At 56.5% G+C, this 55,934-nt stretch carries 56 protein-coding genes and 1 tRNA gene (2 of these 57 cut by a window edge); 21 read left to right on the top strand and 36 right to left on the bottom strand.

Going from position 1 to position 55,934, the window contains the following annotated elements; genetic code table 11:
- Positions 1–218, bottom strand: the 5' portion of a protein-coding gene (gene aroQ, locus ACR3FB_RS08600) for a type II 3-dehydroquinate dehydratase (RefSeq protein ID WP_425082796.1). The gene continues 232 nt to the left of window position 1, outside the view; only the first 218 of its 450 coding nucleotides appear in the window; the start codon lies at positions 216–218; the stop codon falls past the left edge of the window.
- A gap of 115 nt (positions 219–333) precedes the next feature.
- A complete protein-coding gene (locus ACR3FB_RS08595) occupies positions 334–1,335 on the bottom strand; it encodes an NADPH:quinone oxidoreductase family protein (RefSeq protein ID WP_480564634.1) in 1,002 nt (333 codons plus the stop codon).
- Between the two features lie 105 nt (positions 1,336–1,440).
- On the opposite strand from ACR3FB_RS08595, the gene ACR3FB_RS08590 reads away from it, so the two are divergent.
- The 4 genes from ACR3FB_RS08590 to ACR3FB_RS08575 are packed head-to-tail and all read left to right on the top strand — an operon-like array spanning position 1,441 to position 5,450.
- Entirely contained in the window at positions 1,441–2,259 is an 819-nt protein-coding gene (locus tag ACR3FB_RS08590; RefSeq protein ID WP_480564637.1) for an SDR family NAD(P)-dependent oxidoreductase, read from the top strand.
- Positions 2,260–2,261: 2 nt separating this feature from the next.
- Positions 2,262–3,287 carry a phosphotransferase gene (locus ACR3FB_RS08585; RefSeq protein WP_480564640.1) on the top strand — a complete coding sequence of 342 codons (1,026 nt, stop codon included), beginning with the start codon at positions 2,262–2,264 and terminating at the stop codon, positions 3,285–3,287.
- An 18-nt stretch (positions 3,288–3,305) separates the two neighbouring features.
- The gene (locus tag ACR3FB_RS08580; RefSeq protein ID WP_480565575.1) at positions 3,306–4,529 is read left to right on the top strand and encodes a serine hydrolase domain-containing protein; all 1,224 of its coding nucleotides are present in this window, start codon (positions 3,306–3,308) and stop codon (positions 4,527–4,529) included.
- 51 nt (positions 4,530–4,580) lie between these two features.
- A complete protein-coding gene (locus tag ACR3FB_RS08575; RefSeq protein WP_480565005.1) occupies positions 4,581–5,450 on the top strand; it encodes an acyl-CoA thioesterase in 870 nt (289 codons plus the stop codon).
- Here ACR3FB_RS08575 and ACR3FB_RS08570 read toward each other — a convergent pair.
- The 12 genes from ACR3FB_RS08570 to ACR3FB_RS08515 form a co-directional block, all read right to left on the bottom strand.
- Positions 5,447–6,214: an SDR family oxidoreductase gene (locus ACR3FB_RS08570; RefSeq protein WP_480564645.1), complete on the bottom strand. Its 768-nt coding sequence runs from the start codon at positions 6,212–6,214 to the stop codon at positions 5,447–5,449. The genes ACR3FB_RS08575 and ACR3FB_RS08570 overlap by 4 nt on opposite strands.
- Positions 6,215–6,334: 120 nt before the next feature.
- Complete coding sequence (locus ACR3FB_RS08565) at positions 6,335–7,564, bottom strand: acyl-CoA dehydrogenase (protein ID WP_170466946.1); 1,230 nt, start codon at positions 7,562–7,564, stop codon at positions 6,335–6,337.
- Positions 7,565–7,689: 125 nt separating this feature from the next.
- The gene (gene phoB, locus ACR3FB_RS08560; RefSeq protein ID WP_480564648.1) at positions 7,690–8,379 is read right to left on the bottom strand and encodes a phosphate regulon transcriptional regulator PhoB; all 690 of its coding nucleotides are present in this window, start codon (positions 8,377–8,379) and stop codon (positions 7,690–7,692) included.
- Between the two features lie 12 nt (positions 8,380–8,391).
- Positions 8,392–9,099, bottom strand: a complete 708-nt coding sequence (phoU, locus tag ACR3FB_RS08555; RefSeq protein ID WP_170373720.1) for a phosphate signaling complex protein PhoU — start codon at positions 9,097–9,099, stop codon at positions 8,392–8,394.
- Positions 9,100–9,115: 16 nt separating this feature from the next.
- Positions 9,116–9,913, bottom strand: a complete 798-nt coding sequence (pstB, locus tag ACR3FB_RS08550) for a phosphate ABC transporter ATP-binding protein PstB (protein WP_170373719.1) — start codon at positions 9,911–9,913, stop codon at positions 9,116–9,118.
- A 13-nt stretch (positions 9,914–9,926) separates the two neighbouring features.
- Complete coding sequence (gene pstA / locus ACR3FB_RS08545; RefSeq protein ID WP_170665129.1) at positions 9,927–11,258, bottom strand: phosphate ABC transporter permease PstA; 1,332 nt, start codon at positions 11,256–11,258, stop codon at positions 9,927–9,929.
- Positions 11,255–12,727, bottom strand: coding sequence for a phosphate ABC transporter permease subunit PstC (gene pstC / locus ACR3FB_RS08540; RefSeq protein WP_170638703.1), 1,473 nt, complete (start codon positions 12,725–12,727; stop codon positions 11,255–11,257). The genes pstA and pstC overlap by 4 nt, the downstream gene beginning before the upstream one ends.
- A gap of 85 nt (positions 12,728–12,812) precedes the next feature.
- Positions 12,813–13,853: a substrate-binding domain-containing protein gene (locus ACR3FB_RS08535; RefSeq protein WP_170548721.1), complete on the bottom strand. Its 1,041-nt coding sequence runs from the start codon at positions 13,851–13,853 to the stop codon at positions 12,813–12,815.
- A gap of 184 nt (positions 13,854–14,037) precedes the next feature.
- Positions 14,038–15,084 (bottom strand): sensor histidine kinase, encoded by a 1,047-nt coding sequence (locus tag ACR3FB_RS08530; protein WP_480564652.1) that lies wholly within the window; start codon positions 15,082–15,084, stop codon positions 14,038–14,040.
- A gap of 21 nt (positions 15,085–15,105) precedes the next feature.
- Positions 15,106–15,630 carry a gamma carbonic anhydrase family protein gene (locus ACR3FB_RS08525; RefSeq protein ID WP_480564655.1) on the bottom strand — a complete coding sequence of 175 codons (525 nt, stop codon included), beginning with the start codon at positions 15,628–15,630 and terminating at the stop codon, positions 15,106–15,108.
- Entirely contained in the window at positions 15,627–16,268 is a 642-nt protein-coding gene (gmk, locus tag ACR3FB_RS08520) for a guanylate kinase (RefSeq protein WP_170466957.1), read from the bottom strand. The genes ACR3FB_RS08525 and gmk overlap by 4 nt, the downstream gene beginning before the upstream one ends.
- A 17-nt stretch (positions 16,269–16,285) precedes the next feature.
- On the bottom strand, positions 16,286–17,176 hold the full coding sequence (locus tag ACR3FB_RS08515) for a YicC/YloC family endoribonuclease (RefSeq protein WP_480564657.1): 891 nt from the start codon (positions 17,174–17,176) through the stop codon (positions 16,286–16,288).
- 242 nt (positions 17,177–17,418) lie between these two features.
- Between ACR3FB_RS08515 and ACR3FB_RS08510 the strand changes: the two genes are divergently transcribed.
- The gene (locus tag ACR3FB_RS08510; protein ID WP_480565571.1) at positions 17,419–18,030 is read left to right on the top strand and encodes a PAS domain-containing protein; all 612 of its coding nucleotides are present in this window, start codon (positions 17,419–17,421) and stop codon (positions 18,028–18,030) included.
- Positions 18,031–18,159: 129 nt separating this feature from the next.
- Here the strand turns inward: ACR3FB_RS08510 and ACR3FB_RS08505 are convergent, their stop codons facing one another.
- Complete coding sequence (locus ACR3FB_RS08505; protein ID WP_170373710.1) at positions 18,160–19,530, bottom strand: class II 3-deoxy-7-phosphoheptulonate synthase; 1,371 nt, start codon at positions 19,528–19,530, stop codon at positions 18,160–18,162.
- Positions 19,531–19,698: 168 nt separating this feature from the next.
- On the opposite strand from ACR3FB_RS08505, the gene ACR3FB_RS08500 reads away from it, so the two are divergent.
- Entirely contained in the window at positions 19,699–20,703 is a 1,005-nt protein-coding gene (locus ACR3FB_RS08500) for a GlxA family transcriptional regulator (RefSeq protein WP_170548735.1), read from the top strand.
- 7 nt (positions 20,704–20,710) lie between these two features.
- On the opposite strand, the gene ACR3FB_RS08495 is transcribed toward ACR3FB_RS08500, so the two are convergent.
- Together ACR3FB_RS08495 and ACR3FB_RS08490 are read right to left on the bottom strand one after the other, a co-directional pair.
- A complete protein-coding gene (locus ACR3FB_RS08495) occupies positions 20,711–21,238 on the bottom strand; it encodes a GNAT family N-acetyltransferase (RefSeq protein WP_480565569.1) in 528 nt (175 codons plus the stop codon).
- A gap of 80 nt (positions 21,239–21,318) precedes the next feature.
- Positions 21,319–22,419: a PQQ-dependent sugar dehydrogenase gene (locus tag ACR3FB_RS08490; protein WP_480564665.1), complete on the bottom strand. Its 1,101-nt coding sequence runs from the start codon at positions 22,417–22,419 to the stop codon at positions 21,319–21,321.
- A 151-nt stretch (positions 22,420–22,570) separates the two neighbouring features.
- Here ACR3FB_RS08490 and ACR3FB_RS08485 point away from each other — a divergent pair, with 151 nt between their 5' ends.
- The 7 genes from ACR3FB_RS08485 to ACR3FB_RS08455 all read left to right on the top strand — a co-directional run bounded on the left by ACR3FB_RS08485 (position 22,571) and on the right by ACR3FB_RS08455 (position 28,643).
- The gene (locus tag ACR3FB_RS08485; protein WP_170458188.1) at positions 22,571–23,752 is read left to right on the top strand and encodes an ABC transporter substrate-binding protein; all 1,182 of its coding nucleotides are present in this window, start codon (positions 22,571–22,573) and stop codon (positions 23,750–23,752) included.
- A 127-nt stretch (positions 23,753–23,879) separates the two neighbouring features.
- On the top strand, positions 23,880–24,668 hold the full coding sequence (locus ACR3FB_RS08480) for an ABC transporter ATP-binding protein (RefSeq protein WP_170458187.1): 789 nt from the start codon (positions 23,880–23,882) through the stop codon (positions 24,666–24,668).
- Complete coding sequence (locus tag ACR3FB_RS08475; protein ID WP_170665136.1) at positions 24,665–25,495, top strand: ABC transporter ATP-binding protein; 831 nt, start codon at positions 24,665–24,667, stop codon at positions 25,493–25,495. The genes ACR3FB_RS08480 and ACR3FB_RS08475 overlap by 4 nt, the downstream gene beginning before the upstream one ends.
- Before the next feature lie 2 nt (positions 25,496–25,497).
- Positions 25,498–25,881 (top strand): hypothetical protein, encoded by a 384-nt coding sequence (locus ACR3FB_RS08470; RefSeq protein ID WP_425082782.1) that lies wholly within the window; start codon positions 25,498–25,500, stop codon positions 25,879–25,881.
- The gene (locus tag ACR3FB_RS08465; RefSeq protein ID WP_480564668.1) at positions 25,881–26,891 is read left to right on the top strand and encodes a branched-chain amino acid ABC transporter permease; all 1,011 of its coding nucleotides are present in this window, start codon (positions 25,881–25,883) and stop codon (positions 26,889–26,891) included. Before ACR3FB_RS08470 ends, ACR3FB_RS08465 begins: the two co-directional genes overlap by 1 nt.
- On the top strand, positions 26,888–28,201 hold the full coding sequence (locus tag ACR3FB_RS08460) for a branched-chain amino acid ABC transporter permease (RefSeq protein ID WP_480564671.1): 1,314 nt from the start codon (positions 26,888–26,890) through the stop codon (positions 28,199–28,201). Before ACR3FB_RS08465 ends, ACR3FB_RS08460 begins: the two co-directional genes overlap by 4 nt.
- A gap of 184 nt (positions 28,202–28,385) precedes the next feature.
- A complete protein-coding gene (locus tag ACR3FB_RS08455) occupies positions 28,386–28,643 on the top strand; it encodes a hypothetical protein (protein WP_480564674.1) in 258 nt (85 codons plus the stop codon).
- Positions 28,644–28,675: 32 nt separating this feature from the next.
- On the opposite strand, the gene ACR3FB_RS08450 is transcribed toward ACR3FB_RS08455, so the two are convergent.
- Entirely contained in the window at positions 28,676–30,223 is a 1,548-nt protein-coding gene (locus ACR3FB_RS08450) for a helicase HerA-like domain-containing protein (RefSeq protein ID WP_480564677.1), read from the bottom strand.
- Positions 30,224–30,670: 447 nt separating this feature from the next.
- Between ACR3FB_RS08450 and ACR3FB_RS08445 the strand changes: the two genes are divergently transcribed.
- Positions 30,671–31,276 (top strand): invasion associated locus B family protein, encoded by a 606-nt coding sequence (locus tag ACR3FB_RS08445; RefSeq protein ID WP_425082778.1) that lies wholly within the window; start codon positions 30,671–30,673, stop codon positions 31,274–31,276.
- Between the two features lie 57 nt (positions 31,277–31,333).
- On the opposite strand, the gene ACR3FB_RS08440 is transcribed toward ACR3FB_RS08445, so the two are convergent.
- From ACR3FB_RS08440 to ACR3FB_RS08425, 4 genes are read right to left on the bottom strand one after another with little or no spacing between them, the layout of a single operon-like run.
- Complete coding sequence (locus ACR3FB_RS08440; RefSeq protein ID WP_480564679.1) at positions 31,334–32,542, bottom strand: beta-ketoacyl-[acyl-carrier-protein] synthase family protein; 1,209 nt, start codon at positions 32,540–32,542, stop codon at positions 31,334–31,336.
- Positions 32,543–32,551: 9 nt separating this feature from the next.
- Entirely contained in the window at positions 32,552–32,809 is a 258-nt protein-coding gene (locus ACR3FB_RS08435) for an acyl carrier protein (protein ID WP_170373697.1), read from the bottom strand.
- A gap of 32 nt (positions 32,810–32,841) precedes the next feature.
- On the bottom strand, positions 32,842–33,933 hold the full coding sequence (lpxD, locus tag ACR3FB_RS08430; protein WP_480564682.1) for a UDP-3-O-(3-hydroxymyristoyl)glucosamine N-acyltransferase: 1,092 nt from the start codon (positions 33,931–33,933) through the stop codon (positions 32,842–32,844).
- Between the two features lie 37 nt (positions 33,934–33,970).
- Positions 33,971–35,509, bottom strand: coding sequence for a L,D-transpeptidase family protein (locus ACR3FB_RS08425; RefSeq protein ID WP_480564685.1), 1,539 nt, complete (start codon positions 35,507–35,509; stop codon positions 33,971–33,973).
- A 423-nt stretch (positions 35,510–35,932) separates the two neighbouring features.
- Between ACR3FB_RS08425 and mepK the strand changes: the two genes are divergently transcribed.
- On the top strand, positions 35,933–36,502 hold the full coding sequence (gene mepK / locus ACR3FB_RS08420; RefSeq protein WP_170373694.1) for a peptidoglycan L,D-endopeptidase MepK: 570 nt from the start codon (positions 35,933–35,935) through the stop codon (positions 36,500–36,502).
- A 920-nt stretch (positions 36,503–37,422) separates the two neighbouring features.
- On the opposite strand, the gene ACR3FB_RS08415 is transcribed toward mepK, so the two are convergent.
- The 11 genes from ACR3FB_RS08415 to iscR all read right to left on the bottom strand — a co-directional run bounded on the left by ACR3FB_RS08415 (position 37,423) and on the right by iscR (position 47,846).
- Positions 37,423–39,024, bottom strand: a complete 1,602-nt coding sequence (locus ACR3FB_RS08415; RefSeq protein ID WP_480564688.1) for a hypothetical protein — start codon at positions 39,022–39,024, stop codon at positions 37,423–37,425.
- A 393-nt stretch (positions 39,025–39,417) separates the two neighbouring features.
- Positions 39,418–39,494: transfer RNA gene (locus ACR3FB_RS08410), tRNA-Arg, on the bottom strand.
- A gap of 66 nt (positions 39,495–39,560) precedes the next feature.
- Positions 39,561–40,781, bottom strand: a complete 1,221-nt coding sequence (locus ACR3FB_RS08405; protein WP_480564691.1) for a cysteine desulfurase — start codon at positions 40,779–40,781, stop codon at positions 39,561–39,563.
- Between the two features lie 11 nt (positions 40,782–40,792).
- Positions 40,793–41,353, bottom strand: a complete 561-nt coding sequence (locus ACR3FB_RS08400; protein ID WP_480564694.1) for a Yip1 family protein — start codon at positions 41,351–41,353, stop codon at positions 40,793–40,795.
- The gene (locus ACR3FB_RS08395; RefSeq protein ID WP_480564697.1) at positions 41,350–41,835 is read right to left on the bottom strand and encodes a YIP1 family protein; all 486 of its coding nucleotides are present in this window, start codon (positions 41,833–41,835) and stop codon (positions 41,350–41,352) included. The genes ACR3FB_RS08400 and ACR3FB_RS08395 overlap by 4 nt, the downstream gene beginning before the upstream one ends.
- A 1-nt stretch (position 41,836) precedes the next feature.
- Complete coding sequence (gene sufD, locus ACR3FB_RS08390) at positions 41,837–43,117, bottom strand: Fe-S cluster assembly protein SufD (RefSeq protein WP_480564700.1); 1,281 nt, start codon at positions 43,115–43,117, stop codon at positions 41,837–41,839.
- Positions 43,117–43,872 (bottom strand): Fe-S cluster assembly ATPase SufC, encoded by a 756-nt coding sequence (gene sufC, locus ACR3FB_RS08385; RefSeq protein WP_480564703.1) that lies wholly within the window; start codon positions 43,870–43,872, stop codon positions 43,117–43,119. The genes sufD and sufC overlap by 1 nt, the downstream gene beginning before the upstream one ends.
- 67 nt (positions 43,873–43,939) lie before the next feature.
- Entirely contained in the window at positions 43,940–44,521 is a 582-nt protein-coding gene (locus tag ACR3FB_RS08380) for an FkbM family methyltransferase (protein ID WP_480564706.1), read from the bottom strand.
- 232 nt (positions 44,522–44,753) lie between these two features.
- On the bottom strand, positions 44,754–46,274 hold the full coding sequence (sufB, locus tag ACR3FB_RS08375) for a Fe-S cluster assembly protein SufB (protein WP_480564709.1): 1,521 nt from the start codon (positions 46,272–46,274) through the stop codon (positions 44,754–44,756).
- Positions 46,275–46,292: 18 nt separating this feature from the next.
- On the bottom strand, positions 46,293–47,336 hold the full coding sequence (locus tag ACR3FB_RS08370) for a cysteine desulfurase family protein (RefSeq protein ID WP_480564711.1): 1,044 nt from the start codon (positions 47,334–47,336) through the stop codon (positions 46,293–46,295).
- A gap of 51 nt (positions 47,337–47,387) precedes the next feature.
- On the bottom strand, positions 47,388–47,846 hold the full coding sequence (iscR, locus tag ACR3FB_RS08365; protein ID WP_480564714.1) for a Fe-S cluster assembly transcriptional regulator IscR: 459 nt from the start codon (positions 47,844–47,846) through the stop codon (positions 47,388–47,390).
- Positions 47,847–48,021: 175 nt separating this feature from the next.
- Between iscR and ACR3FB_RS08360 the strand changes: the two genes are divergently transcribed.
- The 6 genes from ACR3FB_RS08360 to ACR3FB_RS08335 all read left to right on the top strand — a co-directional run bounded on the left by ACR3FB_RS08360 (position 48,022) and on the right by ACR3FB_RS08335 (position 53,706).
- A complete protein-coding gene (locus ACR3FB_RS08360; protein ID WP_480565008.1) occupies positions 48,022–48,675 on the top strand; it encodes an alpha/beta hydrolase in 654 nt (217 codons plus the stop codon).
- Entirely contained in the window at positions 48,675–48,920 is a 246-nt protein-coding gene (locus tag ACR3FB_RS08355) for a hypothetical protein (protein WP_170373684.1), read from the top strand. The genes ACR3FB_RS08360 and ACR3FB_RS08355 overlap by 1 nt, the downstream gene beginning before the upstream one ends.
- The gene (locus ACR3FB_RS08350; RefSeq protein WP_480564717.1) at positions 48,917–50,074 is read left to right on the top strand and encodes an HD domain-containing protein; all 1,158 of its coding nucleotides are present in this window, start codon (positions 48,917–48,919) and stop codon (positions 50,072–50,074) included. Before ACR3FB_RS08355 ends, ACR3FB_RS08350 begins: the two co-directional genes overlap by 4 nt.
- Positions 50,075–50,551: 477 nt before the next feature.
- Positions 50,552–50,887: an SMR family transporter gene (locus ACR3FB_RS08345; protein WP_170466994.1), complete on the top strand. Its 336-nt coding sequence runs from the start codon at positions 50,552–50,554 to the stop codon at positions 50,885–50,887.
- Between the two features lie 76 nt (positions 50,888–50,963).
- Positions 50,964–52,781: a translational GTPase TypA gene (typA, locus tag ACR3FB_RS08340; RefSeq protein ID WP_480564720.1), complete on the top strand. Its 1,818-nt coding sequence runs from the start codon at positions 50,964–50,966 to the stop codon at positions 52,779–52,781.
- Positions 52,782–53,070: 289 nt separating this feature from the next.
- Entirely contained in the window at positions 53,071–53,706 is a 636-nt protein-coding gene (locus ACR3FB_RS08335; protein WP_480565560.1) for a hypothetical protein, read from the top strand.
- 122 nt (positions 53,707–53,828) lie between these two features.
- Here ACR3FB_RS08335 and ACR3FB_RS08330 read toward each other — a convergent pair whose 3' ends face one another.
- The 3 genes from ACR3FB_RS08330 to alaS all read right to left on the bottom strand — a co-directional run.
- Positions 53,829–54,452: a transglutaminase-like cysteine peptidase gene (locus ACR3FB_RS08330; RefSeq protein ID WP_480564726.1), complete on the bottom strand. Its 624-nt coding sequence runs from the start codon at positions 54,450–54,452 to the stop codon at positions 53,829–53,831.
- A gap of 341 nt (positions 54,453–54,793) precedes the next feature.
- The gene (locus tag ACR3FB_RS08325) at positions 54,794–55,081 is read right to left on the bottom strand and encodes a DUF1330 domain-containing protein (RefSeq protein WP_425082766.1); all 288 of its coding nucleotides are present in this window, start codon (positions 55,079–55,081) and stop codon (positions 54,794–54,796) included.
- A gap of 1 nt (position 55,082) precedes the next feature.
- Positions 55,083–55,934, bottom strand: partial view of an alanine--tRNA ligase gene (gene alaS / locus ACR3FB_RS08320; RefSeq protein WP_480564729.1) — the end only. The gene runs 1,821 nt beyond the window's last position; 852 of the gene's 2,673 nt are visible here — the last part of the coding sequence; its start codon lies off the right edge, out of view; the stop codon is at positions 55,083–55,085.

Below are 55,934 nucleotides of genomic sequence, written 5' to 3'. Positions count from 1 at the left end.
AGAACCAAACCGTTCTGCGTGCCACGGGCCTGATGGATGGCGTCTATCAGCGCACCTTCGTGATTGGATTGAAATGTCGAAACCTCAAGCCCGATAGACGTGCCATGAGCAACGCATTGCTCCTCCACCATTTTCAAGGTGGTGCTGCCGTAGACCTCAGGCTGCCGGGTGCCCAAAAGATTGAGGTTCGGGCCATTCAACACAAGAATTTTATTCATAAATCTCCGTCCCCATATTCGTTTCTTAAACGGCATTTGGTGGGGATGTCTACCGGACAATGCTCCAATGAGGCGAGTGGGCTGACAAAGATGCCTTTGATGCAACCCGTTCCAGTTAGGTTTCGTCCATTGTGACCACAACCTTTCCGAGAACGGAGCGCTGAGAAAGCAGCTCGATTGCCGCCGCGCCCTCGGAAAGGGGGAAGCGCGCCGTGATACGGGGTTTGACTTTACCTGCGGCGTATAAGTTAAACAATTCGCTTAGGTTTTCGGTATGAGCGTCAGGTTCGCGAAAGACGGAGGCCCCCCAGAAAACGCCGACGATCTGGCATCCTTTCAGCAGCGCGAGATTGAGTGGCACACTGGGGATTCCTGCTGGAAACCCGATAACCAGATATCGACCCTTCCACGCAATGCTGCGCAACGAGGGTTCCGCATAGCCTCCGCCCACCGCGTCATAGATGACATCGACACCTTCAGCACCCGCTAACGCCTTGATATCTTTTGAGAACGCTTTCTGAGCGTCCTTGTCCGGGTTTCTGGGATACAGGATCGTCTCATCCGCTCCGATTGAGCGGCAGAATTCAGCTTTGTCTGGCGTGGAAACCGCAGCGATGACTCGCGCGCCCATGGCTTTGCCCAACTCGATCGCCGCCGATCCGACACCACCCGCGGCCCCCAGAACCAACAGCGTCTCACCCGGTTGGAGGGCTGCTCGATCCTTGAGAGCGTGGTAAGAGGTGCCATAGGTGAAGATAAAACACGCCGCCTCATCAAAGGGCATGGTTTCGGGAAACTTGATAGCGTCCTTGGCTTTAACCGCAAGATGCGTGGCAAAGCCGCCATGGCCGGTCAGCGCCAGAACGCGATCTCCGATCTCGAACCCTTCAACTCCGTCACCAAGCGCAAGCACCTCACCTGCGATTTCACCACCAGGGGCGAAGGGCCGCGGTGGCTTCATCTGATAGAGGTCGCGGATCATCAGCGTATCGGGAAAGTTCACCCCGGCGGCCTTTATTCCAACCAGAATCTCTCCGCGGCCCGGGGTCGGATCGGGCAGGGTGGTCAATTCCAGAGTCTCCGGTCCACCCGCTGCGACGCTGAGTAATGCTTGCATGTTGCCCTCATTGTTCCTGTTATTCTTGCAGATGGAATTTTGGGGCGGGATCGCGCGCTGTCAACGGCGCACCCTCTTTCCCCTACGACAAGCGAGGAGTGCGGCATGACCCCGGAAACCCTGTTTTCTTTGGATGGAAAGGTGGCTCTGGTCACTGGCGGTGCCACCGGAATTGGCCGCATGGCCGCCGAGGCGCTTGTTCGGGCTGGCGCGCATGTGCTGATCGCCTCCCGTAAAGGTGACGCCTGCGAGGCCGTCGCGGCGGAGCTGAACGCGCTGGATGCCCCCGGCAGTGCCGAGGGGTTTGCAGGGGATCTGGGCAGCAAGGACGGAATCGACGAAGTCGTTGCCGAGATCAATAAACGGACGGAACGCCTTGATATTTTGATGAATAATTCCGGTGTGTCCTGGGGCGCGCCTTTAGGTCAATTTCCCCATGATGCGTGGGACAAAGTGATGTCCGTTAACGTCGCGGGCGTGTTTGAGCTGACGCAGAAACTGTTGCCGTTGCTCATGAAATCCGGCACCGCCGAAGACCCAGCGCGGGTGGTCAATGTGGGCTCGGTCATGGGTGAGGTTCCCATGGGCGACGGGGCATACAGCTATTCGGCGTCCAAGGCGGCCGTCCTGCATCTGACCAAAATCCTGGCCAAGGAACTGTCGCCTTACCACGTGACCGTCAACGCTCTGGCGCCCGGCCCGTTCGTCTCACGCATGACCGCTTTTGCAACTGCGGATGAGACGACGCGCGAGAAGGTGGGCAAATCGGTTCCTCTGGGCCGAGTTGGGCGTGACGATGACATCGCGGGCTGCATGTTGTTTCTGTGTGGGCGAGGGGGCAGCTACGTGACCGGAGCCGTCATCCCCGTGTCCGGAGGCATCAACGTGGTTACTGCGGGCAACATCTTTGCCGAAGCGTTTTGACGATGAATACGAAAAGCCCATTGGATCTGGACGCCGTCGATACCTACCTTGCCGCAAACCTCTCGGGGTATCGCGGCCCTCTGAAGGCCCGCAAGTTCAATATCGGGCAATCCAACCCGACTTTCGCACTTGAGACACCAGATCGAAACTACGTTTTGCGCCGTAAGCCTATGGGAAAGCTTCTGAAATCCGCTCACGCAGTGGAGCGTGAATTTCGCGTGCAACAGGCGCTTGCAGGCAGTGACGTCCCGGTGCCCGAGATGTTTCTTCTATGCGAAGACACCTCAGTCATAGGATCCAGTTTCTACGTGATGGAACACTTGGAGGGCCGCGTTTTCCTGGAACCAACCCTGACCGGTGAAAGCAACGAGACGCGCACCGCCGTCTTGGATGAAATGAACCGGGTGCTGGCCGCGTTGCATTCCGTCGATATCGACGCGGTCGGCCTCGCCGACTTTGGCCCGAGCGGCAATTACTTCGAACGTCAGATCGCGCGCTGGACAAAGCAGTACCGCGCGTCTGAGACAAACAAGATCGCTCAGATGGATGCGCTGATCACAGGGTTGGAGGCGGCTTTGCCCGAAGACGATGGTCAGCGCAGTCTTGTGCATGGCGACTACCGGATCGACAACCTGATGTTTGAACGCGGCGGCTCCCGGTGTATCGGCGTGCTGGATTGGGAGTTGTCGACGATCGGCCACCCTTACGCCGACCTTGCTGCGGTGATCATGCAGTGGCAGCTGCCTCCGGGGCCAGAAGGGCGGGGGCTGGCCGGGATTTACCGCAAAACCCTCGGATTGCCCAGTGATAGAGACTATATCGGTCAATATTGCACGCGACGTGGGCTGCCGGAAATCAAGGATTTTGGGTTCTATCTTGCCTTTAACTTCTTCCGCATGGCCGCCATTCTGCAGGGCGTCTACAAACGCGCGCTGGACGGCAACGCCTCGGACCCGGGGCGGGCGAAACTTTTCGGTGACTACGTGCCGCTCTTTGCGCAGCATGGTTTGTCGGCTTTGGATGCCTAGGGCATTGGGAACTTTGGAATGCCGGTTACGTTGGATCAAGACAGGTTGGATCGCGTTCGCCCGTGGATGCAACGCTATGTAGATAAACGAAAATATCCCGGCAGCTCAGTTCTTCTAAAACACAAAGGGCAGGAGGTCTTCTTCCACGCCTGCGGTCAGCGCAACGTCGAAGCAGGACTCCCTTTCGAACGTGACACGCTGGTCCGTATCTACTCGATGACCAAACCGATCACCTCAGTTGCGTTGATGATGCTGGTCGAGGGTGGATTGATCCAGCTTGGCGCACCTTTGTCCTCGTATCTGCCCGAGTTTTCCGCGCCTCAGGCGTTGGTTCCCAATGCCGAGCGGTTGGATCAGACCCAAGCCGCGCCGCCACCGACGCTCCATCAGCTACTGACCCACACGAGCGGGTTCAGCTACCCATTCAATCCTGGTCTTCTGCCATCGGCGATGGATGAGCGGGATATGATCTTCAAACCCAATCAAGGGCTTCTTAAGGACAGAGTAAGCGATCTCGCCGCGCTGCCACTCGCATTTCAACCGAGTAGCCGATGGGAGTATTCGGTAAGCACCGACGTCCTAGGTCGCGTTGTTGAGGTCGTCTCGGGAAAGACGTTGGACCAGTTCTTCCAGCAGGACATCTTTGAACCGCTTGGTATGCGAGAGACTGGCTTTGTGGTTCCCAAAGGCGCTGGTGATAGATTTGCGTCGCTCTATACGCCTCTGGCCGGTGACGCGATGGATCTTAACTCGGCCGAACAGTCCGAGGATACGCTCAGGCTGGTGGATCAAGCGGGATCTTCTCCGTTCGAATCCACCACCACGTTCTCGGGCGGTGGCGGCTTGGTCGGAACGATTGATGACTATAGCCGGTTTGTTGAAATGCTGCGGAATCGAGGGCAGGTCGATGGCGAACGGCTATTGGGTCCGAAGACAGTAGATTTCATGATGATCAATCACTTACCTGGCGATATTGCCTCCATGGGCCCCAGTAGTTTTGCGGAACAACCGATGGAAGGTATGGGGTTTGGGTTGGGCGGCTCTGTCGTGCTGAACCCGGGTCGTACTGGAGTGCCTGGGTCTGTCGGGGATTTCAGTTGGGGTGGTATGGCCTCGACCTATTTCTGGATTGACCGGTCCTTGGATTTGACAGCTGTGTTCTTCACTCAATTGTCGCCGTCCAGCTCTTATCCATCCCGCGCGGAACTCAAAGCTCTGGTTTTGGGTGCGGTGATTGATTGATGGCGCGGGTGTTGGTACCTCATCCCCCAAATGAACAAGATCGAGCAACACATGACCGAAGCTGAGCGTATTCTCCTGGATCTTCTGAACATCGAACGGCTTGAGGTTGACCTGTTCCGGGGCACTGGATCAGGTGGTGAGACACCGACGCGTATCTTTGGCGGCCAAGTCATCGCTCAGGCACTAGCAGCGGCTTACAGAACGGTTGATGACAGGCTCTGCCATTCCTTGCATGCTTATTTCATCCGTCCGGGTGATCCCAGTATTCCCGTTGTTTATCAAGTGGACCGGGCCAGAGACGGCGGGTCTTTTACCACGCGGCGCGTTGTTGCGATCCAACACGGTAAGCAGATCCTCAATATGTCTGCATCCTTTCATGTAGAGGATGAGGGATGGTCTCATCAGCATCCAATGCCGTCTTCTGAGAGCCCAGAAACCCATCCATCGCGCAGCGAACTTCGCCACAAGTATGTGGATCAAGTCCCTGAAAAAATGAAAAAAGAATTGTTGCGCGAGCGGCCAATAGAGGTGCGCGAAGTAGACCATCTCGACCCATTTCGACCTGAAATTTCCGACGATCAGAACAAGATCTGGTTCCGAATGCCCGGAGCTGCGTCAACTGATGCCCTTACACAGCATCTGATACTGGCCTATGCCTCAGACATGAGCCTGATGAGCTCCGGCATGCGGCCCCATGGGCTGAGCTGGTTCACGGGTCAGGTAAACGCGGCAAGCTTGGATCACGCGCTGTGGTTTCATGCGCCGGTGCGTTTTGAAGACTGGCATCTATACGCGATGGAATCGCCGTGGACGGGGCAGGGGCGGTCTTTCAATCGCGGCTCCATCTATTCCGAAGATGGTGTTCTGGTGGCGTCGGTTGCGCAAGAAGGATTGATGCGACGGCCGAATGGCCGTTCTTAAGGATCGCCTATAAACTGTTGATTTAACTTGTTCATGCCGAGCAGCCATCGATCATAGTCAGCCGTTTTGTGACGCATGTATTCAAGGACTTCGGGATGCGGCAGGATCAGGAATTGCTCGGCTCGAATACCGTCCACACAGGCCTGTGCGACATCCTCCGGCTCGAGCATTCCGTCAATAGCCGCGACCGAGGTTTCATGACCGCGTGTCATCTCGGATCTGACGGCTTGCGGGCATAGGGCCGAAACCTTCAAACCTTTATGGCCGTAGGTCAACGCCAACCATTCTGCAAAACCGATGGCCGCGTGTTTGGTGACGCCATACGGCGCTGCTCCGGGTTGGTTCAAAAGCCCGGCAGCCGACGCCGTGATCATGATGTAGCCATGACCGCGTTTGAGGAACCTTGAAATAAGATGACGTGACATCCAGACATGGGACATCACGTTGATGTCCCAGATACGGTTCCAGTCTTCGTCTGGCACGTCCAAACCGCCGAGCGTAAGAATTCCGGCATTTGCACAAAACAGATCGATCGGAGCAATCTCGTCCTCGACATGCTCGATAAGCGCTTTGATCTGCGCTTCGCTGGCGACGTCGCACGGATACGCGTGCCCGCCGATTTTCTCCGCCAAGGATTGCGCAGTCGCTCCGTCGATGTCGGAACAGACTACGTTGGCGCCATCTGCAGAGAACCTCTCAGCAAGACCTTTGCCAATACCGCCAGCGGCGCCGGTTATGACAACTGTCTTTCCGCTGAGTTCCAATTCGTTATCCTCGGTGGTTGGGTTTGACTAGAGATCCTCATATTTACCATAATACCAATTACAGGCATTACAGAATAGTATCGCCCTAGATCAAACCCTACACCTAACCGCCTTTAAGACCTAGAAAAAAGCCTGCAACCCAGTTTGCGCACGTCCAAGGATAAGAGCGTGAACGTCATGAGTACCCTCATAGGTGTTCACAGTCTCCAGATTGACCATGTGGCGGATAACCTGGAATTCCAGCGAGATACCATTGCCGCCGTGCATGTCACGGGCCATGCGCGCGATGTCCAGCGCTTTGCCGCAGTTGTTGCGTTTGACGATGGAAACCATCTCGGGCGCCGCTTCGGCCTGATCCATCAGGCGACCGACACGCAGGCTTGCTTGCAGAGCCAAAGCGATTTCGGTCTGCATGTCTGCCAGTTTGCGTTGGTACAGCTGCGTTTGCGCGAGCGGTTTGTTGAACTGCTTACGGTCCAGACCATATTGCAGAGCCGCGTGCCAGCAGTGTTCGGCTGCACCCATCACGCCCCAGCTGATCCCATACCGCGCGCGGTTCAGACAGCCGAACGGGCCTTTCAGACCTTGCACATGAGGCAGCAAAGCGCCCTCGCCCACCTCAACGCCATCCAGCACGATCTCTCCGGTGATCGAGGCCCGCAGGCTGAGCTTGTTTTCGATCTTCGGCGCAGAAAGGCCGGGCTGACCTTTGTCCAGAACGAAGCCTCGGATCTTACCGTCATGCGCGTCTGACTTGGCCCAGACCACGAAGACATCCGCAATTGGCGCGTTCGAGATCCACATCTTGGTGCCGGTCAAGCGGTATCCGCCGTCGATCTTTTCGGCCCGTGTTTTCATGCCCGCGGGGTCAGACCCGGCATCCGCTTCGGTCAGGCCGAAACAGCCGATCCATTCGCCCGAAGCCAGTTTCGGCAGGTATTTGCGGCGCTGTTCCTCCGACCCGTAAGCATAAATTGGGTACATCACCAGCGAGCTTTGCACTGACATCATCGAGCGATAGCCCGAGTCCACGCGCTCAACCTCACGCGCGACCAGGCCGTAGGACACGTAGCCGCTGCCAAGGCCGCCATATTCCTCCGGGATCGTGGTGCCCAGAAGGCCCATCTCGCCCATTTCGCGAAAAATCTCGGGGTCGGTTTCTTCGTTCTGGAATGCGGCGGTGACGCGCGGCTGCAGCTTTTCCTGCGCGTATGCGCGCGCGCTGTCGGCGATCATGCGCTCGTCTTCTGACAACTGGTCGGACAGGCGGAACGGATCGTCCCAGGCAAACTTACCCAGATCCGGCGCATCTTTTGCGCGCAAAGTCGGTTTGGTGGCAGGGGCGTTCATCGGGTGTCTCCGGTCTGTCTGAAGTTGCTGCACATTAACGTGGCACTTCGAGGAAAAACAGCAAGAGTTTGACACCCGATTATGAGTAAATGTCATAGGTAGGGGGCCGACACCCTCTTCCCTTTTTATCCTAAGGCGTACCCTGCCCCGCGCACAGTCCGCACAGGATCATTGCCGCCATGCTGGGTCAGCGCTTTGCGCAAACGGCCGATATGCACGTCGACCGTACGGGTGTCGACATAGATGTCGCGGCCCCAGACCCGGTCCAACAATTGCTCACGGGTCCAGACCCGGCCTGGTTTTTCCATGAAGGTGCTGAGAAGGCGGAATTCGGTCGGACCTAGTTTCAGCGAATGGCTGCCACGGCTGACCTTGTGGGTCTCGGAATCCAGTATGATATCGTCGAATTCCAGGCGAATACCCACCGTCGCTGGGCGTACACGGCGCAACTGGGTCCGCACCCGAGCCATGAGTTCCACGACTGAGTAAGGCTTGACCACATAGTCATCTGCGCCAGTCTCAAGCCCGCGCACCTTGTCGACCTCTTCCGACCGCGCCGAGAGCATGATGATCGGAATAGAACGGGTGTCGGGCCGCGTTTTCAGGCGTCGGCAGACCTCGATTCCGCTGAGATTGGGCATCATCCAGTCCAGAACGATGATATCCGGGCTGTCTTCGTCCACCAGCAACAGCGCCTCGTCACCGCTGGCCGCCTTCGAGACGCGAAAGCCTTCGGCCTCAAGGTTGTAGGCCAGCACTTCACGCTGGGCGAGCTCATCTTCGACCACCAGAACCGTTGGTTGATCTGCAGACATGAGAGGCGTCTCCTAGACGGTTTGCGACGTTGTGTCGGCCTTGGGGCGCGACTCGGTCGGGCGCTCGCCGGTGACCAGATACACGACCTGCTCGGCAATGGCGGTCACGTGGTCGCCCATACGCTCGATGTTCTTTGCGATGAAATGCAGGTGCATGCAGGACGAAATGCTGCGCGGATCCTCGGCCATGAAGGTCAGGAATTCGCGGAACAATCCGTTGTACATCTGGTCCACCTCTTCATCGCGGTCGATGACATCGGCGGCCAGTTCGGCATCCCGTTGAATATAGGCATCCAGCGCGTCGCGCAGCATGACCTCAACCTCGCGCGCCATCCGGCGCAGCGCCGAGGCGCTCCCGTTGATCTCGCCCGAGTTCACCAGCACCGTGGTCCGCTTGGCGATGTTCTTGGAATAGTCGCCGATCCGTTCAAGGTTGGCCGATACCTTCAGTACCGACAGCACCAGCCGCAGGTCGCTTGCCGTCGGTGCGCGCAGGGCGATCAGGCGGGCGGTTTCCTCGTTGATGATGTCCTCGAGCGCGTCGATGGCTTTGTCGCCCTGACGCACCTGCTGGGCGAGTTCCTCGTCCCGCGTTTCTAGCGAGCGGGCGGCGCCCATGATCGCGGCTTCGACCAGACCGCCCATCTTCATGATATGTGCCTGGATCGCTTCGAGATCGCGGTCGAAGACAGAGGCAATATGTTGTTCTGAATCGTTCATTTCGGAATACCTGTGCTCAGCCGATCCGGCCAGTGATGTAGCTTTCGGTGCGCGGGTCCACCGGGTTGGTGAAAATCTGTCCTGTTTCGCCGAACTCGACGAGGTTACCCAAGTGGAAAAAGGCCGTTTTCTGGCTGACACGCGCGGCCTGCTGCATCGAGTGGGTCACGATGACCACCGAATACTGAGCGCGCAGTTCGTCAATCAACTCTTCGACCTGGGCAGTCGCAATCGGGTCCAGTGCCGAGCAAGGCTCGTCCATCAGCAGAACTTCGGGTTCTGTCGCCACCGCGCGGGCAATGCACAAGCGCTGCTGCTGACCGCCAGACAAGCCGGTGCCCGGAGCGTCCAGACGATCCTTGACCTCTTCCCAGATTGCACCGCGACGCAAGGATTTCTCGACGATCTCATCCAGTTCCGCTTTGTTCTTGGCAAGACCATGGATTCGCGGGCCATAGGCCACATTGTCATAGATCGACTTCGGGAACGGGTTGGGTTTCTGGAACACCATCCCGACCTTGGCGCGCAGCTGAACCGGATCAACGCGTTTGTCGTAGATGTCTTCGCCGTCCAGTTTGAAGCTGCCCTCAACACGTGCGACATCAATTGTGTCGTTCATCCGGTTCAGACAGCGCAGGAACGTGGATTTACCGCAGCCTGAAGGACCGATGAAGGCTGTGACAGTCTTGTCTTCGATATCGACATTCACATCTTTGATGGCGTGAGTGTCACCGTAAAAGACTTGGCAGTCCCGGCACTCCAGCTTGATTTCATTGGTATCCACTTGTCTCTCCACTCGTGACATGTCGTTCATGGGTCTGCCCTTCTTACCAGCGGCGTTCAAAGCGGCGGCGCAGAATGATTGCGATGATGTTCATTGTCAGCAGGAAAATCAAAAGGATGATGATCCCGCCCCAAGCTTTTTCGTAGAACCCAACGTCTGCGCGCGCAGCCCAAGTGTAGATTTGGGCAGGCATGGCTGAGTTTGGTTCTGTGAACCCGGCAAGGAATCCGTCTGGGTAGCCTCGGGCAACAAAGCCCACCATCCCGATCAGCAAAAGCGGAGCGGTTTCCCCCAGCGCCTGCGCCAGACCAATGATTGTACCGGTCAGGATACCGGGCGCGGCCAGCGGCAGAACGTGATGGAACACCGCCTGCATTTTGGAAGCCCCTACCCCAAGTGCGGCATCACGGATCGACGGCGGAACTGCTTTCAGCGACGCCCGGGTCGAGATGATGATCGTCGGCAAGGTCATCAAGGTCAGCACCAGGCCACCAACCAGCGGGGCCGATTGCGGCAGGTGCATGAATTGAATGAAGACAGCCAGACCAAGGATACCAAACACGATCGAAGGAACCGCAGCCAGGTTCGAGATATTTACCTCAATCAGATCGGTGAACCTGTTTTGCGGCGCGAATTCTTCCAGATAGATCGACGCGGCTACGCCAATTGGCAGCGAAAGCGCCAGAACCACCAGCATCATGAAGAACGATCCTACAACCGAAGCACCAATGCCGGCGCCGCCAGGGTTGTCCACGCCCGAGTCTGCCCCCGTGATGAACGGCCAGTTGAAGACCTGTTTGATGATTCCAGCTTCCTTGAGTGCATCGACCAGATCCAGATCACTTTTCTGGAGGAAACGACTATCCTGTATGGTGTCGCGCGACACCCGGCCTTTGAAGTATCCATCAACGCGGCTTGAGGCTGCCAGATCAAACTCGATAGGCTCGCCCAGTTTGTCCGGGTTTTCTGCGTAGAATGTTCGAATGGTTCCGCCTACTTTACCCAGCAGACGCTCAATTGCCGCTTCGTCGAAATCGACTTGGAGACCGCTTTCATCGAGCTCTTTGTTCAGTGCCGCGATGAATAGGTCCGAATAGGCTTTGGTCTTGAACAGCGTGCTTTCAGCCTCTTCCTGCTCTTGCTGGGTTAAGGTGAAGTCAACGCTGACAACAGTCCGGGTGAAGGCTGGAATACCTTCGGACAGGATCGATGCGAACAGGACGATCAGGAAGAACAGACCGGTCGCAATCGCGACGATACCATAGGTGCGGAAGCGTTTTTCTGCCTTGGCGCGTTTGCGGGTCCGCGCATCATATGCAGTCAGGGAAACAGCTTGGCGACCCGTTTCTGGGGTTTGCATGCTTGCGTCTGTCATTCGTACTGCTCCCGGTACTTACGCACGATGTAAAGGGCAAAGACGTTCAGGCCCAGCGTGACAACGAACAGTGTCATGCCGAGCGCAAAGGCAACCAGCGCTTCTGGCGAGGCAAAGTCTGCGTCGCCGGTCAGCTGGCTCACGATTTTTGCGGTGACGGTTGTCATCGCCTCAAACGGGTTCAGGCTAAGCCGAGCGGCTGCCCCTGCCCCCAGAACCACGATCATGGTCTCACCAATAGCACGTGAGGCTGCGAGCAGGATCGCACCCACGATGCCCGGTAGCGCGGCAGGCAGAACCACCTGGCGGATGGTTTCGGACTGCGTTGCACCCAGGCCATAGGACCCGTCACGCATCGCTTGTGGCACGGCGTTGATGATATCGTCGGACAGCGACGACACAAAGGGGATCAGCATGATGCCCATCACCAGACCGGCTGTCATCACGGCCGTACCCGCCTTCATCCAGCCCAATCCGTTGTCACCAAAGACGTCCAGCAAAAGAGGACCGACGGTCAGCAGGGCGAACAAGCCGTATACGATGGTTGGAATGCCCGCCAGAACCTCCAGCAACGGCTTGGCAACAGAGCGCACGGCGGGCGATGCATATTCGCTGAGGTAAATCGCGGCAAACAGCCCAATCGGCACAGCCACCAGCAGAGCAACTATAGAGATATAGAGCGTGCCCCAAAGCAGCGGGATGATCCCCAGTTCCGACAACCCGCCCCGGCCCGAAAAGCTGGGCGACCAGGTCAGGCCAAAAAAGAACTCTGGGGCCGGGTAGAGCTTGAAAAACTCCCATGTATTGAAAACCAGTGACAGAACAATGCCAACGGTGGTCAGAATTGCAATCGAGGCCGCTGCGAGTAGCAGAAAGCGCACACCCTGCTCAACAACGTTGCGGGCGCGATAGTCCGCCTTGGTTTGCATCCAGCCTGCCCCGGCGCCAATCAGCGCCACGACCAGAACCACGACGGTCATGATTCCATATCCGGTTGCATTTAAAGCGCGATGGCTCTGTGCCGCGTTTAGCACCGGTTGGGTGATATCGGATGTAACCACTTGACCCGCATCTTTCAGGTTCTGAGTCACTTCGGTCAGATCGGCTTGGGGGTCACTAGCGGCTGCTTCGGTCATATTTCCCTGCGACACAGCGGCTTGAAGTCCGCTAGCCGTGCGACGCACCTCGGCCATGACCAAACTTAGAGAGGAACCCTCTTTGACTGATGTATCGGGGATCATGCCCGAGACCTTGGAATTCACATACAACGGCTGAACCAGCAGCCAGATAATGAGAAGGCCAAAAGCCGGGACAATTGTCTTCAAAAGAACATTTGCGCCGTAATAGGCTGGCAACGAATGCAAGTCTCGCGGTTCGCCTCCTGCGCTTTGAATTGCGCGGGCCCGTCCCAGAACATAGCCGAGCACAGCGATCGCCAACACGATCAGAACAAGCCAAAATATCGGCATCATATCCCCACTATTCTTGACTGGGCTATAGTCGCAGAAAGGGACGGCGAGATCCGCCGCCCCAAACATTCATCCATAGATCGGCTTAGCTGCCCGAACCCATGGTCACTTCGTTGTTGATCGCTTCCTGAGTTTTTGCCAGCTCAGGGTCAGCAACGAGGCCATAGTTGGCCAGCGGGCTCGAAGGGCCAGCGATTTCGTCAGCGACGAAGAACTGAGCGTATTCTTTCAGGCCAGGGATCACGCCGATATGAGCTTTCTTCACGTAGAAGAACAGCGGACGCGATACAGGGTATTCACCGGTCGAGATGGTCTCGGTCGATGGTGCGATACCCGACATGGTCGCAACTTTCAGCTTGTCGGTGTTGTTCTCGTAGAACGCCAGACCGAAGACGCCGATGCCGTTCGGGTTGGTGTCGATACGGGCCAGGGTCTCGGTGTAGTCACCGTCGATGTCGACCGATTTGCCATCGGTACGAACAGCCAAGCATGCGTCTTCTGCGTCATCTTCGCTCATGCCGCCAGCGATCATCGCTTCCATGGCGCCAGTTGCTTCACAGCCGATCAGCAGAACTTTTTCTTCGAACACTTCACGGGTGCCGTGCTTGGTACCGGGGATGAAGCCCGCGATTTCAACGTCAGGCAGGTCTCCGTTGAACTCGGCCCAAGTGTTGTATGGGTTGTCGACGATCTCGCCGTCTTTCAGAACCTTCGCGCCCAGAGCGTTGAAGATGTCCGAAGGCTCAAACGCGTTGAAGGCAGGGCCAGACTGCTGGCTTGCAAAGACGATGCCATCGTAGCCGATGCGGACTTCCATGATGTCGGTCACGCCGTTTTCGGCACAGGCTTTGATTTCTTTCTCGCGGATCGCGCGCGACGCGTTTGCAACGTCAATGGTGTTCTCGCCAACGCCTTCGCAGAAACGTTTCAGGCCGGCCGACGAACCACCCGATTCAACAACCGGTGTCGGGAAGTCGGTGTTCTCGCCAAACAGTTCTGCGACGATCGATGCGTAAGGCAGAACGGTTGACGAACCAGCAACCTGAACGTTGTCACGAGCTGCAGCAGTGGTTGCCGAAACGGCAGCAATTGCCAGCGCAGAAGCCGACAGTTTTACAAAGGACATTTCAGTCTCCTTGAGAATTGGGTTTTTGATCACCCCCATGATGATCTTGCGCGAACCACTAGGCCCCGTGCGTAAGGCTTTTGTGACAGGTACGTAACAGTTTTATGACAAGCCGGGTTTTTCTTGCCTCTTGCTGTCATAAATCTTTTGGCACGGCCATGTTGGCTTTGCGGAAACCCGCTCTCTAGCGCGGTAAAATCACCGTAAAAACAGTGCCTTTTCCTAAATCGCTTTCCACCCGAAGGCGCCCGCGGTGACGGTTGACGATATGCTTCACAATCGCGAGCCCAAGCCCGGTTCCGCCCAATTGGCGCGATCTGTGACTGTCGGCGCGATAGAACCGCTCGGTGAGTCGCGGCAGGTGAACGGAATCAATGCCAGGCCCTCGATCGATGATCTGCACCCGCACTGCCGGGCCACGTATGGCCGTATCCCTCTCTGAGGTGGTCACGCGCAACTCGACACTGCCGCCGCTGCCGCCATATTTGATGCCGTTCTCGACCAGATTGGTAAACACCTGACGCAACTGATCGCTGTCGCCGGTCATAGTCACCGGATCCTCAGGCGCATCAAGCGTCAGCACCACCTCGGCGTCATCGGCCAAAGGGCGCATAGAGTTCAGCGTGGATTGCAGCAGACCTGTCAGTTCCAACTCCTCTTTCGGGCGCACGCGTTCCTCGCTTTCCACCCGGTTGAGCGACAGCAGATCGCCGACAAGGCGGTTCATGCGGTTTGCCTCATCCGTCATGATTTGCAAAAATCGCTCACGCGCGGCGTCGTCATCTCGGGCCGGACCCCGCAGGGTTTCGATGAAGCCCATCAGGGCGGTCAGAGGGGTGCGGAGTTCATGACTGACATTGGCGACGAAATCGCGACGCATCTGGCTGGCTTGTTCCAGATGCGTGATATCCTGAAAGATCGTCAGCACCGCCCCGCCGGACACCGCGCCGATGCCGTTCATATAGCGGCAGATCACCTCGAAGGTTGTATCCTGCGCGCCGTCATTTGAAAGGTGCCGCGTTTTGGCCGGACCCTTGCTGCGCAAGCTTTGCTCGATCGCTTCAATGACCTGAGGCTGCCTGAGGATCGTCGCAAAATGACGGCCCGTGATGTTCTGGCTTAGCAGGGTTTTGGCGTCGGTATTGGCGGCGATGATTCGCTCGGTCTGGTCGACCAGAAGCGCGGGCATCGGAATGGCCGACACGTATTCATCCAGAAGGTTCTCAGCCATGTTCGATTGGTTTCCTGCCGCTTAAGCCAACGGTTTCAGGGTGTCCCTGAATTTGCGCATGTTCTGCTGATAGTGCAGCGCGCTGAGCGTGTTCCGCTGGGCTGCGGCTTCATCCAGCTGACGAACCACCTTGCCCGGAGACCCCATGACCAGCGAGTTGTCGGGGATCTCTTTGTTTTCCGTGATCAGCGCCCCTGCCCCAATCAGGCAGTTCTTGCCGATCTTCGCCCCGTTCAGAATGATCGCCCCCATACCGATCAGAGAATTCTCACCAATCGTGCAGCCATGCAGCATGACCTTGTGGCCGATTGTGCAATTCGCCCCGATTGTAAGAGGAAAACCAGTGTCGATATGCATGACGCAGTTCTCTTGCACATTGCTGCCCGCGCCGACGCGGATTTCTTCGTGATCCGCCCGGATCGTGCAGCCAAACCAGACCGAAGCGCCCTCTTCCAGTACCACCTTGCCAATCAGATTGGCGTCCGGCGCAACCCAGGTGTCTTCGTGGATTTGGGGCGTGTGATCTCCCAGCGCGTAGATGGTCATGACTGCTCCTCGAATTCCATCTGCAGGGTGCGGACGTGGTTTTGCAGTTTTGGTTGCTGAATGCGACGCATCCGTTCGGCGCTGACGATGGTTTTCAGCTTTTCCTCTGTCGAATCCAGATCGTCATTCACCAGCACATAGTCGTAATAGCCCCAGTGGCTGATCTCATCCCAGCTTTTCAGCATGCGCTTGCCGATGACATCGGCGCTGTCCTGAGCCCGGCTCTCCAATCTGCGGCGTAGTTCGGGGATCGAGGGCGGCAGGATGAAGATCGACAGCGCGTGTTTGCCGAGGTCTGAGTTGCGGATCTGCACCTCGCCCTGCCAGTCCACGTCGAACAAAACATCCTTGCCGGATTCGATGGACTCACGCACAGGGCCAGCGGGTGAGCCATAGAAGTTGCCGAACACATGCGCATGTTCCAGCATTTGCCCATCGGCCACCTGCTGTTTGAATTCGTCTTCGGACAAGAAGTAGTATTCGCGGCCATGTTCTTCACCCGGACGTGGTTCGCGGGTTGTGGCCGAGATCGAGAATTCGAGTTCGGTATCCCAGGCCATCAATCTGCGGGCCAAGGTGGACTTACCCGCGCCCGAAGGGGATGACAGGATGATAAGGAGGCCGCGGCGATCTGCCATGTCAGTTCTTCCTACTGTTATTCAACGTTTTGTGCCTGCTCGCGCATCTGGTCGATCACCGCCTTCAACTCCAACCCAACCGAGGTCAGATCGGCGCTTTGCGCCTTGGAGCAGAGGGTGTTGGCCTCGCGGTTGAACTCCTGCATCAGGAAATCCAGCTTACGGCCAACCGCACCATCCTGCGCCAGAAGGTCCCGCGCGGCGGTGACATGGGCGCTGAGGCGGTCGATTTCTTCGGTGATGTCGGCCTTGACGGCGATCAGGGCGAGTTCCTGCGCCACCCTCTCAGGTTCGACCCCTTGGGCGTTATCCAACACGCGGGCGAGGTTTTCGCGCAGCGCCTCGGCCATCTTGTCCTTGCGCTGTTCGGCCAGTTCGGCGGCCTGTGCGGTCAATGCCGCGACCTGATCCAGCTGAGACGCCAGGATCCCGGCCAGAGCTTCGCCCTCGGTCTGTCGCATGTCGAGAAACGCCGCCAGAAGCGGGGTGAATTCGGTGGTCATCTGCGCGACCAGCAGGGCCGGATCGTCTGCCTCGGCCCCCGCATCCAGCATACCTTTGAGGGTCAGCAGATCACTCGCCTTGGAGGGGGCCAGTGCGATCCCCCTTGCCTCGGCCATGGTCTGTGTCTGTTGCAAGGCGTCCAGGCCCGCCGACATCGCAACCGTGTTCAAGGCCAGATCCGGCTGGGATTCGTCCCGGCTGATCCGCAATGACAAGGTCACATTGCCCCGGCTCAGCGATTTGGACAGAACACCCCGCAACGCGGCGTCAAGCCCGGTCAGCCAGTCGGGCACGCGAATGCGCATGTCCAGCCCCTTGCCGTTCACGCTGCGCAGTTCCCATGTCCAGCTATGGGGGCCGAACTCTCCCTTGCCCGAGGCGAACCCGGTCATGGATTTGATCATCACTGCCCTTTCCATCGCTGTCAGTCTTCGTGTCAGCCGCACCTAATGCCATTGCCCGGTGCAGAGCAAGAGTTTGCTGAGACCGCCTCTGTCCGACAGAAGTTAACCATTCGTTAAAGAATTGCTCCAAAATTGACTCAACCCGTGTCAATCTTGTCTCTAGCTCGGTCGTTTGGCCGAAAATGCCTCCGATATGTTGCATTTTATGAAAATGACGGTGATTAGACGCTAGGGTAATGAAAATGAAAACCTTTTTTGGGACTGGCTCGAAGTCCAAACTTGGAAAGACAGTCGCAATGGATCGCTTTGACAGCGGGTGCAGCCTCTCACCGATCCGTCAGGCCGAGGCCTACTGGACCGCGTTGCTTGACGGGAATAGCGTGCCCATGCGGTCGCAGATTGATCCGCGTGGGCTTGAGAATATTCTGGAATACACCTTCATCCTCGAGCGGATTGCACCGGGGCTGGCCCGGTTTCGCCTCGCGGGCAGCCACCTGAACAAGCTGGCCGGGATGGAGGTGCGCGGCATGCCTCTGACCGCGTTTTTCGATCCCGAGGCGCGTAAGGCAGCCACGAATGCTCTAGAGCAGGTCTTTGCCAACCCCGCAATTGCCGAATTGGATATGGTGTCCAGCGGCGCGTTCGGGCGCGCCCGGATGCAGGCGCGTATGCTGCTTTTGCCGCTGAAAAGCGATCTGGGGGATGTCAGTCGCGTTATGGGCGTCATGTTCAGTGACGGCGCGATCGGAGCGACCCCGCGCCGCTTCTCGATCCAAGACAGCCGGATCAAACCGGTGAGCGAGGTTCAGGCGCCGGCCAAGCCAAAGCTGGAAGTCACGGACGGTTTTGCTTAGGGCTTTGCCGAGGGCAAGGCAGAATTCAAACGCCCCAAAGGGCACCTCAGGCTGGTTGCATCGCGCGACGACTGATCCAAAGAAAAACGGCGGGCTAAGGACCCGCCGTTTTCTTTGATTGATTGAACCTTAGCTTGCTTCGCGCTTGGTGCGGTCGCGGCGCAGGTTGGTCAGTTCTTCGGCGACCAGGAAGGCCAGTTCCAACGATTGCGACGCGTTCAAACGCGGGTCGCACGCCGTGTGGTACCGGTCCGAGAGGTCCTCTTCGGTCACGGCACGCACGCCGCCGGTGCATTCGGTGACGTCCAGACCGGTCATCTCGAAATGCACACCACCGGGGATGGTGCCTTCGGCCTGATGCACGCCAAAGAAGTCCCGCACTTCGCGCAGGACCGAATCGAACGGGCGGGTTTTGTACCCGGTGGCCGATTTGATCGTATTGCCGTGCATGGGGTCGCAGACCCAAGTGACCTTGGCGCCCTCTTCCTTGACCGCTTTGACCAGACGCGGCAGATGCTCACCCGCCTTGCCTGCACCGAAGCGGGCGATCAGGGTCAGACGACCCTCTTCGTTTTCGGGGTTCAGCTTGGACATCAGCACCTTGAGGTCCTCGGCCGTTGTGGTCGGGCCACATTTCAGACCGATCGGGTTCTGAACGCCACGGCAGAATTCCACATGCGCGCCGTCGGGCTGACGGGTGCGGTCGCCGATCCAGATCATGTGACCGGAACCTGCCAGCCAGTTGCCCGAAGTCGAATCCAGACGGGTCAACGCCTCTTCATATTCCAGCAACAGACCTTCGTGGCTGGTGTAGAACTCAACGGTCGAGAACTCATGCGTCGTCTCGGCGGTGATGCCCGCAGCACCCATGAAGTCGATCGTGTCCTGAATGCGGTCGGCAATCTCGGAGTATTTCTGAACGTCCTGTTCATCCGTGAAGCCCAGCGTCCAAGAATGCACGCGGCTCATGTCGGCGAAACCACCGGTCGAGAACGCGCGCAGCAGGTTCAGCGTGGCGGCGGCCTGTGTGTAGGCCTGCAGCATCTTGGACGGATTCGGAATCCGCGCCTCGGGCGTGAAGTCCAGCTCGTTGATGATGTCGCCACGGTAGCTGGGCAGCTCAACGCCATCCACAACCTCGGTCGGTGCGCTACGCGGTTTGGCAAACTGCCCAGCCATACGGCCCACTTTGACCACCGGCACCTTGGCGCCATAGGTCAAAACCATCGCCATTTGCAGCATCACTTTGAACGTGTCACGGATCGCATCCGCGCTGAATTGTTCAAAGCTTTCAGCACAATCCCCGCCCTGCAACAGGAAAGCCTCGCCGCGACCGGCGGCACCCAGATGTTGCTTGAGACGCCGCGCCTCACCGGCAAAGACCAGCGGGGGATACTGCGAAAGCTGCGCCTCGACTTTGGCCAGCGCGGCCGCGTCGGTATAGTCTGGCATCTGAACCCGGGGCTTGTTGCGCCAGTTCGATTTTTGCCATTCGGTCATAGCCTTGATCTCCGCTGATAGTATTCAGGTGGTCTCTATACAAAAAGCCGGGAAGAGAGACCATATCCGATTTGCGGCTCTTGACGTCGTAAACAAGCTTTGATCATGGTATCTGTCAAATCATGCGCGCCCAAGGCGCATCGGCCACCGAATCAAGGACAAAAACCCATGCAAGAACAACGCCAAGTTGTCAAAGTCGACGGTAACGTCGACAAGCCGATTAATTTTGTATTCGTCTTATTGGATGGATTTTCGCTTTTGTCCTTTGCGTCGGCTCTGGACAGCCTGCGCATTGCCAATCGTATGGCAGATAAGCCTGTCTATACGTGGTCTTTGATCGGTGAAGGTGGCGATACAATTACCTGCTCGGCAGGCACGACTTTCAAGCTGGACCAGGACCTGATCGAGCTGCAGCGTGATGACATCGTTCTGATCTGTGGCGGGGTCGAGGTTAAGACCGCAACCACCAAGAAGATCCTGAACTGGATGCGGCGCGAGGCCCGCAAAGGGCTGCGGATCGGTGGCTTGTGTACGGCAGCCTATTCGCTTGCCAAGGCGGGGCTGCTGGAGGGTAAGCGAGCGACCATCCACTGGGAAAACTCGGACAGCTTCATTGAAGAGTTCGACAATGTGGAACTGACCAAATCCGTGTTTCAGGTTGACGGCAACCGGATGACCACCGCGGGGGGCACCTCATCCATTGATCTCATGCTAAAGCTGATCGCGAATGACTATGGCGAGGGTCTGGCCAGCGCCGTAGCCGATCAGATGATCTATTCTTCAATCCGCACGGATCAGGACACGCAGCGCTTGTCGACGCCCACTCGGATTGGGGTCCGACATCCGAAGCTGAGCCAGGTCATTCTGATGATGGAAAAGAACATTGAAGAGCCGATCTCGCCTTCGATTCTGGCCAAGGATGTCGGCATGTCGACCCGCCAGCTGGAGCGTCTGTTCCGCCGCTACCTGAGCCGCTCACCCAAGCGGTATTACATGGAGTTGCGACTGCACAAAGCCCGCAACCTGCTTATGCAGACGGATATGAGCGTGATTAACGTGGCGCTGGCCTGCGGTTTTGCCTCGCCGAGCCATTTCTCCAAGTGTTACCGAGCGCATTACAACACCACGCCATACCGTGAGCGCGGGGCACAGTCTGGGCGGCTGTCCGTGTAAAGCCGCTTTACAGGGTCTTTTCAAAATAGTGCAGATGGGGCCTGAGCATGGGCTGATCCAGATAGGTCGTCGTCTCAATGGGTCCGGACATTTCGACAAATCCCAGTTTCGGATAGAGGTCCCTCATTTCGACATTCGGAGTAAGCGTGTCAGCTACAAGGCGCTTTAACCCCAACGTGCGGGCTGCGTCTTCTCGGGCTTTTATCATGGCACGCCCCGCACCTGTGCCGCGCGCGGCTTCGGTCACGAACACGCGTTTCAATTCGCCGGTGTCCCGATCCAGCCGTTTCATCATGCCACAGCCGATGATCTTACCCGTGCTGTCTCGCGTCAGAACCAGGCACCCGTTTGGCGGCAGATAGTCCTCTGAGTGTGCCCAAAACTCGGCCAGCGCGCTTTGCGGCGCAGCCGGATCGATTTCAAACCCCATGGCCGTCATGCGCTCAACGATCAACGCATAATATTGGGACAGGATGCCGTTCAACTCATCCTGATCTGGCAGCGTGTCACACATTTCAATCGAAAAGTCGCGCAATGGACCGTACCCTCAGATGGTTTCTTGATACAGGATCAAGCTCGGTTACTCGGCAACAGTCAAGGAGGGCGAGCACTGATCTATCTATCCGGGGAAAGCCGAAAAACTGCCCCATTGCCTACGGAAATGAACCAGATCGACCCATCCGGGGCCTCAACGATATCCCGGACCCGCTCTGTTTCGGGGCCTCTGATCTGTTCGACCTCGCGCAGTGGGTTGCCGTCCAGCCGGGCGATGTAATCAAACTTGAGCGATCCCACGAAGATGTCGCCTTTCCATTCCGGCCAGAGCGCACCTGAATAGACCATCAACCCCGACGGCGCGATTGAAGGGTCCCAATAGTGGCGTGGCTGCTCCATCCCATCCTTGGAAGTGCCTTCGCCTATCGTCTTGCCCGAGTAGTGCTTGCCATAGGAAATGACGGGCCAGCCGTAGTTCAGCCCCGGTTGCACGAGGTTGACCTCATCCCCTCCGCGCGCGCCATGCTCGGATGTCCAAAGACGCCCCTGAGCATCCAGATCGGCGCCCTGAGGGTTGCGGTGCCCGTAGGACCAGATCTCGGGCCGAATATTCGCCTGCCCGACAAAGGGGTTGTCGGCAGGAACCGAGCCATCCCGATTGATGCGGATAATCGACCCGATTGGGTTTGAGCGGTCCTGAGCCTGCGGCGGATCCCCCCGATCCCCGATGGTGACAAACAAACTGCCGTCTTCCGCCTCAACCACTCGGGAGCCAAAGTGACGCCCGCCCGAGCCTCCGGGCGTGGCCTCGAACAGGATACGCGTGTTGGTCAGGCGTTTGCCGTTCTCCGACAGGCGCGCGACGGCCAGCGCGGTGCCAGCCCCATTGCTCTGAGGTTTCGAGAAGGTCAGAAAAACCTCGCGCGTCTGTGGGAAATCCCTCGCGATGGTCACGTCCAGCAAGCCGCCCTGCCCTCTGGCGGCCACTTTCGGCACCCCCTTCACTTTTTGAGATTTCCCGTCCGACACATAAAGCACATCGCCATCCCGTTCGGTCACCAGAAACGATCCATCAGGCAGGATGCCTACGGCCCAGGGCGCATCCAGTCCCTCGATCATCGGCTCGATCTGAACCGTACCTTGGGATGTCTCAAGCTCCTCGGCGCAGGCGAGACCTGCGCTGATCATAAAGGCAAGAATCGCAAAGGGTCTGGGCGTCATGGGACTTCCTTTCGGACTGACAGCGTTATCACCATGAGAACAAATAGGATTATGGAGCGTAAAAACACGATTGCGTTAGGACTTTTCTTTTCCGGATTGCTTGCCTAGGGTCATGCGCAGAACGAATACGTTCACAATAGGGAGTAACCATATGAAAAAGCTGCTGACTGCAACTGCAGCCTCCGCTCTGCTGGCGGGAACCGCAATGGCCGAAGACGTCAAGCTTGGCGTTCTGTTCGGCTTCACCGGCCCGATTGAATCGCTGGCGCCTGCCATGGGTTCGGGCGCCGAGATGGCGATGGCCGAAGTCACAGAATCCGGCAAGCTGCTGGACGGAGCAACCGTGACCGCGACACGCGCAGATACCGGCTGTATCGACAACGGCCTGTCCACGTCGAACGGCGAGCGCATGATCGCTGACGGCGTTGCTGGCATTATCGGCGGTGACTGCTCGGGCGTCACCGGCGCGATCCTGCAGAACGTCGCGATTCCGAATGGCATGGTGATGATCTCGCCATCTGCCACCTCGCCCGGTCTGTCGACCATGGAAGACAACGGCTTGTTCTTCCGCACCGCGCCGTCAGATGCGCGTGAAGGTCAGGTGATGGCCGACATCCTGAACGATCGTGGCATTAGCTCGATCGCTCTGACCTACACCAACAACGACTACGGCAAGGGTCTCGCGGACGCGATCCAGTCCTCGTTCGAGGCGTCGGGTGGCGAAGTCACCATCGTCGCAGCGCACGAAGACGGCAAAGCCGACTACTCGGCTGAAGTTGGCGCGCTGGCCTCGGCCGGTGGCGATATTCTGGTCGTTGCGGGCTACCTGGACCAAGGTGGTCTGGGCATCATCCAGTCGGCTCTGGACAGCGGCGCGTTTGACACATTCGGTCTGCCCGGCGGCATGATCGGTGACTCGCTGCCTGCCAACGTCGGTCCGGACCTGAACGGCTCGTTCGGTCAGATCGCTGGTTCGGGTGGTGAAGGTGCTGAAAAGTACTTTGCTATGGCCGAAGCGGCGGGTTTCGACGGCTCGTCGCCCTACTCGCCTGAGTCCTATGACGCTGCCGCCCTGTTCATGCTGGCCATGCAGGCCGCAGGTTCCACCAACCCGGCGGACTATGGATCCAAGATCATGGACGTCGCCAATGAACCCGGCGAGAAGATCTATCCGGGTGAGCTAGCCAAGGGCCTGGAACTGCTCGCTGCGGGTCAGGAGATCGACTATGTCGGTGCCTCAGGTGTTGAGCTGATTGGCCCCGGTGAAAGCGCGGGTTCTTACCGTGAGATCGAAGTCACCGACGGCGAGAACAAAACCGTCAACTTCCGTTGATCCAAGGTTAACAGTCATAAAAACAAGCAGCCCGGGCCTTGTGTCCGGGCTGTTTCAATGACAAAAGCCCGCACCATTCGTACAGGGACGTGGCAACAACGCCGGAAAACGGCGGCTAGGGGAAAAAATGATCGTCGTCGAAGACGTGCATAAGCATTTCGGCGGGTTTCATGCGGTGGACGGGGCATCGCTGGAAATCCAAAAGGGCTCGATCACCGGTCTGATCGGACCGAACGGGGCCGGAAAAACCACTTTGTTCAACGTGATCGCGGGTGTTTTGCCTCCAACCAGCGGCAAGGTGGTGATGGATGGTGAAGATATCACCGGCCTGCCCCCACATGAGCTGTTTCACAAGGGCTTGCTGCGCACCTTCCAGATAGCGCATGAATTTTCGTCCATGACCTGCCGCGAGAACCTGATGATGGTGCCCGGTGCGCAATCCGGGGAATCGCTTTGGAACACATGGTTCGGTCGCAAACGGATTGCTGATGAGGAACGCGCGCTGCGGGCCAAAGCTGATGAGGTGCTGGAGTTCCTGACAATCGAACATCTGGCCGATCACAAAGCGGGTCAGGTTTCGGGCGGGCAGAAGAAGCTGCTGGAGCTTGGTCGCACCATGATGGTCGACGCCAAGATCGTGTTTCTGGACGAGGTCGGCGCGGGTGTGAACCGCACCCTGCTGATGACCATTGGCGACACGATCCTGCGTCTGAACAAAGAACGCGGCTATACCTTCGTCGTCATCGAGCATGACATGGATTTCATCGGCAAGATCTGTGACCCCGTCATTTGTATGGCCGAGGGCAAGGTGCTGGCCGAGGGAACCCTGGACGAGATCAAAGCCAATGAACACGTGATCGAGGCCTACCTGGGCACTGGCCTGAAGAACAAAGACAAGCTGGAGGCCGGAGCGTGAGCGATAATCCTTATCACGACGACAAAGGCAACAAGGACGCGTCGATCACGAACACGCAAGGCGTCGGCACCATGACCCCGGCCCATCGCAAAAGCGGCGCAACACACAAGGTCGATGGTGGGCCGTTTCTGATCGGCGACACGATGACAGGTGGCTACGGCAAAGGGCCCGACATTCTGCACGATTGCACCATCGCCGTCGACCGGGGCGAGATTGCAGTCATCGTCGGGCCCAACGGCGCTGGCAAGTCTACTGCGATGAAGGCCGTGTTCGGCATGCTGGATGTGCGCTCGGGCGCAGTTCGGTTGGACGGCGAGGATATCACCTCTCTCACGCCTCAGGACCGGGTGATGCGTGGGATGGGTTTTGTGCCGCAGACTTCGAACATCTTCACCTCGATGACGGTGGAAGAGAACCTTGAGATGGGTGCCTTTATCCGCCGGGATGATTTCTCGGACACGATGGAGCAGGTCTATGAGTTGTTCCCCATCCTCCGCGATAAACGCCATCAAGCGGCCGGCGAACTGTCGGGCGGTCAGCGCCAGCAGGTGGCCGTGGGCCGCGCGCTGATGACTCAGCCGAAGGTACTGATGCTGGATGAGCCGACCGCCGGTGTCTCGCCTATCGTGATGGATGAACTGTTTGACCGGATCATCGAAGTCTCACGCACCGGGTTACCGATCCTGATGGTCGAACAGAATGCCCGTCAGGCCTTGGAGATCGCAGACAAGGGATACGTGCTGGTTCAGGGGCGGAACGCCTATACCGGCACGGGCAAGGAACTGCTGGCCGATCCCGAAGTGCGTAAGAGTTTCTTGGGGGGCTGAGGATGAAAGTTCTGTTTCTCGCAGCAGTTCTGTCTGCCGTTACCGGTGCGTCCGCCGAACAAATAGTCACGAAGTGTAAGCTGGAATACACGTGTGCCAATATCAATGCCTGCCAGTCAACCAAGACGGGTCACGGCGTTGATTTCACGTTTGTACTCTTGCCCGACAACGAGCTTCGTCTTGATCTCGGAGGCGATGAATTGCCTTTACTGAAAGCCCAGCAAGTGACTGACGACCTGATGACAGCACATGGCTGGGATTCTGATCGCTTAGCTTCTTACACCTTCAGCTTGTTCGCTGATGGGATTGTCGCTTACACGACCCACGCCTTTGTGGGAAAAGGTATAAGCCTGACTGGCCTTGGTAGCTGTGAGGTGAACAACTAATGGACTTCCTCAACGCCCTTGTGGCGCTTTCCAACTTCGTTCTTGTTCCCGCAATCGCCTATGGCAGCCAGTTGGCGCTGGGCGCTTTGGGGGTGACGCTGATCTACGGCATCCTGCGGTTTTCGAACTTTGCCCATGGCGATACGATGGCCTTTGGCGCGATGATCGCGGTACTGGTCACGTGGGGCCTGCAAGCCGCAGGGGTCAGTTTCGGACCGTTGCCGACGGCTCTGCTTGCCCTGCCCTTCGCCATTTTGGGCTGTATCGTTCTAGTGCTGATCACCGACCGGCTGGTTTATCGCTTCTACCGCGAACAAAAGGCCAAACCGGTCATTCTGGTGATCGTGTCCATGGGCGTGATGTTCATCATGAACGGTATCGTCCGGTTTATCATCGGGCCGGATGATCAGCGGTTCTCGGACGGTGCACGTTTCCTGATCAAGGCGCGGGACTTCAAGGAATGGACCGGGCTGAACGAAGGGCTCGCGATCAAAACCTCTCAGGCCATCACGGTCGTTGTGGCGGTGATCGCCGTGGCCGCCCTGTTCTGGTTTTTGAACAAAACCCGCACAGGCAAGTCGATGCGCGCCTATTCGGATAACGAGGATCTGGCGCTGCTGTCCGGCATCAACCCCGAGCGTGTAGTGATGATCACCTGGATTATCGTGGCTGCACTGGCGACCACGGCGGGCGTGCTTTATGGCCTCGACAAGAGCTTCAAGCCCTTCGTCTATTTCCAGCTTCTTCTGCCGATCTTTGCCTCGGCCATCGTTGGCGGTTTGGGCAACCCTCTGGGCGCCATCGCGGGTGGGTTCATCATCGCGTTTTCCGAGGTGACCATCACATACGCCTGGAAGAAAGTGCTGACCTATCTCGCTCCGGACAATCTGGAACCGTCGGGTTTGGTTCAGTTCCTCTCTACCGATTACAAATTCGCCGTCAGCTTTGCGATCCTGCTGATCGTGCTTCTGTTTAAGCCCACGGGCCTGTTCAAAGGAAAATCGGTATGAGCGAGGTTACCAAGAACACCCTGCTTTTCGTCACAGTTGGCGCGCTGATCCTTTTGACCGGGTTCACCCAAAGCTGGAACGCCGCGATCCTGATCCTGAACATGGGGTTGATTTCGGCCATCATGTCGATCGGTGTGAACCTGCAATGGGGCTTTGCGGGCCTCTTCAACGTCGGCGTCATGGGCTTTGTGGCTTTGGGCGGGCTGGCGGTTGTCCTGATCTCGACCCCACCAACGCCCGGAGCATGGTCCGAGGGCGGCTATGGCGTCATTCTGGCGCTTCTTTTGGGGGCCGCGACAGTTGTTGCAACCGTCATGGTTGCGCAGAAGATGCCCAAAGGACGCTCACGGACGCTGGCTATCGTCGGAATCCTCATCGTCGGTTTCTTTGTTTACCGTGCGATCTTTGATCCGAACGTCGCCGCGATTGAAGCGATTGATCCGGCCGTTGCCGGCAATATCGGTGGTCTGAATCTGCCGGTCTTGCTTGCCTGGCCTGCCGGAGGGCTACTGGCCGCAGGTGCCGCATGGCTGATCGGCAAGACGGCTCTGGGTTTACGCTCGGACTATCTGGCGATTGCGACCCTTGGTATTGCCGAGATTATCATTGCCGTCATGAAGAACGAGGACTGGCTGGCCCGCGGCGTCAAGAACGTCTACGGCATCCCGCGCCCCTCGCCCGTCGTGGGCTATGAGGTGGAACTGCAGCAAGACCCTTCCTTCCTTGCGCGGGCCGATTGGCTGGGGCTTGATCCGGTGATCGCCTCGACCCTTTCGGTCAAGCTGGGCTATTCGCTGCTGTTCCTGATTGTTTTGCTGGTGCTGCTTTGGATGGCGCAGATGGCGCTCAAAAGCCCATGGGGCCGGATGATGCGCGCCATTCGCGACAATGAAGTCGCGGCTGAGGCGATGGGTAAAGATGTCACCCGCCGCCACCTACAGATCTTTGTGCTTGGCTCTGCCATTTGCGGTATCGCGGGCGCGATGATGACGACGCTGGACGGTCAGCTGACACCGGGCACCTACAACCCCCTGCGATTTACATTCCTTGTCTGGGTGATGGTGATTGTCGGTGGCTCGGGCAACAATTTCGGCGCCGTGCTGGGTGCGTTCCTGATTTGGTTCCTGTGGGTGCAGGTCGAGCCGATGGGCCTGTGGCTGATGAACCTGATTACATCAGGTATGCCCGACGGAAGTGCGCTGAAGGCGCATCTGATCGAAAGTGCAGCGCATATGCGGTTGTTTACGATGGGACTGGTCTTGCTAATTGTCCTCAGATTCAGCCCCCGAGGGCTGATCCCCGAGAAATAGACGCATCACGATCACAATCCAGAAGCCGCGCCCCTCAACCGGCGCGGCTTCTTGATTTTTAAAGAGGTTTCTGAGTACACGAAACTACGGCTGGTTGTTCGGACTTTTGGGGTCCGGCCTATGCTCAGAAGAAACCCGACCGATCTCTACGATCATTCGCACTCAATTGATGAGAGTATCCGACTTGACCAAGAAAACACTGATCACCAAAGCCGTTGTCATTCTGCCGGTTCTGGCCGCGCTGACGGCCTGTATTCCGTCGCCCGAAGACCTTGAGACCACTCCTGTTCAGGTTAACACTCCGCAGGGCGTCGTGACCTGTCAGCTTTACCGACATGATCGAGTTACCTGGGACCGTGCGATTGACTTCCCGGCCACGAAGATGTCCGTGAAACAGGCCGATGCATATTGCCGTCAGGAAGGACAACGCCGCCTGAAGTAAGCCGGTTGGCGCCCTGTGCTGGGCGCCTCCGATCAGCGATTTCGGAACAACCCGCCCAGAATACCCCGCACGATGCGACGGCCGGTTGTTCCCTTCAGCTCTTTGATGACGGCTTCACTCATCGCCGTTGCAAAAGTGTCTTTCTTACGCACTACCCGAGACGTTGAACGCCCAACCCGGCTACCTGAATACCGACGTGCCGAGCTGTATTCGCGCTCCATCGGGGTTTGTTGTTCGATGATCTCATCCGCCTCCGCGGCCTCGGCCTCTTTGGCGGCAGCCTCCGCACGGGCTTGCAGGATTTCAAAGGCCGATTTGCGATCGACGGGCGTGTCATATTTCGCCGCCATCGGAGAGGCTTGCAGGATACCCTGACGCTCAGGTTCCGAAATTGGCCCAAGCAGCGATCCCGGTGGGCGAATCAAAGTCCGCTCGACAATCCCCGGCACGCCTTTCTTCTGCAGCATCGAGGTCACGGCCTCACCAACGCCCACCTCTCGGATCGCGGCCTCGGTATCGAAGGCGGGATTCTCGCGGTAGGTTTCCGCCGCCATACGAAGGTTCTTTCGGTCCCGCGCGGTAAAGGCGCGCAGCGCGTGTTGTACCCGGTTGCCCAACTGTCCCAAAATGTCTTCGGGAATATCGGCGGGGTTCTGCGAAATGAAGTAAACTCCAACCCCTTTGGAACGGATCAGGCGCGCGACCTGCTCGACCTTGTCGACGAGAATCTTGGGCGCATCATCAAACAGAAGGTGCGCTTCGTCGAAAAAGAAGACCAGCTTGGGCTTTTCCGGATCTCCGACCTCGGGCAGTTCCTCGAACAGTTCGCTCAGCAGCCACAACAGGAACGTGGCATAAAGCCGGGGGGCGCCCATCAGCTTGTCCGAGGCCAGTATGTTCACCATCCCCTGCCCGTTTCCATCCACTCGCATCAGATCGGCCAGATCCAGCGCGGGTTCTCCGAACAGCTTGGTGCCGCCTTGGTTTTCCAATACCAAAAGGCGGCGTTGAATGGCTCCGATGGAGGCCGTTGAGACATTGCCGTAGCGCAGCGACAGCTTCGCCCTGTTCTCACCGATCCACACCAGAAGCGCCTGCAGATCCTTGAGATCCAGCAGCGGCATCCCTTCTTCATCAGCGACTCGGAACGCGATGTTGAGAATCCCCTCCTGCGCCTCACTCAGCTCCATTAGGCGCGACAGCAGCAGAGGGCCCATTTCAGTGACAGTGGTTCGAACCGGATGCCCCTGTTCACCGAACAGGTCCCAGAACGTGACTGGACATGCGGCGTAGGAAAAATCAGTAAAGCCGATCCGTTCGGCGCGCTCGGTAAACGCCTGATGCAACTTATGGGTTTCGCTGCCTGCCAGGGCCAGACCAGACAAGTCGCCTTTGACGTCCGACAGGAAAACCGGCACGCCCGCTTGCGAAAAACCCTCGGCCAGGATTTGCAGAGTGACCGTCTTGCCCGTCCCCGTGGCCCCTGCGATCAGCCCGTGGCGGTTCGCATATTTCAGCGTCAAACCTTGCGGCGTTCCGTATCCCTCTCCCGCACCGCCGAGAAAAATCTCTTTACCCATGTAATTGCAGCCTTTTTTCACTGATCCGCATCCAGCATACAAACTTAACCTTTGGCTGCCATAGTCTATTCGTTCCCTTTGTGGCCCCGGGTTGCCAAGGGGACACTTCCTCCCTGTCGACTGGCCGTGCCTTCGGGCACGGCTTTTTTCACGGAAGTGGGCGATTAAAACTGTGCTGATTAGTGCATTAAATTTTTCTGTTAGCGGTTGACCCCTGCTCCCCCCTTTCGTAACGTCTGCGCATAACTAAGTCGGCCAGTCCGACGGGGAGAAAAATTTTGGGAAGAGGGCTGCTCCACCAGCCCTCTTTTCTTTTGCCTGTATTGGTTCTGGAGCGGGGTTTGGCCCAAGAAAACGGTCAAATTAATTTCAGTCATTCGGTTAACGACTGACAGCCGCAGCGAAGGATGCTAGATGAGGCAAAACAAACAGCAAACCGAGGCATTCATGTTCAAGAAACTCCTCTCGTTTAATACTCTGGCAGCCGTTCTGATGTGCGGAGCGGTTAGCGCGCAGGAAACGACCTCCGAAGGCGCGACCAATGAAGGAACAGGGGCCGATGCAGGCGCGGGCCTCGATTTGGGCCAATCCGGTCCTCGTGTAGGTGAGCAATTTGTCAAAGAAGAATCCGGCGATTGGGATGTCTCCTGCATCAAGGCACCGGAAGGCGAAGATCCATGTGCGATCGTGCAGGTTCTGAACGGCGCTCAGGGTGATCCGATTGCAGAAGTGTCCATCGGCAAGCTGCCCGAAGGTGGAGCGGCTGTTGCATGGGCCAATGTGATCGTACCATTGGAGACTCTGCTGCAGGCGCAACTGGCCTTGTCGATCGACGGCGCACCGCGCAAGCTCTACAACTACCACCACTGTCTGCCCGTTGGCTGTGTCGCGCAGCTGGGCCTAAGCCAGGGTGACATTGATGCGATGAAAGCGGGCAGCAAAGCGACCTTTTCGCTGGTTCCAGCGCGCTTCCCCGATCAGGTTTTGACGATGGACATGTCCCTGTCGGGCTTCACCTCGGGTTTTGACGGGTTGAGCGTTAACGTCAACTAAGACTTTCAAGAATTGAGATCGCCGCCGCAGCTTTGTAGCGGCGGTTTTCTTTGCAGCTCAGATGCTTTTGAGCGCCAAGACCGCATTCAACCCACCAAACGCAAACGCATTGCTGAGCGCTACGTCGACCTTGGCCTCCCGCGCGACATTTGGCACAACGTCCAGCGCGCATTCCGGGTCGGGTTCTTCATAACCTATGGTGGGCGCGATGACTCCGTCCCGCAGCGCCATGATACAGGCCAAAAGCTCCACCGCTCCGGTGCCTCCGATCAGATGGCCGTGCATGGATTTGGTTGATGAGATCATCAGATCATCCGCATGCGGACCAAACACATCCGCCACGGCGGCACATTCCGTTTTGTCATTCGCCGCAGTGCCAGTGCCATGCGCGTTGATGTAGCAAACATCGCTGGCGTTCAGCTTGGCATCCGCCAACGCGCCTGCCATCGCTCGTGCGGCACCCTGCTTGCTGGGCATCACGATATCCGAGGCGTCCGAAGACATGGCGAATCCCACAACCTCACACAGGATATCAGCGCCGCGGGCGCGGGCATGTTCGTATTCCTCGAACACAAAGACACCGGCACCCTCGCCCTGCACCATCCCGTTGCGGTTGGCGCTGAAGGGGCGGCAGGCATCCTTGGACATCACACGCAGACCTTCCCAGGCCTTCACACCGCCGAAACACAGCATGGATTCCGATCCACCGGTTATCATGGCAGGCGCGGCACCGCTGCGCACCATCTGAAACGCTTGCGCCATTGCATGGTTCGAGGATGCACAAGCCGTCGAAACCGTAAAGCTGGGGCCTTTCAGGTTATGCTCCATTGAGACATGGCTGGCCGCTGCGTTGTTCATCAGCTTGGGCACAACAAAGGGATGTACCCGGTTCTTACCGTCCTCATAGACCGAGCGGTAATTGTCATCCCAGGTCGAGACACCTCCGCCCGCCGTGCCCAGAACCACGCCGGATCGTGCCGCGAGCTCGCCGTGGAACTGAATGCCCGACTGGTCGATCGCTTCCTTCGCGGCTGTCAGAGTGAACTGCGTGAACCGATCATAGAGTGACATCTGCTGGCGGTTAAAGCGCCCTTCGGCTTCGAACCCCCGCACCTGACCGCCGATCTTGATCGCCAAACGGTCAACATCGCGGAATTCAAGATCCGAGATACCGCAACGCCCTTCGCGCATGGCCTCGAGCGTGTCGGGGACCGAATGACCCAGCGAGTTGATGGTGCCCGCCCCGGTAATGACAACCCGTTTCATTGTTTCGGGTCAGACCTTTTCCGACACAAGCTGTTCGATGCCCGCAATGATCGCGGCCACGTTCGAGATGTCGAAATCGTTGGCCTCGGGCTCATTCGCATTAAAGGGAACCGAGATGTCGAACTCTTCCTCGATGGCAAAGATGCTTTCGACCAAACCCAAGCTGTCGATGCCCAGATCTGCAAGTGTGCTGTCGGGTGTGACATCCGATGGCTCCAGAACGGCCTGCTCTGCAATGATTGCGATGACGCGGTCGCTGATGCTCATGTTGATCCCCTGGCTATCAATCTGAGGATGATTTAATCGCTCGGAGACTGTTTGAAAACAGCCTTTTTCAATGCCTCGACGTCGCGAGCCATGCGCGGCAAGCGGCGTTGAGCCTTGTAGATCTCGGTATGGGTTTCCATCTTGACGCTCGGATAGCCCATGACCACACGTCCGGCCGGTACGTTGGACAGGATCTTGGTGGCGCCCCCCGCGATCACGCCATCGCCGACGAAGATATTGTCGGCCACGCCAGTCTGACCGCCAAGAACCACGTTGTTTCCCACATCGACTGAGCCGGACAATCCACTTTGACCGCACAGCAGACAATCGCGCCCTATGCGCGTGTTGTGCCCCACATGCACAAGGTTATCGAGCTTCGAACCATCGCCAATCCGCGTGCTTCGGATCGTACCATTGTCGATCGTACAGTTGGAACCTACCTCGACATCATCGCCGATTTCCACCGCGCCCAGAGAATGGATACGCAGCCAGCTTTGCGCTTTTGCATCGCCTTGATCGCCCAACGTCTTGCGCGCGTTTTCAACACCTGAAATCTCAGGAGTAACAAAGCTGAACCCGTCGGAACCGATACGCGCGCCGGGTTGGGCGATGAAGCGGTCTCCGATTTGCGCACGCGCACCGATGCTGACCATTTCGCGCAGATGGGATTGCTCACCCAACACCACGTCAATTCCGATTGTACAATGCGGACCGATCACCGACCCCGCGCCAATCTTCGCCCGCGCGCCGATAACGGCTAGCGGACCGATCGAAACACCCTCAGCAATTTCGGCCGTCGGGTCGATCACAGCCGAGGGGTGAACTCCCGGCTCAACACCCTGCCCCCGGTCCAGCATTGTCGTGATACCAGCCATCGCCATTCGGGGGCGCGTAACAAAGATCGCAGCGCGCAGGCCCATTGCTTGCCAATCCGCGCCTTCCCACAGCATTGCCGCGCGGGCCTCACCGCCCGAAAGCGTTTCGGCGTATTTTGGGGACATTGCCATCGCCAGATCGGTTGGTCCGGCATCACCCGGTTCAGCGGCGCGCAGAATTGTCAGGTCTGTTTCACCCTGACATTCGGCCCCAAGGCTATCTGCGATCTGTTGAATGGTGAACTGCATAGCGGGCGTCCTCTTGGGTAGGATTTACCCTGAGTGCTTACCCCTGAACGTCCGGCAGGGCCACCCCTGCCTTTTGCAGCGCGTCCCAAATTTTGGCATCGCGGTTATAGACGTCGCGGCGATACTGAACTTCACCTTTCGGTCCTATGTAGGCGGTGCGGTAGATCAGGTGGACGGGCACTTTCTTGTCCAACTTCACTGTCGTTTCCTTGCCGGTATTCAATACACGGTGGAAGAACGCCTTGGGGTCCTCTTCCTGTTTGGACAGCAGCGCATAGGCGAACTCGAAAGGTTGCGCCAGTCGGATGCACCCGTGCGAGAACGCCCGCACTTCACGAGCAAACAGAGATTTCTGAGGCGTATCATGTAGATAGATGTTGTACTTGTTAGGGAACATGAACTTCACCAGCCCTAACGCATTGCTTTTGCTCGGCGGCTGACGCATCGCGAACGGGAAGTTGCGTGCAGTGAACTGGGTGAAATCGACGGCCCCTCGATTGACCTGACGACCACTGCGGTCCGTGATCTGGATATGGCCCACCGCGTTCGGGTTCGATTTCAGTTTCGGCAGGTATTCCTTGGTGATGATCGAGCGTGGCACATACCAGCTGGGATTGATCACCATATGCTCCATCTCATCCGAGAATTCCGGGCTGCGGCGATCATGTACGTTTTTGCCGATCACGGCGCGGGTCTCGAACGTGATCAGCCCGTCATCCACGATCTTTGCCGAGAAGTCGGCCTGATTGACCAAAATATGCCGCTCGCCCCGATCGCGCGGCAGCCAACGTTCCCGCTCCAAGGCGACATAGACGGCCTTTAAACGGTCCGAAGCCGGTCGGTTCAGCTCGGTGATGGTACCTTGTCCGGCCACACCGTCTGATTCCAGTCCGTGTGCTGTTTGGAACGCCTGAACGGCCGCAAGCAGGTCGTCATCAAACTCTGGACTGGCAGTGGGTTTAAGGTAACCCATCGAAACAAGCCGATTGCGCAGTTTGATCACATTCGGACCGGTATCGCCGTATTCCAGTTTAGCCACTGGAACGGTCGGCCCCCACCCGCCCTGGCGGATCAGGTTCTCCAACGCGATCTTTTGCTTCATCAAAGCGCGATATTGGGCGGTCTGCGGGATCAGAGTTTCAAAATATGCTGCACCTTGGGTGTTGAGTGCCTCAAGATGCTGGTTTGCATCACGGCGTTCAACCTCGCGCACAAGGCCATCATCAATACTGGCTGGTCGCAAGGCGCCGGAATAGATGTCATTTGCATAGGTCAGGAAGACACGGGACAGCTCAGCCTCGACCGTACCCAAATCGCGAACAGATCGCGCCTCAGCCATCTGATCAACCAGGGCCTGCACGTCAAATGCTGCAGGCAATCCATGGCGCTCCATCTCGGATAGGGCTTTGATCAACGCCGTACGGCGTTTGGCGTGTTCTGCTGTATCGCCGACCCACAAAGGGACAAAGCTATTGCTGCGGTAAAATTCAGCTATCTGATCAGAAGGCGAGGTATTCTCAGCAACCGCCATCCGAAATGCCGTGTTCGAACCCTCGCCTGATGACGTGTTCGCCATAGATGCCGTCGCCAAAAAACAGGCGGTGAAAACAAAACTGGTACTGGTCCGTAACACTGAGAGCATGGGATGGCCTTGGTTCTTCAATAACTTATGCGATGTCTGCCGAAGCTTTATTTTATATATGGTTTTCAGCCATTGGGCTTGTCTATTCACAAATACCTTACCCTTTTTCTTCTCTTGCACCCTGATGCGCGTTTGCATCTACCCGATGCCGAAAACACTCAGTTGCTCAATAAATTGACTCATTTGCATCACCTGCGCAAAAAACTGCCGAAAATTCCCCCTAACAAAGGTGCATTCCAAAGACTTCTTGGCCGACGATTCCAACTGTGCCATACATTCGCCATCTGGGCTGGGAAAATATTAATACAGCGCGCGTAACATCGTGTGCAGGCAGGAACAGTACGGGACGAAACAAAAATGACCAAGAGCAGTACTTCGGGTATTACCCGTCGTGCCCTTCTGGGCGCATTCGCGGCAACGGCCGTGGCGGCAGCACCAACCTATTCCAACGCAGCAGGTTTCCTTCGTGGTGGTGGAGATATCCGCCGCATCCGCATGTATTCCGGTCGCACGGGTGAGCGGATTGATATGGTTTACTGGGTCGACGGCAAATATATCAAAGACGCCGTGAAAGAAGTGAACCACTTCATGCGCGACTGGCGCACCGATCAGTCGAAAGCGATGGATTTGCGCACAATCGACATCATGGCGGCGTCTCACAACCTTCTGGACGCCGATGAGCCCTATATGCTCCTTTCGGGGTATCGCTCGCCGCAAACCAACGCGATGTTGCGGTCGAAATCGCGCCGGGTGGCGCGGAACTCGCTCCATATGCAGGGACAAGCGGCTGACCTGCGCCTCGCATCCCGCTCGGTTTCCCAGATGGCCAAAGCGGCCATGTCCTGTCGTGCAGGCGGTGTTGGACAATACTACCGTTCGAACTTCGTCCATATGGATTGCGGCGTTGTTCGCAGTTGGCGCGGCTGAACTGGCGTCCTTTCTTGTGCAATTGCTTTAACCCCCATTTCAGTTGCGTCTGACGAGGGGGTGTTCTGTCAGGTGCGTGAGCAATGACTAACGTGCCGAGTTGGCGTATCACCCTCTTCATCAAATACGAATTTACCCACTTGAGAGAACCACTTTCTCAATACTAGAATAAATTCACTATTTTTTTCTTATATTTACGCCTGCGCTAAAATATCTGTGTCACACTTCGTGTTAGCTGTCCAAATATTGAACCACCATCTCTCAATTCAATCAGGTCAAATAAGTTGGATAGTAGTCCTCACTTTTCTGTCGTGGAATATCTGAGTATTGAACGATTTTCGCGAAGCAGAATATTTAGACGACACCTGTTTTACAATCATCAAAGAAAACCTTCGATGGTCAATACAATGCAACACTGCCCGACAAATGATATTAATTTTAGGTGGTTTGGAATGAAAATAGGATCAACTTTTTTTGTTCTCTATTCTCGCACTCGCCAGGCTCCGAGCTTTAGGTATTTTATGTTTTGGCTCTTATAGTCAAGTTTCATGGACTTTCCAATTTGACTCGCGATTCGTCGTTCAAAATCAATTGAAAAGCAAATTTTGTTTTAGTTGATCGGCGTTTAGAAGGCACGTTTGAGACATGTTTTCCTAGTTCTCACGCCAAGCCGCGTTTTGACAGATTTTCCGATTGAAGTAGTCCGCCGTTATGGTTGCGAAAACGGAGGAACCACATGGTTAACAAGCGACCGAAGCCGGAAGAGGTTTTCTCTAAGTTGCGGCTGGTTGAAGGGGTGGCGACATATAGCTACCCTCCACGCTAGATGTGCCATGGCTTCCTCGCGTCTAGCAAATCTAGTAGTGTACCGGTAGGCATCCTTATTCTGAACTTTACTAGTCGAAATAAGGGGATTCCGTTTAGTCAAAATAATACTCATAACCCTGTTGCTGAAGCAACGGCTCGACTTCGCGCGAAGCATAGAGAACAACCTTTTCATTACACATCGCAACGAAGCGATTGGCGAATCTTTCCGTTTGAGAGATGTGTCGCGTTAGATTCATCTGGAAACTATCCAGAACGCTATTTTTCTCATCGTTACATTGCCCTGGTCTTGGAAAAGCAATTTCTGGGTTCGCCTTCCAAAAAATCGTCGAACTAAAACTGCCGTGGTTTTTGGGAACGTCTGTACTGGTCTCTGCAGAATGCGCCATTTCTGTCCAATTGAGTCCAAGAACGTCATAAACCATGCCAGGATATCCCATTTTGATCCCCCCAGCCGCAATTGTCGCAAGCGATGGTAGGTTATGCAATTCCGCAAGTTCGTTGCCAATATCTAGATGAATCTCAGCAATTCGCAGCTCGTTTCTCAAATAACCATTGGTTTCTCTGAATACTTTGAGGGCGATACCTGTATAACCCACGATAGTTAACAAAAACACGACCTTCCCAAACGAACTGGGGTTTGTCTTCAAGATATTGACTATAGCGATAGATGCCAAAGGTATGGAAAGGGGGTACAGGTAGATCATAAAACGATATGATCCAAAGTGATCACCACCGAGGATAGTGTAGACAATAAAACCACCTATCGTGAGATAGAGCACCAAAATACTAAAGAAACGAGCAGAATACTGGTTCGATCGAGTCTGGATTATCATCACACCGATCGCAGAAAAAACAAATAGTAGCACTGTTGTCGGATTGCCTACAAAACCACTAATGTACTCGAAACCCTGTTGTATTTGACCAGATAGGTTTGAAGAAGTTTTAGCGTAAAACGTATTTGGAACTGGATAGCCAAAGTATGATAACCGCCACAGCGTCACTGCTATAACTGAAGTAATAGCCGCTAGCCCTGACCCAATAACAACTGATAGGGGTTTGCGATTGATACGGCGAAAAACTAGGCAGAATAAAAGTAAGCCAAGAACTAGAGCAATTCCTTCTGGTCTAACCAAAGGCAAGCAAAACGAGCTGACTACTAACGTCACTTTCGCAAACAACTCGATTTTAGGATCATCGAGCCGTACTAGACTCCAAACAATAACAGTCACGGCAAAAACCCAGAGCGATATGTCCATGAGCGACCAAATACTCCAAGAAAAGAAGCCTGGGAAAAGGTTGAAAAGCAAATAGCTTGTCGCTACTGCTGCAACAGAACCACCAATCGACCGGGTGATTAGTCCTGTGAACGCCATTGTACCGACTGTAAGCAGACCAGATGTAACAGTTATCATCATGATTGGATAGGGAGTCAGAAACATTGCAGCGTTCATGACGGTCCACAAAATAGAAGTCGACCCTTCAACGCGCTCTCCGCCTATATTGTAAACATAGCCATGACCTTCAGCGAGGTGACGAGCGTACACTTGTGTAATATTGGCGTCGTCGAAACCAATCGACGGTTTCAATATACCGTATGTGAATACGATTTGAAAAATGAATGTGACTATCAAGCAAACCGGCGCAACAACGTTGAGTTGCCCCGATGAAGCGGCATCTTGCTTAGCTATGGTCATGGTCGATGGCCCTTACCCAAAAACAACGAGAGACTTCAGAAGATTGTCATGTTCAATCGTAACCTGACAGTCATAGATGATACTACGTATCCTTGATGTGCTTTCCGCCATCTTAATACTCTTGAAAAATACGTCTATTGGTGCGGTCTGAACACTATGGTTGCAAACACGAACTATCTGTTTTCGCGAATAGGACAAATGGGTTTTTCCCCTAGTTTTTTCTCTGCAGGTCAGACCGAATTTGATGTCGATAGTATGCCGCGCATGTTAGCCGCTTCACTGGAGTAGTATTTATTCCGATTGGCCAATACTGAAGCAACTACTTCCATGTGCAACTCAATAGAGCGCAATAAGAGAATAATTTTCTGTTTCGCTAAATTTAAGTGATTGAAATGGCGCACCTGAGAGGATTCGAACCTCTGGCCTCTGCCTTCGGAGGGCAGCGCTCTATCCAGCTGAGCTACAGGTGCCTTGGCCGTTAGCTAACCTTGTTCCGAGCCGGGTGCAACTGGAAAACGGACCGGCTCGGCCGAGATCTAGGCAAAGAGATCATGCGCCAGTTCAAGCGCGTCGATTAGGGTGTCGACCTCATCCGTGGTGTTATAGAGGCCAAAGCTGGCGCGACAGGTGGCCGTCACCCCAAGGTGATCCATCAAAGGACCGGCGCAATGGTGACCGGCGCGAACCGCAACGCCTTTCTTGTCCAGAATCGTCGATACATCATGTGCATGCCCTGCCCCATCCAGCGTGAAGCTGAAGATCGCGGCCTTGTCCGGCCGGGTGCCCTGAACCTGTAGCCAGTTCAGACCAGTCAGACGTTGCATCGCATAGTCACGCAGACCCGCTTCGTGACTGGCGATATTCGCCATCCCCAGATCCATCATATAGTCCAGAGCCACACCGAGACCGATGGTTTGAACGATGCCCGGCGTGCCAGCCTCAAACTTCATCGGTGGATCATTGTAGATGACCTGATCCTTGCTGACCTCTTTGATCATGTCGCCGCCGCCGATGAAGGGGCGCATTTCGGCCATACGCTCGGATTTGATATAGATCGCGCCGGAACCGGATGGCCCATAGAGCTTGTGCCCGGTGATGGCGTAGAAATCGCAACCTATATCCTGCACGTTGACCGGCATGTGAACTGCACCCTGGCTGCCATCAACCAAAACCGGCACGCCTTTTGCATGCGCGCCCGCAGTGATGGCCTTCACGTCGACAACGGTGCCCAAAACGTTCGAACATTGCGTGGCCGCGACCAGTTTGGTCTTGGGGCCGATCGCGTCAATCACGGCCTGCGGATCAAGCCCGCCATCCGCATCGACATCGACCCACTTCAGTACGACGCCCTGACGCTCACGCAGGAAATGCCAGGGCACGATGTTGGCGTGGTGCTCCATCACGCTGAGGACGATCTCATCCCCGGCTTCAAGCCGTGGCATGGCCCAGCCATAGGCGACCAGATTGATCCCCTCGGTCGTGCCTGAATTCAGGACAATCTCATCCTCATCAGCAACACCTAGAAAACGCGCAACGGTGCCGCGCACGGACTCATATTTCTCGGTCGCGAGGTTCGAGAGGTAGTGAAGCCCGCGATGCACGTTGGAGTATTCCTCGGCATAGGCGCGCGTTACGGCATCAATCACGACCTGAGGTTTCTGCGCCGACGCGCCATTGTCCAGATATGTCAGGGGTTTGCCGTTCACCTGCCGCGACAGGATCGGGAAATCAGACCGGATTTTCTGCACATCATACATGAGAGATCTTTCTAGACAGGACCCAACGGGTTGAGAAATAGGACAAAAGGTACCGCCAGCAACGCCGTCAACAAAATGACACCAAAGGACTTGCCCAGAGATCCAAACTTGTGCGCCTCATTCAGAAAATGAAGCGTTATGTAGAGGCTGTAGATGGCCGTTGCCAGGATCAGAGGGGCCATAAAAGCTACCGCGATCAAGCTCAGCGCGAGGGTCGCGACCAGTGCTGCAATTTGCAGAAACTGCAGCCAGATCGTCAGGATCATCAGATCTTCAAAACGCCCCGTTCCGCCCAGAAAACGCCCGACATAGAGAAAAGCCAGAATGCTGAACAGCATCGTCCCGGCAGACCGGATCAGCACAACCGGAATCGACTGGGATGCAGTCGGGCCACCCGATGCGGCGATCGACATATCTATGCCCATCTGCGCAATACAATTGAGGACAACGGCCAGAAAGAATGCCAACCACAGAACCTCTCGCCCCGGGTTGAGGGCCAAAATCTGTCGCGCCGCTTCGGCAGGTTTTCTGAGCGTCAGGCTCGCCAGCGGGCCCAGGGGGGGTATAGTCATTCAGCCGACCTTTGTGCTTGTCGCAATCCGGATAACCAGAACCAGACAAAAACGGCAACCCAAATCAATCCGACCAAAGTTTGAGTCGGACCAGGGCCTATGAACCCGGCAACCAGTCCGTTTAACAAAACCAAAGGCGCCGAAGACAAGAGCGCCCAGAACAATGCCAATCGGGAACCATAGGCACTTCCCTGCCCGCCCACCAGACGCGCGGCCCAATGCGACACCAAAGCCAGCGTGTAAAAGAACAACGGCAGGATGAAGACCGAGCCCAAAAGCGCTCCGCCCAGAAGCATGTTCAACTCGACCTGCTCAAGATGCGCGCGGCGGGCTAAGCTCGGCATCTGCGCGATGAAAGACACCACGCAAAAGGCCATGACGAAAATCAGCGCTCGGTCTTCGCGCGGCCCCATATCCAGAAGCCGGCGCACAACGCGCCCCGGCCCCCGGTATGTGGCGACGATATCTGATGAGACCGGCATATCAGCTGTGACGCGAAAGCCAGCCTTCCAGACGGGTCACGATCTCTTCGGCCAGTGTCTCGTCCTCGATCTCATCCACCGCTTCGGCAAGGAAAGCCAGCGTCAGCATGTTGGTAGCGTCCTTCGTCGGAACCCCGCGCGAGCGCAGGTAGAACAAGGCGGTCTCATCAATCGCGCCCGAGGTCGACCCATGCGAACAGGCGACATCATCGGCGTAGATTTCAAGCTCGGGCTTGGCGAGGAACTGGCTGTCATCGTCCAGCAAAAGCGACTGGCTGATCTGGTAGCCATCAGTTTTCTGCGCGCCTTCCTTCACAAGGATCTTGCCTTGGAACACGCCTGTCGCGCCGTTGCGCAGGACCTTCTTGAACACCTGACGGCTTTCGCAATTTACCGCGTTATGGGTGACAAAAACGGTGTCGTCGTGGTGGAAATCTCCGTCTCCGACGCAAGCACCGGCCACATGGGCTACGGCGTCGTCACCGGTCAGTTCTACCACCTGCTCGTTACGGGTCAGCACGCCATTGGCTGTCAGGGTGAACGACTTGTAAGTCGATTCCTGACCGAGGCGCGTGAACATATGGGTCGCGGCCCGGCGTTCATGATCGCGGCCCTGCGCCCGGACATGGTGCAAGGTCCCGTTATCGGCGATGTCGATCTCCATGCATTTGTTGAAGCGCGACGCGGCGGGACCATTTTCGAGGATCGTGGCCTCGGCATCGCTTTCAACACGGATAACGTGGTGCAGGATCGCGTCCGAGTCTTCCGACTCGTGACGGTACACTAGATTGATTGGCTTAGACGGCTTGCCGGTCACATGGATGGCAACACCGTCGGTCGCGAAGGCGGTGTTCAAAGCGGCCAGAGGACGCTGAACCGGGGTTTGGCCACGTTCCTCGAGCTTGCCGTAAAGATCCTTGGCCCAGTGGATATCCTTGCAGCAGATATCCTCCAGCCGGTCGATCTTGACACCTTCGAGGCTCAGATCATCCGAGGCTTCGGCATCGAACACACCATCGACGAACACGATCTGCAGCCGATCGACATTGTTGAACACCATCGGCTCGCCCGAGTCGAAAATGGCAGCCTTGGGCGCATCGGCCGAGACCAGGGTATCCGGACGCGTGTATTTCCAGTATTCATCGCGACGGCTTGGAAGACCCATTTCACGTACCCGGGCCAAAGCCCCTTGGCGCGCGGCCTTGGTACAGCCAGGGTCAGGCATCGTCAGTGAGGCCAGACGCTCTTCAGTTGCGGTCTGTTTTGCTTGCGGTAAGGCCATCAGTTCACCTCAGCAAGAATGTCGGAGTAGCCGTTGTTTTCAACTTCCAGCGCCAGCTCAGGACCACCCGATTTCACGATGCGGCCATCGGCCATGATGTGAACGACATCCGGTTTGATGTGGTCCAGCAGGCGCTGGTAGTGGGTGATGACCAGGAAGCCACGCCCCTCATCCCGCAGCGCGTTCACGCCTTCGGAGACCAGCTTCATCGCATCCACGTCGAGGCCCGAGTCGGTCTCGTCCAGAATGCACATTTTGGGTTCCAGCATCGCCATCTGCAGGATCTCGTTGCGCTTTTTCTCACCGCCCGAGAAACCGACATTGACCGGACGTTTCAGCATATCCGCGTCGATCTTCAGCGACTTCGCCTTTTCGCGCACGAGTTTCAGGAAATCCGCAGCCGAAAGCTCTTCCTCCCCGCGCGCTTTGCGTTGCGCGTTCACAGCGGTTCGCAGGAAGGTCATGTTGCCGACGCCCGGGATCTCAACCGGGTATTGGAACGCGAGGAACACACCAGCCGCGGCGCGCTCTTCCGGCTCCATCTCCAACAAGTCTTCGCCTTCCAATGTGGCCGAGCCCTCGGTTACTTCGTAGCCGTCGCGTCCCGACAGCACATAGCTAAGCGTAGACTTACCCGAGCCGTTCGGCCCCATAACCGCATGCACCTTGCCGGCCTCGACCGTCAGATCCACTCCTTTGAGGATCTGCTTGTCTTCTTCTTCAAGTTGTACGTGCAGATTCTTGATTTCCAGCATTTTTCCTCACTTTTAGCTGGCCGCTTGGCCCGCCGATTTGTTTGATTTTTTTGTTTCTTTCCGAAGACTAGGCGATTTTGGAGATGTCAGACGCTCTCTTGGTCGATTTGATTAGGTAGTTTTCGTTTTTCTTGTACCGCCTGAATTGGTCGACAACCTCATAGCCATTGGCTTTGATCAGGGATTTAAAAGCATCCACATTGTCGTCATCCACTTCGACAAAAATTACCGGTCGATTCTCATCCAGGCTGGGCAATAGACTGTCCAACACCGCGATTTCCATCCCTTCTACGTCGATCTTGATCAGATCGAATTCCCGATTTTCCACAAGATTCGAAGCTGGTATCACCGAGATCGATCCTTTTTCCTCCAGCAACTTGGCTCCGCCCAAATTCCTGTTTCTCCAAATGATGCCAAGGTCCGAGCGTGTTTCGTTCGAAACGCCGAAACCCACCCATCTGAAATCAACTCTTCCTTCAACGCCATTCAGATGAAGGTTGCTGACCAATATCTCGGCGGCCACGGGGTTGGGCTCCACCGGAACCACAAGGGATGCATGTAGAAACAAAGCCAAATACAGGCTGTGGTTTCCGACATTGGCACCAATGTCCAGAAACCTGCCCCCGATCGGAAAGTGCTCCGACATCATTTTGAGTTCTTCAGCTTCGTAAAATGCCCCCCTGAAGTGGTATTTTTGAATTGCGTCATAGGGGTTTGAGACCGAAAAAAAGACATTTCGGTCGTGAACCCGAGCACGAACAACTTGCGCGGACACAGCTCTGAATACGCCCGAACGCCTGGATCTTCGTATCCACTTTTTGAACTCTGCTCGCGTTTCCAATTGGAGTGCCCCTTTTGGTGCGGTTCAATGCTCTAGCTGACTACCCAACCGACCCTTCCAGAGAGATCGCCACCAATTGCTGTGCTTCCATCGCAAACTCCATCGGCAGTGCCTGCAGCACGTCCTTACAGAACCCGTTGACAACAAGCGCCACGGCTTCTTCCTCGTCCATGCCGCGCTGACGGCAATAGAACAGCTGATCGTCGTCTACTTTCGAAGTCGTCGCCTCATGCTCGACACGGGACGAGTTGTTTTTGACCTCGATATACGGCACCGTGTGTGCCCCGCATTTGTCGCCGATCAGCAAGCTATCACACTGGGTGTAGTTGCGGCTATCTTTGGCCTTCGGGTGCATAGAAACCAGTCCACGATAGGTGTTCTGCGCCTTGCCCGCACTGATGCCTTTGGAGACGATGCGCGATTTGGTGTTCTTGCCTAGGTGAACCATCTTGGTGCCGGTATCGGCCTGCTGATAGTTGTTGGCAATCGCGATCGAGTAGAATTCACCCTGGCTTTCATTGCCTCGCAGGATGCAAGACGGGTATTTCCACGTCACGGCCGAGCCGGTTTCCACCTGCGTCCACATCACCTTGGAGCGATCCCCACGGCAATCGGCACGCTTGGTCACGAAGTTGTAGATACCACCCTTGCCATTCTCATCCCCGGGGAACCAGTTCTGAACGGTCGAGTACTTAACCTCAGCATCTTCCTCGACGATGATCTCGACGACCGCCGCATGCAACTGCGCGGTGTCGCGCTGAGGTGCGGTACACCCTTCCAGATAAGACACGTAAGAGCCCTTGTCAGCGATGATCAGAGTACGCTCGAACTGGCCGGTGTTTTCCGCGTTGATACGGAAATAGGTGCTGAGTTCCATCGGGCAGCGGACGCCTGGCGGGATGTAGACGAACGAGCCATCCGAGAACACAGCCGAGTTCAGCGTGGCATAGAAGTTGTCCGACACCGGAACCACGGTGCCCAGATACTTCTTCACCAGTTCAGGATGCTCTTTGATCGCTTCCGAGATCGAGCAGAAGATCACGCCGGCCTTTTTCAACTCGGCCTGGAAGGTCGTGCCGACAGAAACCGAGTCAAACACGGCGTCGACGGCCACTTTGCGACCCTCGACGGGCATATCATCGGCGCCTTCAACGCCTGCCAGAATCATCTGTTCTTTCAGAGGGATACCCAGCTTTTCGTAAGTGGCCAGAAGCTTGGGGTCGACCTCATCCAGGGATTTGGGCTTCTCTTCCATGGATTTTGGACGGGCATAGTAATATTGGTCCTGAAAGTCGATCTCAGGATAGTTGACCATGGCCCATTTCGGCTCTTCCATCTTTGTCCAGCGTTCGAAGGCCGACAGACGCCATTCGGTCATCCATTCGGGCTCTTCGTTCTTCTCCGAGATCAGTCGAACGATATCTGGATTCACGCCTTTGGGCGCGTATTCCATCTCGATCTCGGTTTCCCAGCCGTATTTATAAGTGCTGACCTCGCGTACCGCATCCACGGTTTCTTGATCGACACCCTCTTTTACCTGGGTCTGGTCCAAAGCGGCCATTGTTTACCCTCCGTCAGATCACGCGGCCCGCGCGCGATGCTTTTTCTCTTTCTCTAGCCACGTTTCGGCGAAACGCAGCACATCTTCCTTGGTAGTCCGAGGTCCCAGCGACACGCGGATTGCGCTGGCTGCTGTCCCCTCATCAAATCCCATCGCAGTCAGAACAGCGCTGGCGCGGACCTTTCCGCTTGAACAGGCCGAGCCCGCACTGACCGCAAAACCAGACAGGTCCATCTGCATGACCTGCGTTTCACCCTTCCAACCGGGCGACGCGAAACATGACGTGTTTGGCAGGCGAGTCTGGTCTTTCCCGACAAAAATAGGTGATCTTTCACCAGCCTCAAGGGCGTTTTCTAGAATATTTCTAAATTCTTTGACCTGCTCCCAAACGCCATTGGCAAGATCTCTGGCAGCAGCTTCAGCAGCGGCCCCGAAACCCACAATCCCAATGACATTTTCGGTTCCAGAGCGTCGGCCCATCTCTTGCCCGCCACCCTTGATCTGAGCAGGCAGGTCCGTGCCGCGTTTCATAACGACAGCTCCGATCCCTTTCGGCCCGCCCAGTTTATGCGCAGACACTAGCGCCATCTGAACGTCCATCCAATTGAACGCAATCGGCAACTTGCCAAAAGCCTGGGTCGCATCGGTCACCGCCAGCCCCTTGGGCAACGCCTGAACAATACCAGTTTCCGAGTTCGCAACCTGAAGTGTCGCGTTTGCCGGATCGGTCAGAATGGCCGTTCCATCCGAAGAAACCGAGATATCCTCGACAATCCATGACCTTACCGCATCATGTTCAATCGACGCACCGTGCAGATTTCGACCTACCAAAGCCAAAGCGGCACCCTCGGTCGAGCCTGAGGTAAACACGATATCCGCACCGTCAGCCCCAAAAGCTGATGCCACCTGTGCCCGCGCGCGTTCGATCAAAGCCTTCGCCGCGCGCCCCTCGGCATGAACCGACGATGGGTTGCCGCAGACATCCATTGCCGCGATCATCGCGTCCCGCGCTTCGGGTCGCAAAGGCGTGGTGGCGTTATGATCGAGATAAACACGATTCATGGAGTCATCTTTTCCCAGATATTTCTGAAACTTGTACTCAGAGGCTACGGATCACTCATCCACGACAGCAAAGAGGCTCGGAACCGCAGGACATGGTGCGAGGTCATTCTTGATCACGTCAGAAAGGCGGGTCTGATGCAGGAAAACGTAGACATGTGCGCTGAGGCTTTCCCAAAGCCGGTTCGTCAGGGATTGAGCCCGGCTCCCCGAGGACGCCCCCGAGGCTCCGGCCCCCTTGGCCATTGCATCCACCTTCTCATCTACGGCGGACAGAATCTCGACCACGCGGATCTCTGATGGCTGCCGTGCAAGGCGATATCCCCCACCCGGACCGCGCGTCGAGGTCACAAGCTCAGCCCGGCGCAGTTTGACGAACAACTGCTCAAGATACGGCAGCGAGATATCCTGCCGTTCCGAGATTTCACCCAGTGTCACGATCTTGTCCGAGGGCTGCAGCGCAATGTCCGCCAGCGCCACCATGGCATACCGGCCCTTTGTCGACAGCTTCATTGTCATTTCCCTTCGGCAAGTTGGACGCGAAATCATTGACGCCGCCGCCGCCAGTGCGTATCTCCGACTGACAGCGCGTTGCGCAGGATATCACATTTAGAACCGTTCTAAGGTGCCCAACGAATACAGTCAAGTATTTCCCGGCGCCCAAGATAAAGACAGGACCAAAGCACACATGCCCGAGGTGATTTTTCCCGGACCCGAAGGCCGCCTGGAAGGCCGCTACCACCCGCAAAAGGAAAAAGACGCACCGATCGCCATCGTGCTTCACCCGCATCCTCAGTTCGGCGGGACCATGAACAACAAGGTGGTCTATAATCTGCACTACGCGTTCTACAACATGGGCTTCACCGTGTTGCGCTTCAACTTCCGCGGCGTAGGCCGCAGCCAGGGCGAATATGACCAGGGTGTGGGCGAGTTGAGCGATGCCGCCTCGGCTCTCGACTATCTGCAGTCGATGAACAACAACTCCAAGCATTGCTGGGTTGCTGGTTTCTCATTCGGTGCGTGGATCGGAATGCAGTTGTTGATGCGCCGCCCGGAAATCACCGGTTTCATCAGTGTGTCGCCCCCGGCGAATATGTACGACTTTTCGTTCCTCGCCCCCTGCCCGTCTTCGGGCCTGATCATCAACGGCTCGTCCGACCGCGTGGCGCCTCCGGCGGATACAACCGCGCTGGTCAACAAGCTGCATGAGCAGAAGGGCATCACGATCACGCATAATGAGGTCGAAGGCGCGGATCACTTCTTCCAGGATCAGCATATGGACACGCTCATCACCGATGTCACGGATTATGTTAAACGCCGCCTGACCGAGAACACGCGCTAATGACAGACACCATCAATACCCTCGCTGCGAAACTGGCCGAGGATACATTGAAGGTCATGGATGAAACCGGCGACGATCGGTTTTACATGGAGGTCGGCAACCTGCTTGCAGCCTCCTCCCAATCTCTGGAAGAGGCCTTTCTGACCGAGATCCGCGTGCGCCTGTCTGAACGCCAGGCCCGCCAATTCGTGATCAAACGCCTGACAGATCACCGCTCCAAGCTGAAAGCGATTGAAAAACAATGAATGATCGACTGTCCGCGCAAATCGCGTTTCTGAAACAAGCGGACAGGTTGAAGACGGTGGATCGGGCAAACACCCTGCTGGATCAGTCTCGCCCGGAAAACTCTGCAGAACATAGCTGGCATCTGGCGCTTTGGGCGCTGGTCATGGGACCTCTGGCCGGGCCGGATGTGTCAATTGATCGCGTCATCCGCATGTTGTTGCTGCATGATCTGGTCGAGATCATCGTAGGCGACCATCCAATCCACCTCGAGACCGACTGGCAGAGCGTTGCCAAGGTCGAACACGCAGCAGCTTTGGATTTGTTCGGCCTGTTGCCGCCGGACCAGACCCAGAGTTTTCTGGACCTATGGACGGAATTCGAAGCCGATCAGACGCCCGACGCCAAGTTCGCCAAGATGCTTGACCGGTGTCAGCCCCTGTTTCAGGTGCTGTACGCCTCTCCTAAACGGCCAGGTCATATGGAGATTGCCCGTGAGAACCTCGCGACCGGGCGCGCGGCCTATCTGAGTGAGGCGCTGCCTCAAGCCTATGAACACGCAGTTGCGTTGTTGTCGGAAGCACCGACCGAGGATAACAGCTTCACCCAACGGTTGGCCTTTCTGGTTGAGGCGGATCAGTTGAAATCCGTCATGCGCGCGTCACGCCTGATGGCGGCTGATCGGTTCGAAAACTCGGCCGAGCACTCGTGGCACATCATGCTGTACGCGTGGGTTCTGGCCGAACAATCCCACGCTGAGGTCCAGTTGAACCGCGTCCTGCACATGCTGCTGCTTCACGATATTGTCGAGATCGACGCGGGAGATCACCCGATCCACGGTCAGGTCGATCACGCCGCCCAAGCCGAAAAGGAAGAGGCCGCAGCGCGACGCCTGTTCGGACTATTGCCCCAGGATCAAACGCAGGCGTTTTCGGATCTCTGGCATGAGTTTGAGAGCGCCAACTCGGCAGATGCGCGGTTCGCCAAGGCTGTTGACCGGTTTCAAACCCCAATTGCCAATCTTGAAACGGGCGGCGGCTCGTGGGTGGACTATGCCGTGACCTACCCTCAGATCGAAGCGCGGGTACGGCCCGCCATCGAACGCGGTGCGCCCGGTCTTTGGGATTGGTTGCAACCGTATTTGGCAGATTACTTCACGGTTTCAGCGAGAGGTTAAAGCGTTTCGGTTAAACCTGAGACACGAATACCCTGCCACGCTTTCAGCGTTCTCGGGACATTCGTGTCACTTTTTGAATCAAGTGAAATCCGAAACGCTATAGGCAAAAGAAAAAGGGCCAAAAACGGCCCTTTTCCCTGCTTGGATCTTGATTAACGCCAAAACTACAAAACAAAGAAACCAACTAACAATTGGGTTGCATCAGAACTGACGGACCCCCCGTCTGCAAGCCACCCTAGCGCCGCAATAAGAGTCGAAGCAAAAACGACGTATTTAATAAACACAGTCATTGAAAAACTCGAAAACAAATCAACAAATACTGTTCTGTTATTTGCATAAATTGTGATCAGATCGTAGTCAGGTATACCCGACCTTTATCTTGTGGTGTCACGCACCCCAGCAACCGAATGTGCTTGCCGGGGTAGCCTTTTTCATGTTGAGAATTCGCGCGTGATTTGCATGCAAAAGGTTTAGATCATGCCCAAAGCCTACCTGATCCTGCTGATGGCCGTCTTTGCCGAAACCGTAGGCACAACGGCCTTGCAGGCCAGTCAGCAATTCTCGCGCTTCTGGCCTTCGGTTCTGGTCGTAGTTGCTTACGGGCTGGCGTTCTACCTGTTGGGATTGACGTTGAAATACATGCCAGTAGGCATCGTTTATGCGATCTGGTCCGGGCTTGGGATTTTTTTCATCGCAATCATCGGCTTTGTGGTGTTCGGGCAAAAGCTCGACCTGTGGGCGGTTCTGGGGCTGGCCCTGATATTGGCCGGAATCCTGATCATTCATCTGTTTTCAAAGACCGCAGGTCACTGAACGCCGGTTTGGGCTGGTATATTGCGTCAAGCCGCGCTATGCGCCGGGCAACTTCCCGTTCAAAGGCTGACCTCTCATGGACCTGCGCAATATCGCAATCATCGCTCACGTGGACCACGGTAAAACGACCCTGGTGGATGAGCTGCTCAAACAATCCGGCGCGTTCCGGGAAAATCAGGCCGTGGCGGAACGCGCCATGGACAGCAACGATCTGGAACGCGAGCGCGGCATTACCATTCTGGCCAAGGCGACCTCGGTCGAATGGAAAGGCACGCGCATCAACATCGTCGACACCCCCGGCCACGCCGATTTCGGCGGCGAGGTTGAGCGCATCCTCAGCATGGTGGACGGTGTTGTCCTGCTGGTTGACGCAGCTGAAGGCCCGATGCCTCAGACCAAATTCGTGACCTCCAAGGCGCTGGCACTGGGCCTGCGCCCCATTGTGGTCCTCAACAAGGTCGACAAACCCGATGCCGAGCCCGACCGAGCCCTGGATGAGTGTTTCGACCTGTTTGCCAACCTCGGCGCAGATGATGATCAGCTGGACTTCCCAGCCATGTATGCCTCGGGCCGTTCGGGCTGGGCGGATATGGAGTTGGACGGGCCGCGCAAGGACCTGACCGCGCTGTTTGATCTGGTCGTCGATCACGTACCTGCCCCCAAACAGGCCGAAAAGAAGGACGAGCCTTTCCGCATGCTGGCTACTACCTTGGGCAGCGATCCGTTCATCGGTCGTATTCTTACGGGCCGTGTGGAAAGCGGTACTCTGAAAGCGGGCGACAGCCTCAAGGCGCTCAGCCGCGATGGCTCGCTGATCGAGAACTTCCGCGCATCGAAAATCCTGGCCTTCCGTGGTCTGGCACAACAGCCGATCGATGTAGCCGAGGCCGGTGACATCGTGACCATCGCAGGCATGAGCAAAGCCACTGTCGCGGACTCGCTGGTCGCACCGCAGGTTGAAGAGGCCCTGCCCGCGCAACCCATCGACCCGCCAACCATCACCGTGACCTTCGGCATCAACGACTCGCCTCTGGCGGGTCGTGACGGCAAAAAAGTGCAATCTCGTGTGATCCGTGACCGTCTGATGAAAGAAGCGGAATCCAACGTCGCGATCCGCATCACCGACACACCAGGCGGCGAGGCGTTCGAAGTGGCCGGACGCGGCGAACTTCAGATGGGCGTTCTGATCGAGAATATGCGCCGCGAAGGGTTCGAGCTCAGCATCTCGCGTCCGCAGGTTCTATTCCGCGAGGAAGATGGTCAACGGCTTGAGCCCGTCGAAGAAGTCACGATCGACGTGGATGACGAATATTCTGGTGCGGTCATCGAAAAGATCACCGGTGCTCGCAAGGGCGAGCTGGTTGAGATGCGCCCCGCCGGCGACGGCAAGACCCGGATCATCGCGCATGTGCCGTCCCGTGGCCTGATAGGTTATCACGGAGAGTTCCTGACGGACACCCGCGGCACTGGTGTTCTGAACCGCGTGTTCCACGGCTGGGCCCCACATAAAGGTCAGATCCCGGGCCGTCGCGCAGGCGTTCTGATCTCGATGGAGAACGGCCAGGCCGTCGCTTACGCCCTGTGGAACCTCGAAGAGCGTGGCCGCATGTTCGTTGGCCCTCAGACTGATGTCTATCAGGGCATGGTGATTGGTGAACATTCCCGGGACAACGACCTGGAAGTGAACCCGCTGAAAGGCAAGAAGCTGACCAACGTGCGGGCCAGCGGCTCGGACGACGCGGTGCGCCTGACGCCCCACATCCAGTTCTCGCTGGAAGAAGCCATCGCCTATATTGATGACGACGAATTGGTCGAGGTGACGCCCAACGCAATCCGTCTTCGCAAGCGATTCCTTGACCCGCATGAGCGGAAACGGATGGCGAAAGCCGGATAAAACGTCGTTCTCGATTGGGAAACAATGCCATTTTTGTGACATTATTTCCTCAATCCTGAAAAATGGTATTCTAGGAAAGGTCAGCCCTCGACTGGCCTTTCTTATTGGTTTTTCATGATTTTTGCGATTTTTCCGGTCTTTTGGCAATCTCGCCAAGTCGGCGGCGACTTGTAAGTTCGACCTTAAAAAGGTGTAAACTTGTCCAAAGTGTGACGTCGTTCATACAAGCCCATTTGGTTTTGGTGCATAAGTTCGACGCAGAGATTAACGAGTACCGAGGAGTTCCATCATGGGCATCCATTCCAGTAAACTAAAAGTTATCGCCGCAGCAGTAGCCATTCAAATGGTAGGCGTTTCAGCTGCACAAGCCGCATGCACAGTCTCGACGGCGCGGAAGGCTGCAAGCTCACCTGAAGTTTTGTGTGAATGTTCCGCAGTTACATCAGGAATGATCCGTTATATTCAGCGCCGCGCAGACTTTGGCAATTATCTAGCCCGTACTGGTGCTGAATGCCCGCAATTGGCAGCGCTGCTGTCTGACATTCCGACTGCATCAACTGGGCTAGCGGAACAAAGGTCAGGTGATGGAAGTCCCGACGGAAATCCAGAAGTTGGGGGTGGTCCATCTGATCCATCTGATAATCGTAAAGGTGGGGACAGTGGTCCTGACGACAAAGGTGGCACCGACGGTAATAAGGGCGGCACCGACGGTAATAAGGGCGGCACCGACGGTAATAAGGGCGGCACCGACGGTAATAAGGGCGGCACCGACGGTAATAAGGGCGGCACCGAAAGTAATAAAGGCGGCACCGACAGTAGTAAGGGCGGCACCGACAGTAGTAAGGGCGGCACCGACAGTAGTAAGGGCGGCACCGACAGTAGTAAGGGCGGCACCGACAGTAGTAAGGGCGGCGACACCGCATAACATTGTTCTGAGGCCGCAAATCCTGCTTAGGACACAATTCCAACAACAGGATTACTGTCTACCAAAAAAGTCAAAAAGGGCGTCCAAACTGGCGCCCTTAGCTCTCTGGGTTGTAGATTTGGTCAACTGTTCCCGTAGACACCAACCCAACGGCGTGGTTGCTTAGGGTCTTGCATTCTCAGAAAAAGATACCGGGTCGCTTTCCAAGGTTTGATGCTATTGGTCAAGTTGTCCAGAACCAGATCACCCTGAGCTGATCGATAGACCAATACAGCGTGCGCGTTCCGACGCCTATCCAGGACAGTGGCGATCAAGAGCTTGCTGGGGTCAATGCCTGCTTTGATCAGATTCCGCTTTTTCAACAAGGCAAAGTCTTCGCAGTCACCGCCCCTAGTCGTCGGCAAGGCCCAAAACTCTCGCTGACGGTATTGCGATTGGTCTGTAATTGAACGAGTGGAAGCGTTGACCTGTAAGTTCACTTTTTTGACGATCTGCATCTCCTGCTTGCTCGTCAACGATGCCGCCTTTTGGCTCGAGCAGGCCCAGCTGTATTGTCGGCATAGCTGTTGTGCTCCGGACGGTGGCGGAGAGGCCGAAATAGCAGTGATGAACGCGCCCTCGGACGCCTGCACCACAGAGGCAGTGAAGAACGACGCCAGGACCAGAGCGCAAACCCTAACTGAGCGCACTGAAAAACGGGCGACCAATCGAAGACTCGCCGAAAAACCTAATGTCGAATGTTTCATGCCCGTTCCTCAATCCATGTTTGCCCGCGTGAATCCGGCCAATCAGGGTGTCGAAGTATTCCGACTTTAACAGCAACTGGCTCTGTTGACGCAATCAGTGTTGAGGATCAGGGGTAAAAAAGGCGGAAATTCGTCACAATCCGCGGCAATTTCGGGCAAGAATTGAGGGCAATCCGCCACATTTATGACTGGGTTAGAATGTTGAATCGTTGCAATGTATTGTTTTTTAACGAACTTTCAATGCAATCGCGACCCCCAAGAAGGAAATGGAAGCCGCGCAGCGATTCATGTGATGATTTTCGCCGAGTCCGTCAAACCGACTCTGCTGAAACAGCTGATTCTCAGTCGGTGACTTCAACAACGACCAATTCGCGCTCGCTTGCCCCGCGGGCGTGATCGAGCGCTTCTTGGTATGCGGCGGAGTTGTAGCACTCGACCGCAGCCTCAACTGAAGGGAAACGTGCGACCACATTGCGCGGACGCTCCTTACCTTCGAGCTGTACGTAACGCGCGGCACGCGCGATGAACTCTCCGCCGTGCTGTGCGATCGCGGGTCCTGCCAGCTCTGCGTATCTTCCATAAGCTTCGGCGTCAGTTACCGTGACATGTGCAATCCAAAGAGCAGCCATCTTATCCCTCCAATACCTGTTCGGCGGCTTTGATCGCCGCATCTGCGTTGGTCGCGTCCTTGCCGCCACCTTGGGCCATATCCGGGCGACCACCGCCGCCTTTGCCGCCTAGCTCAACCACTGCAGCTTTGACCAGATCAACCGCAGAAACCGTATCGGTCAGGTCCGCAGTGACCCCAGCCGCGACAGCCGCTTTGCCGCCTGTGTCCGCGATCAACAGAACCGCGCCAGATCCCAGTCGGCTTTTGTGTTCGTCGATCAATGCAGGAAGATCTTTGCCGGACACACCGCTGAGTGTCTGGGCCAGAAACTTGACGCCGTTGACTTCGGTCGCTTCCGCGCCGCCGCCCTGCCCGGCCCCGCCTGCCATAGCGAGATCGCGGCGCAGCTGAGCAACTTCGTTTTGCAGGGCTTTCCGCTCATCCAACAGTGATTTCACGCGGGCCACCACATCATCCGGCTGCGCTTTCAGCTCTAACGCGACCTGTGCCAAGCGGTGATCCTGCGCGGACAGATAGCGGAAGGCTTCATCGCCCGTCAGCGCCTCAATCCGCCGGACACCCGCACTACTTGCACTGTCGCCCAGCACAACGAACGTTCCGATATCGCCGGTCTGACGGACATGCGTGCCACCGCAAAGTTCAATCGACCAGGTCTCGCCATCCTGGCCCTTGCCAGTCGGCGCCTTACCCATGGAAACAACGCGAACCTCGTCGCCGTATTTCTCACCAAACAAAGCCTGAGCACCCAGTTCACGCGCGTTATCCGGCGTCATGATCCGGGTTTCAACGCTCGAGTTCTGGCGGATGAAATCGTTCACCTCACGCTCGACTTTTTGGATTTCCTCCAGCGT

The sequence above is a fragment of the Ruegeria sp. AO1 genome, assembly GCF_056535985.1.
This window is presented reverse-complemented; position numbering and strand designations above follow the sequence as displayed.

Bases quoted from the DNA above. Each gene is read 5' to 3' on its own strand.
- ACR3FB_RS08505 (WP_170373710.1), bottom strand. From the start codon at position 19,530: ATGACCGAATGGCAAAAATCGAACTGGCGCAACAAGCCCCGGGTTCAG.
- lpxD (WP_480564682.1), bottom strand. From the start codon at position 33,933: ATGCAGTTCACCATTCAACAGATCGCAGATAGCCTTGGGGCCGAATGT.
- ACR3FB_RS08350 (WP_480564717.1), top strand. From the start codon at position 48,917: ATGAATGATCGACTGTCCGCGCAAATCGCGTTTCTGAAACAAGCGGAC.
- typA (WP_480564720.1), top strand. From the start codon at position 50,964: ATGGACCTGCGCAATATCGCAATCATCGCTCACGTGGACCACGGTAAA.
- ACR3FB_RS08335 (WP_480565560.1), top strand. From the start codon at position 53,071: ATGGGCATCCATTCCAGTAAACTAAAAGTTATCGCCGCAGCAGTAGCC.
- ACR3FB_RS08500 (WP_170548735.1), top strand. From the start codon at position 19,699: ATGCAAGAACAACGCCAAGTTGTCAAAGTCGACGGTAACGTCGACAAG.
- ACR3FB_RS08525 (WP_480564655.1), bottom strand. From the start codon at position 15,630: ATGACCATCTACGCGCTGGGAGATCACACGCCCCAAATCCACGAAGAC.
- ACR3FB_RS08575 (WP_480565005.1), top strand. From the start codon at position 4,581: ATGACCGAAGCTGAGCGTATTCTCCTGGATCTTCTGAACATCGAACGG.
- ACR3FB_RS08440 (WP_480564679.1), bottom strand. From the start codon at position 32,542: ATGAAACGGGTTGTCATTACCGGGGCGGGCACCATCAACTCGCTGGGT.
- phoU (WP_170373720.1), bottom strand. From the start codon at position 9,099: ATGAACGATTCAGAACAACATATTGCCTCTGTCTTCGACCGCGATCTC.
- gmk (WP_170466957.1), bottom strand. From the start codon at position 16,268: ATGGCAGATCGCCGCGGCCTCCTTATCATCCTGTCATCCCCTTCGGGC.
- pstA (WP_170665129.1), bottom strand. From the start codon at position 11,258: ATGACAGACGCAAGCATGCAAACCCCAGAAACGGGTCGCCAAGCTGTT.
- ACR3FB_RS08325 (WP_425082766.1), bottom strand. From the start codon at position 55,081: ATGGCTGCTCTTTGGATTGCACATGTCACGGTAACTGACGCCGAAGCT.
- ACR3FB_RS08470 (WP_425082782.1), top strand. From the start codon at position 25,498: ATGAAAGTTCTGTTTCTCGCAGCAGTTCTGTCTGCCGTTACCGGTGCG.
- ACR3FB_RS08465 (WP_480564668.1), top strand. From the start codon at position 25,881: ATGGACTTCCTCAACGCCCTTGTGGCGCTTTCCAACTTCGTTCTTGTT.
- ACR3FB_RS08485 (WP_170458188.1), top strand. From the start codon at position 22,571: ATGAAAAAGCTGCTGACTGCAACTGCAGCCTCCGCTCTGCTGGCGGGA.
- pstB (WP_170373719.1), bottom strand. From the start codon at position 9,913: ATGAACGACATGTCACGAGTGGAGAGACAAGTGGATACCAATGAAATC.
- ACR3FB_RS08405 (WP_480564691.1), bottom strand. From the start codon at position 40,781: ATGTATGATGTGCAGAAAATCCGGTCTGATTTCCCGATCCTGTCGCGG.
- ACR3FB_RS08590 (WP_480564637.1), top strand. From the start codon at position 1,441: ATGACCCCGGAAACCCTGTTTTCTTTGGATGGAAAGGTGGCTCTGGTC.
- ACR3FB_RS08370 (WP_480564711.1), bottom strand. From the start codon at position 47,336: ATGAATCGTGTTTATCTCGATCATAACGCCACCACGCCTTTGCGACCC.
- ACR3FB_RS08355 (WP_170373684.1), top strand. From the start codon at position 48,675: ATGACAGACACCATCAATACCCTCGCTGCGAAACTGGCCGAGGATACA.
- ACR3FB_RS08425 (WP_480564685.1), bottom strand. From the start codon at position 35,509: ATGGCGAACACGTCATCAGGCGAGGGTTCGAACACGGCATTTCGGATG.
- ACR3FB_RS08435 (WP_170373697.1), bottom strand. From the start codon at position 32,809: ATGAGCATCAGCGACCGCGTCATCGCAATCATTGCAGAGCAGGCCGTT.
- ACR3FB_RS08445 (WP_425082778.1), top strand. From the start codon at position 30,671: ATGTTCAAGAAACTCCTCTCGTTTAATACTCTGGCAGCCGTTCTGATG.
- ACR3FB_RS08580 (WP_480565575.1), top strand. From the start codon at position 3,306: ATGCCGGTTACGTTGGATCAAGACAGGTTGGATCGCGTTCGCCCGTGG.
- sufC (WP_480564703.1), bottom strand. From the start codon at position 43,872: ATGCTGGAAATCAAGAATCTGCACGTACAACTTGAAGAAGAAGACAAG.
- ACR3FB_RS08510 (WP_480565571.1), top strand. From the start codon at position 17,419: ATGAAAACCTTTTTTGGGACTGGCTCGAAGTCCAAACTTGGAAAGACA.
- ACR3FB_RS08360 (WP_480565008.1), top strand. From the start codon at position 48,022: ATGCCCGAGGTGATTTTTCCCGGACCCGAAGGCCGCCTGGAAGGCCGC.
- pstC (WP_170638703.1), bottom strand. From the start codon at position 12,727: ATGCCGATATTTTGGCTTGTTCTGATCGTGTTGGCGATCGCTGTGCTC.
- phoB (WP_480564648.1), bottom strand. From the start codon at position 8,379: ATGTCTGCAGATCAACCAACGGTTCTGGTGGTCGAAGATGAGCTCGCC.
- sufB (WP_480564709.1), bottom strand. From the start codon at position 46,274: ATGGCCGCTTTGGACCAGACCCAGGTAAAAGAGGGTGTCGATCAAGAA.
- ACR3FB_RS08450 (WP_480564677.1), bottom strand. From the start codon at position 30,223: ATGGGTAAAGAGATTTTTCTCGGCGGTGCGGGAGAGGGATACGGAACG.
- ACR3FB_RS08415 (WP_480564688.1), bottom strand. From the start codon at position 39,024: ATGACCATAGCTAAGCAAGATGCCGCTTCATCGGGGCAACTCAACGTT.
- ACR3FB_RS08400 (WP_480564694.1), bottom strand. From the start codon at position 41,353: ATGACTATACCCCCCCTGGGCCCGCTGGCGAGCCTGACGCTCAGAAAA.
- ACR3FB_RS08585 (WP_480564640.1), top strand. From the start codon at position 2,262: ATGAATACGAAAAGCCCATTGGATCTGGACGCCGTCGATACCTACCTT.
- ACR3FB_RS08330 (WP_480564726.1), bottom strand. From the start codon at position 54,452: ATGAAACATTCGACATTAGGTTTTTCGGCGAGTCTTCGATTGGTCGCC.
- ACR3FB_RS08460 (WP_480564671.1), top strand. From the start codon at position 26,888: ATGAGCGAGGTTACCAAGAACACCCTGCTTTTCGTCACAGTTGGCGCG.
- ACR3FB_RS08345 (WP_170466994.1), top strand. From the start codon at position 50,552: ATGCCCAAAGCCTACCTGATCCTGCTGATGGCCGTCTTTGCCGAAACC.
- mepK (WP_170373694.1), top strand. From the start codon at position 35,933: ATGACCAAGAGCAGTACTTCGGGTATTACCCGTCGTGCCCTTCTGGGC.
- ACR3FB_RS08595 (WP_480564634.1), bottom strand. From the start codon at position 1,335: ATGCAAGCATTACTCAGCGTCGCAGCGGGTGGACCGGAGACTCTGGAA.
- iscR (WP_480564714.1), bottom strand. From the start codon at position 47,846: ATGAAGCTGTCGACAAAGGGCCGGTATGCCATGGTGGCGCTGGCGGAC.
- ACR3FB_RS08565 (WP_170466946.1), bottom strand. From the start codon at position 7,564: ATGAACGCCCCTGCCACCAAACCGACTTTGCGCGCAAAAGATGCGCCG.
- sufD (WP_480564700.1), bottom strand. From the start codon at position 43,117: ATGGCCTTACCGCAAGCAAAACAGACCGCAACTGAAGAGCGTCTGGCC.
- ACR3FB_RS08515 (WP_480564657.1), bottom strand. From the start codon at position 17,176: ATGATCAAATCCATGACCGGGTTCGCCTCGGGCAAGGGAGAGTTCGGC.
- ACR3FB_RS08530 (WP_480564652.1), bottom strand. From the start codon at position 15,084: ATGGCTGAGAACCTTCTGGATGAATACGTGTCGGCCATTCCGATGCCC.
- ACR3FB_RS08535 (WP_170548721.1), bottom strand. From the start codon at position 13,853: ATGTCCTTTGTAAAACTGTCGGCTTCTGCGCTGGCAATTGCTGCCGTT.
- ACR3FB_RS08380 (WP_480564706.1), bottom strand. From the start codon at position 44,521: ATGATGTCGGAGCACTTTCCGATCGGGGGCAGGTTTCTGGACATTGGT.
- ACR3FB_RS08395 (WP_480564697.1), bottom strand. From the start codon at position 41,835: ATGCCGGTCTCATCAGATATCGTCGCCACATACCGGGGGCCGGGGCGC.
- ACR3FB_RS08490 (WP_480564665.1), bottom strand. From the start codon at position 22,419: ATGACGCCCAGACCCTTTGCGATTCTTGCCTTTATGATCAGCGCAGGT.
- ACR3FB_RS08480 (WP_170458187.1), top strand. From the start codon at position 23,880: ATGATCGTCGTCGAAGACGTGCATAAGCATTTCGGCGGGTTTCATGCG.